The sequence below is a fragment of the Rhizobium ruizarguesonis genome (assembly GCF_017357285.1).
Classification (GTDB): Bacteria; Pseudomonadota; Alphaproteobacteria; order Rhizobiales; family Rhizobiaceae; genus Rhizobium; species Rhizobium ruizarguesonis.
In genome coordinates this window covers 171,230-228,900 of the sequence record NZ_CP071679.1, presented here as the reverse complement: position 1 = coordinate 228,900, position 57,671 = coordinate 171,230, and the positions used below count along the sequence as shown (strand labels likewise).

Sequence of the window (57,671 nt, the reverse complement as noted above, 5' to 3'; positions counted from 1 at the left end):
ACCCGCGACCCGATCTCTGCCTTTAGGGTGGAGATGATTTTTCTATTGTGGCAAATGAAAAATCTGATTTACTGACGCTTCGCTGCTTGGCTTTAAGGGGGATATTGCCGATGCCGTGGACACGCAGAAATATTGTGCTTGGTGGATTGGCGTTACTTGGCGCCGGTGCAGTCCGGAAACCGGCATTCGCCGCGGCGTCTTCCTTTTTCGACGGCACCATCGTCGACAATGGCGTGACGTTCCGAAGAACCAACTTCGCCAAGATCGACAAGAAGTGGCACCGCCAGGTCGTCAAATATTTCAGCAGCGAGCCGATCGGCACCGTCGTCGTCGATACGAGACACCATTTCCTCTACGTGATCATGGAGAACAAGACGGCCATCCGCTACGGCGTCGGCGTCGGCCGCGAGGGCTTCAAATGGTTTGGCCGCGCGACGATCGACAGCAAATCGCTTTGGCCGCGCTGGACGCCGCCGCCTGAGATGCGCAAGCGCCATCCCGAACTGCCCGAATTCGTGGCGGGAGGCTCACCGAAAAATCCACTCGGTCCCCGCGCCATGTACCTGCATCGCGACGGCGTCGACACCGGCTATCGCTTCCACGGCACGCTGGAGCCGTGGAGCATCGGCAAGGATGCGTCGAGCGGCTGTATCCGCATGTTCAATGAAGACGCCATCGATCTTTACCAGCGTTGCCCGATCGGCACCGCGGTGCAGGTTCTGCCGCATATTGCCGATCAGGCTGAGAATGCCGCGCAGGTCAGCCAAACAACTCCGGTCGAATGAGGAATATCACCCTGATGTCTGCTCCGACCGGATATGTGAGGCGCCTTGCCGCCGCAGCCATGCTCCTGGCGCTCGCCGCCTGCAGCACCACCGATATCGCCTCCGTGGAAGAACCTGCTGCGGCGCCGATGACCGGCCAGACCAACGATCCGGCGCCCGGTTTCGAGAATGTTGCGATGGGCAGCGAAGAGGATTTCATCCTCAATGTCGGCCGGCGGATCTACTTCAAGCAGGATTCCGCAACACTCGATTCCGTCGCCATGGCAACCCTGGATAACCAAGCCGCCTGGCTCAACAAGAACCCGTCCTGGCTGCTCAAGCTGCAGGGCTTTGCCGACGATTCCGGTTCCGCATCCAAGATGGAGACGCTGTCGCAAAAGCGCGCCGATGCGGCGATGGCCTATCTCGCCTCGAAGGGCGTGGAGGCCAGACGCATGTGGGCCAAGGGCTACGGCAACGACCGCGAAGTCCGCGACTGCACGGAGCGCTCTTGCAAGGTCCAGAACAGGCGCGTCGTCTCCAATCTGCGTGCTCAGCCTGACGCGGTCTGATCCAGCTCGAACCACTCAACGCTTGGCGCAGAGGCGCCAAGCGCTATCGGCCCGGCTCAGCTCGAATACGACATGGATCTCGCTAGCCTGCGTTTAATACGAAGGTGGCAGTACATGTTCGAGTGGTGACGGCAGATCGATGATGAACCTGATATCCGCGGCATTCGACGCCACAATCAGCTGGTAATCACCCGGTTCGGCGCGGAAGGCCCCGGCCTCGATGTCGAAATAAGCGAGATCGCGCGGCAGGATCTTCATTACGGCCGTCCCAGTCTCACCGGGCGGCAACGAAAGCTTTGCGAAGGCGCGCAGCTCCTTGTCCGGCCGCTCCACTCTGGACTTTGGCGAACGCACATAGAGCTGGACCAGTTCCGACCCGGCCCTGTCGCCGATATTGGTCAGATCGATGCTGACAGTCACGCCTTCGGCACCCATGTCGCTCGTCGACAGGCGCGGCTCACCCCAGCTGAAGCGCGTATATCCAAGGCCGAAACCGAAGGGGAAGAGCGGCTCGACAGCGCGTGTATCGTGGTGACGGTAGCCGACGAACACGCCTTCGGCATAGCGCACATACCCATCCTTACCCGGATAGACGGCTGGATCGCCCGTCATGGCGGAATTGTCGGCAAGCGTTTTCGGGAATGTCTGCGGCAGGCGTCCACCGGGCTCGACGTCGCCGAACAGGACATCGGCGACGGCATTGCCCAGCTCCTGCCCGGGATACCAGATCTGCAACACGGCGCGAACCTTGCCGAGCCAGGGCATTTCCACCGGGCCGCCGGTCTGCAGCACGACCACTGTGTTGGCGTTGACGGCCGCAACCCGCTCGATCAGCTCTTCCTGCCGGCCCGGAAGCCGCATGTCGGGCAGGTCCAAGCCCTCGGTATCCCATTCGCCGTCGCGGCCGACGAAGAGAAGCGCCACATCTGCATTCAGCGCCGTCTCGACGGCTTCCTGCATATCGGCCTCGCCCAAGGGCTTTTCGACGCCGAACCGAATGGCCGTGAGGTTGATCCCCTCCCCGTTCGCCACCGGGGGATCATACTCGACGGTAACGACATGGGCTCGGCCCGCATCGAGCGCCACCGTGCCGCGCTGTTCGTCATTGGCCGTGCCGAAATAGTTTTCGCCGCGTGTCCAGCCGTCATGGCCGTCGACCGTGAGCCTGCCATCGACGAAGAGCCGGGCCAGTCCGGCATTGGTCATGCCGAAGACATGATCGCCGCTCTCCTCCGGCACGAATTGCATCGTCATCCGCGCCGAAAAATCGGCGGGGTCGAGTTCGCCTGACGGCAGCTCGAACCAGAAGAACTCGCCCTTGTCGACGGTCTCGACGTGAAGCGGATTGCCCTGGCAACCACGCCCCTTGAAATATTCGACGGTGATCTTTCCCTTGGCCACCTCGATTAGACGGTTATGGCGGCAGCCGACGGCGTGGCTGACGCTGTTGGCATTGGAAAGGGCGGCTCGAATCCCTTCGAGTGGGCTGACCGTATAATGCGCCGCGATCTGCGCGCTGCCGCCGCCCATGACACGCGCGCTCGCGGCGTTGGGTCCGATGACGGCGATCCGGTCGAGCGATGTCTTGGCAAGCGGCAGCATGCCGTCGTTCTTCAAAAGGACCGCGCCTTCCGCGCCGAGACGCCGGATCAGCGCTCGGTCTTCCGGCAGGTCGACCGCCTGCTCCGTGAGGTCGGGCCTCTTCTCGAACGCGCCGACCCGCTCGAGCAGCAGCAGGATCCGCCGCGCCGCCGCCCGCACCGTGGCGGCTTCGACCTTGCCCTCGTGCACGGCGGCAACCAGCTTCTCGCCGCGATCGCGCGCCGGGCCGGGCATTTCGAGATCGAGACCGGCATTGATCGTCTCGGCCGTCGAATGCGAACCGAACCAGTCGGACATGACGATCCCGTCGAATCCCCATTCCTCGCGTAGCACCTTGGTCAGCAGCCACTCATGCTCGCTGGTATAGGTGCCGTTGAGGCGGTTATAGGAAGACATGACGGCCATAACGCCGGCGCGCCTGACAGCCTGTTCGAAGGGCGGAAAGTAGATTTCGCGCAGCGTCCGCTCGTCGATATCGGAAGACATGGTCTGCCGCTCGATCTCGGATTCGTTGCCGGCGAAGTGCTTGATCGTCGCCGCGATCCCCTGGCTCTGCACGCCCTTGATATAGGCGACGGCCAGTTCCGCGGTCAGCATCGGATCCTCGGAATAACATTCGAAATTTCGCCCGTTAAGGCCGGAACGATGGATATTCACCGTGGGCGCAAGCAGCACGGCGGCCCCTTTGCTCTTCGCCTGGTGGGCAAGCGCCACACCCATGCGCTCGACGAGATCGGGATTCCAGGTGGCGCCGAGCGCGATGGCCACAGGAAAGCAGGTCGCCTTGACGCCGCCGACCAGCGAGCCCGCGCCGCGGGCGCCATTCGGCCCGTCCGTCACCTTGATCTTCGGCACATCAAGACGCTCGACGGGAACAGTCGTCCAGAAATCAGCGCCAGACAGCAGCGAGACCTGCTCCTCGAGCGTCATCTTGTCGAGAATGGAATCGATCATGCAAACCTCCCCTTCAATGGAATTCGGGCATTGCGAAGTGCTGGCCGAGCATGCCCGGGCAATTCATCCGGTGGCGACGCCAACTTCTCTACGCACCAGGCAGTTCTTAAACCTACCGATTACTCGGTATTTTTAAGATGTCAACCGCCGAGCCGTGATATATGGATAGAGGGCGGGAGAAGGGGCAGGCGGAAGAGACGATGGCAGAATTTTTCGAACCGAAGACCGGACAGGAGGAAAAGCGACGGCGCCGATCTCGCAAGGGCGAAGCGCGCCGCGCGGAGATCCTGTCGGCTGCGATGCGGCGCTTTGCCGAAGACGGCTATCAGAATGCCGCCATCGGCGATGTGGCTCGCGACGTCGGCCTGTCGCTGCCCGGCCTGCTGCACCATTTCCCGACCAAGGTCGATCTCCTGCTAGGCATTCTGGACAAGCGCGATCTCGAATGTGAAAGCTACATCGGGCCCTATCGCTCCGATCTCCGCGGCCTGCTCAAGGGCATGGTCGGGGTCTTCCGCCGCAACGCCGAAATGATCGAGGTTATCAGGGCCTTCGCCATCCTGAATGCCGAGAGCCTGATGAAGGATCACCCGGCCAAAGCATGGTTTCTCGATCGCGCCACCCAGCTGCAGGACGACATCGCCGCGACCTTCGAAAGGGCCATCGCCGATGGCTCGATAGACCGCAAAATCGATGGCAGGGCGATGGCGGCCGAGCTGATCGCCGTGATGGACGGCCTTCAGATGCTCTGGCTGCGCGATCCCACCCGCTTCGATATGGTCGGCGGGTTGGAAGCCTATGTCAGCCGCCTGCTGGCGAGCCTTGGCCTGGAGGACTGAGTTTTGGCTTGCGACTCTGCGCTCGGGAGCCGGTCGCGGATGACGCTCCATCGGAAGATCTTTCATCCATCAAAGCGTGCCAACCAGGCCATAATGCGGCTTACAGCTTCGTAATAGCGCTGCCCGACAAGCAGACCGGTATGTGTCGTACCCCAGAGACCTAAATACTCGCTGCCGATGTGACGTGCTGTCGCCCGGCCTCGATGTTCATCGGATTCGTCGTTGATGGCGCAAATGACGAGGCTGGGACAGGCGATCTTCTCGCCTTTGATGGAAATCCCCTCCGCCCCGAAATGAAAGGAAAATGCGCTGAATGCCTTTGCAGATTCCATTGACAGGTACTTCCGCTGGAATTCGATATCCTCGAATGTTTCATCGACGCTGATTTGCTCGTCGCGCACGGGAGCAGGTACGACGAGGCCGGGCATTCGCAACGCGAGATCGCGATAGGGCGCCTCCGCGTGCACTTCCTTGCAAATGCTGGAATCGATCAAGACCAGCCCGGCAATCTTCACACTTTCCGCCAGTTTCTGGCTCAGGATTCCGCCCATGCTGAATCCGATCACGATGGGCGGGGTTCCACATTCTTTGATGATTTCGGCGATCACCAGCCGGATGTCTTCCAGGTAATCTTCAAACAGGATTTTTGTGAAATCCACCGACCTGCTTTTGTAGTGGCCCCGCAGGTTGACGCAATAAGAGTTCCATCCAGCCGATATGAAATGAGGAATGTATTTGCTCCACATCCAGCTCCCGGTAAAGGCGCCGTGGACGAAGAGCAAAGGCGGCCGAACGGACTGCCTCGAAGCGCTGTGCGCATGAAATATTTCGAGAAATAAGTCATTCTCTCCGATGTATTTTTCCGTGTGCTCGGGTCGTTCTTTTGCATAGTCCCGCATACCGCTCGCTCCTTTGATATTGGCTGGTCGCGCATCGAGACAGAGGATATTTTCTATGCAATATTGATCAATGGCACCTCGTGGCCGTACATAAAGGACAAAATATCTTCAATCAGGTGCTAATGTGGAGAGTCTCGCAAGCGTTGTCGCCTTCGTTCACGCCGTCGAACAGCAGAGCTATGTTGCAGCCGCTAGGGTTGCCGGAGTTTCGCCGTCCGCGATCGGAAAGGCAGTGGCGCGTCTCGAAAGCCGGCTGGGCGTGCGGCTCTTCAATCGGACAACGCGCAGTATCAGCCTGACTGAGGAAGGAGCGGTCCTCTACGAGCGCTACAAACGCATCATCGACGACATGGATGATGCAGAAGCCACAATCTCACGAAGCCGGGAACGTCCAAGGGGGCGCCTTCGCGTCAGTGTGCCGCATATCGTCGGGCACCATCTTCTTATGCCGATCCTGCCTATTTTTGCCGAGCAATTTCCGGAGATCGAACTGGACATCGATTTCGAAGACAAGGTGATAGACCTGGTGGCAGAGGGCCTGGATGTCGTCGTGCGGAGTGGCGAGCTCGCCGATGCTCGATTGATTGCCCGCCATCTTGGCGACCAGCATTTCGTCGTTTGCGGAAGTCCCGATTATTTCAACCGCCATGGACAACCGGAGACGCCGGATGACCTCTCCCAACATGCCTGCATTCACTTCAAATACCCGTCCAGCGGCCGGCTCGCACCATGGGCATTCCGCTCGCCATACGATCGGGTAATTTTCCCGAGAAGCCTTACATTCAACAATACGGACGCAGGGCTACGGGCAGCACGGGACGGTTTGGGGATCGCGCATCTGCCTGTCTACGTCGCAGAGCCCCCTACGCGAAGCGGGAGTTTGGTCCCCGTCCTGACCTCCTTCATGGTGCCGTATGGCTCGCTCTCGCTCGTCTGGCCGTCCAATCGTCAGCTTTCACCAAAAGTCCGCGCTTTCGTGGATTTTGTTGTTGCGAACTTTGCCGCCCGACCCGACGCTTTTCGACCAGCGCCAAGTTTGTCGCGATGATCGAGCTCGGCTGAATGCCGAAGCACGACAGCGCCACGCGTCCTTCTCACCGATTGGACATCATTCCCCCACCTATGACCGTGAGGTGCAAGGCATCGAGTATGGGGCCGAGCGCGGACAAGCGGATGAGATCCCATGCGGGGCCATCGGCCTCAATGCTGGCCGTAGCGCGATCATAGACGGCAACGCACTGCTTGTTGGTGATCCGGGACATGTAGAGAATGCCGTCGAAATCGGTGCGATCGTAGATTTCCTGACTGAGCCGGCGTCCGCTGGTCTGTGCCCTGGCTCGAACGGCATCTGTCGAAACCCCGAGCAGGTTTGCGCCTTCGTAGCGCAGGTCGAGCAGGAAAAGCGGACTGGGGTTTCGGATAACGGCGATCGAATAGCGGTCGAACTCCTCCCGCAGTATCAATCGCTCGGCCTTGCCTTGAAACCGGTCACGAACGATCGTCTCCGCGATCGCCGTCGCGGGATCCTGAGCGAGATAGAGCAACCGGAACTTATCCCTCGGGCTCGAAAACCGCGTCTTGCCGAAGCCCATACCGAGAGGCGTCGCGGCGTGAGCGCGCGAGATGATTCTGACATAGTCGGTGATGTCGGCGCGAACGGCGAGGCGCTGCAGGACGGCCTTGTCGAGCGTCATTGCGCGGAGAAATAGGTCTGGGCCGCGTCGACGACCTCGTCCGCATGATCCTGTTGCAAGAGGTTTATGGGCCTGCGCCCGCCCAGCATGGGATTCGGCTGGCTGAGCCAAAGCCATGCTACCCGCTGATTGGAAACGAGAGCGGCAATCGTTCCTATGCCCTTTGCCGGACGCCCGTCGATGAATTGTTCGATCGGATAGACGTGCTTCCTCGTTCCTTTCAGCAGCGCGATGACCTCGCCGGCATGCTGCCAGCGATTGAGGGTGGAGCGCGCAATTCCGAAATCGCGCTGGAGTTCATTTGCGCCGGCAACCGGCCCCGCCCAATCTTCGAGCTTGCGGGCAACCGCAAGCTCGTCCAGCAATCGCTCGCCTTCCTCCGCCGTGGCGATCTTCCCAAGCCCTTCGCCTTTGGAGGGTTCCACGGCCTTCGGAATTTCAAGCGCGATCTTGCCGCCATCAGGTGCATCGCTGAAGGACTCTACCAGACCACGAATGCGGCGGGTAAGTTCGCCCTGTCGCTTGCTGAGTTCGCGTCGCACGCTAACGGGAAGATCGACAATGGCCGCCGCCGCCGCTCCCGCAATTCTGGCGGACAGGGCAACCGAGCCGGACTCGAATGTAGCGTCGGCTCTCAGCACATCGGCGACTTTGGCGGCAACACGATCGGCAACCTGCGCCTGACGAGCACGACCCTGCTGCAAATGGGAACCAGCCATGAAACTATCTCCATTCTTAGAGGAGCTGATATAGTCTCAAATGGCCCATTTGTCCAGTTTGTCTCATTAATCGGCTTTTGCTCTATGGTGAGACCCCGCAACGCCTCGCGGCATCGAAGCGGCGAGGCGTGATCTCCCCGGAGGAACATCAGGCCTTTTGTAGCTTCCAGGTCCGGATTTCAAACGGCATGATGTCGGCTGGTCCCTTCCGCTCCATCGGCTCTTCGAGAATGTTCAGCGGCTGCGATACCTTCCATCCGGAAGGCAGGCTAAGGGCGAGGCTGCCGCGCCGGCCGGCCGGTTCGTAAAGACGCAGGATAAGCCCATCGCCCTCTTCCGCCGGCTTCAGGCCTGAGAAAGCGACGGGGATGCCGCTGGTCGCAAGCGGCGCGAAAGTGCCGGCGGAGAGGCCGCTGGATTCAGCCGAGACGAGCGGTTGGTTGAGATCAATCGCCTCGTCGAGAACGCCGCCTTCATGCCAGGCACCTTCATGCGGCATCAGCGCATAGGTGAAGCTCTGCTCACCTTCGTCGGCGAGCGGATCCGGATAGATCGGCCCGCGCACGAGGCTCATGCCGATCACGTTGCCGCGGGCGCTATGGCCGTATTTGGCATTGTTGAGCAGCGCGACTCCGAAATCCGGCTCGCTGATATCGACGAAGCGGTGCGCGACGGCCTCGAACATCGCCTGTTCCCAGGACGTATTCGTGTGCGTAGCCCGCTCGACGATGCCGAAGGCGCATTCGAAGGTCGCCTTGCGGGCCTGCGCGGCGACCGGGTTCAGGGTGCGCAGAAGTGTGCGGCGATCATGCCAGTCGATCGTTGTTTCGATGTCGAGCCGCCTGGCGTTGGCCGTCAGCACATAGGTCTGCGTGACGCTCGAATTCCGGTAACGGTAAACGACGCGGATCGCCGCGCGGTGCGGCCCTTCTTCAACGAGGGTGATACTGTCAGGCGCATCGAGGCGGATGGCCTTTTCGGCATAATCCGCGTCGATGTCCCAGGCGTCCCAGTTGCGCGGCTTGTCAGCCGGATAGACCCAGAGCTGATTTGCCGAGCCGTCGACCGCTTCCCGGCCCGATGCCTTGTGAATGAGGCTCACCACCGCCCCGTCCTTGCCGATGGCGACCGAGAGGTGGTCGTTTTCGAGATGGTCGTGACCTGCCTTCAGCCCGCCCGCCGGCTTGAGCGAGCCCTTGTCGAAAACCGCGACGGACAAGGGCGCGACGAGATCCGCGGTCGCGACGACCGTGCCGTTGGAGAGCGTTGCGCTGAGCGGCCTCGGCGCGAGGGACGGATTGACGACGACGAGGGCATCGCCAACCCCGCCCTTCGGCAGCTTGGCCGACAGCGCTTGCAATCCCCCCGCCTGTTCGGCCTTGGCATGTTCGATGACGCCGTCCAGTTCCTGCTCTGCATCCTGATAGACTTCGCGGATGCTCGAGCCCGGCAGAATGTCATGGAACTCGTTCTTCAGCACCACGCGCCAATCCGACTCGAGGCTTCGGGGCCTGCCTGCTCCGAGCATATGCGCCAGCGAAGCGATGGTTTCCGCGGTGATCAGCGCCCGTTCGGCCCGGCGGTGCTTGCGCTTGACGCCGCTTTGCGACGTCAGCGTGGCGCGGTGCAGTTCGAGATAGATTTCGCCATCCCACACCGGAAGGTTCTTTTCCCCAGCGGTGCGGTGTGCCTGCTCGTAATAGCTTTTGACGGTGCCCCATCGCGCCTGCGGGATAGCCGGGAAATCGCGCAACTGCACTTCGCGCTCGACCATCTCCGGCGTGACGCCGCCGCCGCCATCGCCGTAACCGACGGCCAGAAGCGAAGTATCGTGCTGCGTCTTGCCGCGGAAATTCTTCCATGTCGGCACGTAACAATCGGGTTGCACGAAGCCGTTATAACCCTGCATCGGATTGTCGAACGTATGGGTCAGCACCCGGCTGCCGTCGAGGCCCTTCCACCAGAAGAGATCGGAGGGAATATGGTTGGTCTCGCTCCAGTTGACCTTGATCGTGAAGAAGCTGTCGATGCCACCCTGTCTCAGGATTTGCGGCAACGCGCCGGAAAAGCCGAAGCAGTCCGGCAGCCAGCAGACCGTATGGCGGGTGCCGAAGGTCTTTTCGAAATAGCGCTGGCCATAGAGAACTTGACGGGCGAGGCTTTCGCCGGTCGGCATGTTCGTGTCGGGCTCCACCCACATGCCGCCGACGGTTTCCCACTTTCCGTCCACGACCTTCTTCTTGATGCGCTCGAGAAGCGCCGGGTCTTCTTCTTCCATCTGCGCGTAATAATGGGCGGTCGATTGACTGAAGCGGAAATCGTCGGAGCGTTCCATCAGCGAGAGCGCCGTATTGAAGGTGCGCCGCATTTTCCGCCGTGTCTCGCGATAAGGCCAAAGCCAGGCGAGATCGATATGCGCATGGCCGGTCAGCAGCAATTCTCCGTTCGGGGGAAAGCGCTTCTGCAGCTCCTTCAACCGCGCCGTCAGAGCCTTGAAGGCTGCGGCTGCCGAGCCGCTCTGCTCGTCTGTGAGGCCTGCCGGATTAACCTCAAGTTCCGGCAGTTCCCAGATCTTCTGCTGCATGACGGCGCTGGATGTGCGGGAGATATAGGCCGCCGTATCCGACGGCCAGTCGAGGCTGCGCAACGCATGCTCGGCGGCATCCATCAGGTGCGGCACGACTTCATGCTCGCCCAGCACCTCGATTGCCTCAGAAACCTGCTTCAACAGAAGATGCAGGCGATGAGCCGGTCCATCGAGCCAGATAAACCGCGCCTTGTTGAGCTTGGGCGCTCGATTGGGCTCGCCGAACGGAAAGCGGGCGACGGTTTCTGTTGCGATCGAGAAGCGGCGGCCCTTCACCGGGAATTCCTGATGATAGGGATCGAGACCGAATGTTTCCGTCTCGCCATCGGGATAGCTCAGCGTAATCAGGCTCTCGCCGCCGAGATCGAGCTGCAGGCGAATATCTGCGAGAGGCCACGCCTCCGGCGCTTCAGCAGTGGCGGCAAAATGCACCACCGCCTGGCGGTGCGGCCAATCCTGGTGATGTGCGATCGGCTCGCCCTCGAAAGTCCAGCCGTCGATCGTAGCACTTTGTCGATCTCGCCAATGCGCCAACTCGGCAATGCGAACTTTCAGACGATCGAGGCGCTGGGCAATGGTCAGAGGCATGGCTTATCCTGTTGAAAATCGACGGCTGGCAATCTTGTCGTCATGCTTTTGGGGTCGTGGTCATGGTTTTGGGGGAGATGAAGATGGCGCGACCGACATCGCGATTGCCCGGCCCCTCCTCCAAGCGGGCTTGCAGAGTCTTAGATTAAGTAACTTTGATTTGGCGTCAAGCCCGGAAGAAGTGAACCGGGGTTTACCGGGTGTCACCGTGACGCCATGTTCTTGCGAAAGCTTGCTTGCTCGACCAGACGCTCTCGTGCGTGAGGTTAGATTACGAGGAGCACACCGAAAGTCGCTCCACCAAATTGCAGGACATAACTCGACTGCTCGGGCAAACTTCGCTTCCCGCCACCACGCTATTCAACAATTCCGCACCTTGCAGACCGAGATCGTAATATGGCAAAGCGGCAGTGGTCAGCTCCGGCCTCAGCGCCAGGGAAACCGTCCGGAAATCGTCAAAGCCGACAATACTGACATCCTCGGGAATCCGAAGACCCATTGCCATCGCCGCGATGTAGACTTGGATCGCCATTTCGTCGTTGCCGCTCATGATTGCGGTCGGTCGATCCTTTTGTTGAAGCATCTCGGTGGCGGCAGCAAAAACGTAATTCTTCTCTGCTCCAACCGGTCCTTCCATGCCTAGACGGATACTAAGGTCGCTCTCCGCAAGGCCAAAGTCTCCGGTGGTTTTGCGGAAAGCATCGAGGCGCAGTTCCGCGCCAAGCAAAATGGGATTGAGTCGGATGTAGCCGATCTTTCGATGGCCCCTTTCAAGCAGATAGCGTGTCAGATCCTGCGCACCCTGGTAGTCATCGGGTTCGATTGACGGCAACAATTCGCTCGTGCGAGGTCGACAGTTGATCATGACTGTGGGGATACCGACGTCGCCGGTTTCGGGGTCAACGATGCGATGGTACATCGTTACGTAGAGAACACCGTCAATGCGGTGCGATTGGAACATTTTCCAAATTTTAATTTCCTGCTCGGACGCACCGCCGGTGTTTGCCATCAGGATGGTCTTGCCGTTGGCATTGGCCCAATCCTGGATCCCGCGAACGATATCCACTGAATAAGGCGTCGTCGACACGTAGTCAGCGATGATACCAAATGTGTTGGAGCGACTTGAGCGTATTTGGCGCGCGGCCATATTGGGCACATATCCGAGGTCTCGAATTGCCCTTTCGACCCTCTCCCTCGTTTCCTCGGTCACATATGGTTCGCCGTTGATAACGCGAGACACAGTTTTGTTGGAAACCCCCGCCACTTTCGCGACGCTGACTATGCTCACCATCTACGCCAATCTCCTTGTCGGGATTCGTTTTAAACCAGACGCATGACAACGTCGACATATTTTTCTGACAACGTCGTCATTCCATATTGACAACGTCGTCATACGAGGACTACCTTCGCACCAAGAAGGAGGGCTCAGTGCAAGTGCAGCGAGCCGACAGGGAGGAATCAATGAAGAAATTGCTTGGTGCCAGCGCACTCGCGCTTGTTTTCATGGCCGCCACTGCCAATGCCGAAACCATCAACATTCTGGTGGAAGGCGGCGGCGAAATGTTGCAGAAGGCGGTCGCCGAGAAGTTTACTGCCGAAACAGGCATCAAGGTGAACTTCACGACCGTTCCCTATCAGGGTGTCTTTGACAAGTTCTCGGCCGAAATCGCCTCAGGCTCTTCCGCGTTCGATGTCGTGACGATCGACGTCGTGTGGAATGCGAAATTTGCAAGCCACGTCGAGGATCTCTCGGCTCTTTTCACCGATGCGGTTCGCGCGGATCTGCCGCCTTCCTTGCTTGCCGATGCGAAGGTCGGTGACAAGCTGATCGGCATGCCTGCCTGGGCCAATGCCGAGATCGTGTTCTATCGCAAGGATCTGTTTGATAAGGCTGAGGAAAAGGAGGCTTTTCAGGCCAAGTATGGCTATCCTCTCGCGCCGCCCAAAACCTGGCAGCAGTGGCGCGACATTGCGAAATTCTTCACGCGTGACACCGACGGCGATGGAAAGACTGACTTCTGGGGCACCGACACCATCGGCACGTTTTCAGAGGAATGGATGGCGCATGTGCTGCAGGCGGGTTCGCCAGGGGTGATCCTCGATAAGGACGGGCAGGTCATTATCGACAACGAGGCGCACAAAAAGGCACTTGAATTCTACATCGCGCCGCACTGCATTGATCATTCCGTTCCTGAAAATGTGAACGAAATCGGCTGGGGCGAGGCGCAGAACCTGTTCTACCAGGGCAAAACAGCCATGATGAAGTTCTGGGCGCACGCCTACAAGATGACGCCTCCGGATTCAAAGGTCAGCGGCAAAGTCGGCGTGGTGCCAATGCTGGCCGGCGACGCCGGGGTCGCCGCTGTTCCCGGGCCTTGGTACAACGTCGTTCCTTCGACATCGCAGCACAAGGATGCAGCGAAAAAATTCATCTCGTTTGCTATCGCCAACAATGCCCTGGGTATCGAAGCTCCCCTCGGCCTTGCCGCGACGAACTCCGCCTATCGCAGCTATTCAGGCAAGGCCGGCTATGAGCACTTCCCTCCACTTCTTGAGACGCTGAGCGCGCCTACCACCCAGGGCCGGCCGATCAATGAAAAATATCAGGAAATCGTCGATGAAGCTGTTCTCCCGGCTATCCAGCAGGCGCTGACCTGCAAGGCGGATGTCGGCGAGGTCCTGACGGAAGCCAAGGAAACGATCGAGGACATTCTCAACTAGCCTCGTACATTCCTCCACATCGTGGGGCAAAATATGCCCCGCCCTTAGCTTTCGGAGACGGACATGTCGGGTGAAGACCGATTTGTGCTTTGCATGCTCGCGCCTGCAGTCGCCATCCTTGGCGTGCTGGTCGCTTACCCGGTGGGGCTCCTGGTCTTCGACTCCTTTTTCAAGGTCGATACGATCACGCCTCATATACGCGAATGGGTCGGGCTGCAGAACTATGTCGATGCCTTGACGTCGAAACGTGTCATGGAAAGCGCTCTGCGGACCGGTCAGTATTCGCTCTTCGCGCTGTTTTTCGAGTTCACGTTTGGCTTCTGTGCGGCGCTGCTTTTTTCGGCGCTCGCCGGTCAATCGCGCTGGCATCGCACGATCTTCGCTCTGCCGTTGATGGTTCCGCCGATCGTCGCGGGTCTACTCTGGCGCTTTCTGCTCGTCGGCAATATCGGCATTCTGAACTACGGGCTCGTTCGTTTGGGTCTGATAAGCGATCCAGAAGCGATCGCATGGTTGTCCAGCGAAGATATCGTCATTTATTCTGTTTCCTTTGCCGACATCTGGCTGACGACTTCCTTTGTCGCGCTTGTGTCCTATGCCGGGCTGACGAACATCCCGAAAGACCTGCTGGAGGCAGCGCGGATCGACGGGGCGAATGCGCTCAAGCGCTTCTGGCATGTCACCCTTCCCCTCATGCGGCCGGTGATCGCCGTCGTGGTGATCGTGCGGGGCGTGGATGCTGCAAAGACATTCGACCTGATCTGGATACAAACGCAGGGTGGTCCCAGTCATGCTTCCGAAGTGTTCTCTATGAACATCTACCAGCGCATGGTTCGGTTCGGCGATCTCGGCGAGGCTTCCGCGTCCGGAACATTGTTCCTCATCGTCATGATGCTTTTGGCGGCAGTCGCCTATTGGAAGATATGGAGGCCGGTCCATGCGTAGAGCTCGCCGCCTCAATCTCAGCGGAATCCTGATCAACGCGGCAGCCCTCGTGTTGGTGCTATCCTACGCGCTGCCATACATCTATCTCCTGATGACCTCCATCAAGCCCGCGGCTGATGTGCAGCAGATCCCGCCAAGCTTCTTTCCGGCCGTTGTCTCGTTCGAGAACTTCCGCGAAGTGCTGCGATCCTCCACTTTGCCGAGAGCCTTCGTCAATTCCTTGACCGTCGCGGTGCTGACGACGGCTCTCTCGCTTTCGGTGGCCGTGCCTGCCGCTTACGTCGCCACGCAGTACCGGCGCCGGATCACCACCATTTTCCTGCTCTTCGCACTGGTGACGCGCATGGTGCCATCGGTGGCGCTAGGAGTTCCGCTGTTCCAGCTTTTGAAGTCACTGGGTCTGCTCGATACCATTCCAGGCCTGGTCCTCGCCCACACGTCGGCCGCGGTACCACTGGCACTGTTGCTCATGTCCGCGTTCTTCGAGGGCATACCGCGGGAGCTCGAAGAAGCGGCGCGCATGGATGGCTGCACACGATTCCAGGCGTTTCGAAAGATTGTGCTTCCGGTCATGACAGGGGGGATAGCGGTCACCGCGCTCTTTACCTTCATCACAAGCTGGAACGAGTTCCTCTACGCGCTGCTGTTGACATCGGAGGCGACCAAAACGGCGCCGATCGTCATCGCCGAATACAATTCGGTCTATGGGCTTGCCTGGGGGGCGATGACCGCCGCAGCCGTCCTCTACTCGCTGCCGGTCATCATCGTAACGCTCGCACTGCAAAAACAAATCGTCGGCGGCCTGACTTTCGGCGCTGTAAAGGGATGAGGGAGGCAAAGGCATGGCCGGCATAGAACTGCGCAATATCAACAAGGTCTACGGAAACAGGTTTCACGCTCTGCACGATCTGAGCTTCGACGTCAGGGATGGCGAGTTCATGGTGTTCGTCGGTCCGTCAGGATGCGGAAAGTCGACGGCGCTTAGGATGATTGCTGGCCTGGAAAGCATTACGAGCGGTGAACTCAGGATCGGTGACAGGCTAATCAACGATGTCGATCCCAAGGATCGCGACATCGCCATGGTCTTTCAGTCCTATGCGCTCTACCCGCACAAGACGGTGCGGGAGAACATTGCCTTCCCCTTGCTGATGGCAGGCCTGCCGAAGACCGAGATTGCCAGCCGCGTAGACGAAGCCGCACGCATCCTTGAACTGACGACTTTGCTCGACCGCAGGCCGGCACTCCTTTCAGGAGGCCAGCGTCAGCGTGTCGCCATGGGACGGGCGATCGTCCGCAAACCAGCGGCCTTCCTGATGGATGAACCGTTGTCGAACCTCGATGCCAAGCTGCGCGTTCAGATGCGCGCCGAGATCGCCAGTCTCCAGAGAAAACTGAATGTCACGACGATTTACGTGACCCACGACCAGGTCGAGGCGATGACGATGGGTGACCGCGTCGCTGTCATGAAAGGCGGTGTGCTGCAGCAAGTCGACACACCGCAAAACCTGTACAATCGTCCTGACAATGTCTTTGTCGCCGCCTTTATCGGATCGCCCTCGATGAATTTGTACGAGGCCGTTCTGAACGGGAGGACGCTGACCCTGGGCAGCAACAGCCTAGAAATCCCCGACCGGGTTTTCGAAGACCGGCCCTCGCTCAACGGTGCGTCCAACCGTCAGGTCATTGTCGGTATCCGGCCCGAGCATATGAACGATGCCGCAATCCGGCCCTCTTCGGCCGAGATCTCGGCCCCGGTCACTCTTGTCGAGGCGCTAGGTTCTGAATCCATGGTGCATCTGAATATCGACGCCACCCGTGTGGATGCCGGCGACCCGGACGCCGTCGCCGACATCGGCAACGAAAAGGCTGCTGTAGCCCGTTTTTCTCCGAAGAGCACAGTCCGCGCAGGTGACATCGCGCGCATCGCTGTCGATGCCGAGGAACTCCATTTCTTTGAACCGGACGTCCGTACCAGCATCTGGTGATGGTGCGCAGGATCTTGCTCAAAACTCGAACAAGAGAGCCGATTGAACGCATTTCCCCAGGCGGTTTGCGAGCAACAAGCCAATCAAGAACATCGGCCTACTCTCGCTGTGGAGTAGGAAATGGCCGAGGAGACATTAGTAATGGTAAGTGAAAACTTTTACGACGTAACACAATATCCCTTAGGCAACCCCTATGAGGATATTGGATCGGTCATCAATAGCATCATTGCAGATATTAAAAGCAGGCAAGCGGTTTCCGACCAGAATGACGGCGGGAAGCCTGGAGCAGTGATCTATATTCCGCCAGGCGATTATCGTCTTGTCACCCAGGTCGTGATAGACGTGAGCTATCTGAAGATTGTCGGCTCAGGACATGGCTTTACGTCTTCGAGCATCCGTTTCAACACACCTGCAGACGAGCTTGCACAGTGGCGCGAAGTGTGGCCGGGCGGAAGTCGCATACGTGTGGACATGTCTCCGCACGCCGCCGGCGAGGCTGCCGGCGCCGCGTTTTATGTCAAGCGCACCGGCAATCCTCGCATAAGCTCTGTGGAGTTTGCAGATTTTTGCATCGATGGCCTGCACTTCATGGACGACGGTTCGGGGCAGAATGATGCGGAAAATTCCTACAGGAATGGCAAAACGGGAATCTATGTGGGCAGCGCCAATGACTCATTCCGAATAACAGGGATGGGCCTCATCTATCTGGAACATGGAGTGACTGTTTATGACGCGGATGCGCTGGCGATAGACAATAATTTCATTGCAGAGTGCGGCAACTGTATCGAATTGAAAGGTATGGGCCAGGCCTCGAGGATAGCGAATAATTTTGTCGGAGCCGGATATATTGGACATTCCGTCTACGCTGAAAATTACGGCGGCATCCTGGTCTCGTCAAACAACGTCTTCCCCCGAGGCGCCAGCAGCGTCTATTTTTCCGGCGTCGTGCGTTCCTCGATTACAGGAAACAGATTCCATTCCTTCTATCCCGGAATGCTGGTTTTTGCTGCGAATTGCTGCGAAAACCTGGTCTCCTCAAATCACTTTCTGCGAGATCGCGAGCCGTGGGCGCCCATGCAGAAGTACGATAACGGCCTGGATGACCTGTTCGGACTCTTGCACATTGATGGCAGCAACAATTCGGTCATCGCCAACCACATTTCAGAAACGATCGATACTCAATATATCAAGCCTCTCGCCGCAAAGCCTGTGATCATCAATGTCGTTTCCGGCAGCGGCAACTACATCGCCAATAATCACATCGTGGCCACAACCGAAATGTCGCAGATCAACGACGCACCAAACAGCGCCTGTTTTTCAACGCAAGTGGGCGCATTGCTTTCAACGGACAATTTGAAGGCGCTCGAGGTAACGGCAGTACGGGTGCAAAGGGGTTCGGTGCGGAATACAGTTCTGGATTCAGGCAGTGTCGAACAGGTCGAGATGGACAGAACAGCGAATGCTTTCAGGGGCACTCCAGTTCCCGGGCAATCGTCGGCAGAGTTTCACTAGATCGAGCATAGCTAGGCCGTCGGTCGAAAATCCAGTGACTATTCGGAGTTGTGTTCATGGCGAACCAAACGGACCGGGAAGATGACCCGTTGATGAAGCAAAACCTGTTCCTACCCTCTGGGTACTGCTTGGAATTTTGGGCCGCGGGCGACGGCTTTTTTCGTATCGACATTGACGGGAAAACGGTTTGGCAGGTTCGGTCATTTGCCATCCATCCGGAGTTTTTCAAATATCACCACAGGGAAGCTTGCGAGGTCACCATTGTCACCAATGCGCCGGACGCTGTTCTGTGGGCCTATGGGTATCAGCCTCAAACCGTGAACGAGACCGGTATAACAGTGTTTGAATTCTCGGAAAAAGGGATCCTTCAACGCACCGGCGCGGAAATTGAAGATTGGCTTCGGTCCGATCCGGATCGTCCTGCGCTTCATTTCTCGCCAATCCGGCATTGGATGAACGACCCCGTAGGTCTCTGCAAGATCGACGAGCTATGGCACCTTTTTTATCAATTCCATCCGAGCGGCAGTGATTGGGGACCGATGCACTGGGGACATGCGACCAGCCGCGATCTGGTCAATTGGCTTCACATGCCGGTATTTCTGCATCCAGAACAGAACCTGTGGCGTCTCGGCGCCACAGGAGGCGCATTCTCCGGCAATGCCTTTCGGGATCGAGATGGAAGTTTGATGTTCTTTTACACCGAGCGCCTGCCCGCCTATGACCTTTTCGAAGGCTATCGGGAAATTCAGAAAATAGCTCGCCCAGATCGGCTGATGATCAAGGCGGAAGGCATTGTGACGGTGTTGGAAGAGCGTCCCGACGGTGTCGAGCACGACTTCCGCGATCCAAAAGTTTGGTGGGATGACACAGCCAACGCCTATCGCATGATACTCGGCGCATCGATCGAAGGCGATCCCGCGGTGTTGTTGTTCGGCTCCGCCGATGGCCTCGATTGGCAATATCTCAGGCCGCTCTACCGTGCACCGGCTAATTTCCGCCAAGAAGGCGCGCGTGCGGTGGAATGCCCGGATTTCTTTCGGCTGGAGGAAAAGTGGGTTCTGGTGATGGGTTTTGTTGGCCATGTCGAGCCACGAACACGGCGCCACAATCTCCTTTATGCCCTGATCGGCGAGTTTATCGACGACTGCTTCGTACCCGACATGCCGGAACTGCAATTGCTGGATTTCGGCACCGATTATTATGCGATGCAGAGTTTCGAAGCGGGAGGGCGCCAGATCGCCTTTGCCTGGCTTTTCAATTGGGAATATCGCAAGCCCGAGGGCTCAGCCTATTCCGGGGAGATGTCCCTACCACGTGTTCTAAGTTTGAGTGAAGACAGGAAGAGGCTGCGCATGCTGCCGACGATCGAAGTCGACGATCACTTTGCCGCTGACCCTATCGTCGAGGACCAAAGCGGCAAATTCTCGCTACCGATGGCTGCCATTGAAATCCGCCTTTCCGGAGCCCTGGAAGGCAGCAAGGTCGTTGCGACGCAGGGCGGCGAACTTGCCTTCGAGGTGGGCGTCGCTGGCGGTATCCTCTCGATCCGGCTCGCCCAGGACGACGGCTCGATCCATTACGTGGCGGAGCTTGGCGACGGAAAGGACCTTCGTCTGTTTCATGACCGTGGAATCGTCGAGATCTTCGCCGATGGCGGAACTGTTTGTGGAACCCGTCGCGGCTACGCGAACATCAACCCCGATTACCTGGAAATCTCATCGTCCGCTTCAACGCGGGTGCTGGAAAGGGATGTGAAACGCTGCTGTGCTGCCATGAGCTATTGAATGAAACGCTTGGGCCTTCACGGAATAACGAGATCTTGATCGACAACAACAGTTATCGACACTTCCGCCGGCCCTATTTGACCGAGAATTGCACTGATATCGCAGATTTCAGGCAGCGCTGGGGAGGGTGGGATGCTTCAAGTCCGCAAATTATTGACAGCCGCGACAGCCGTCATCGTGGTTGCCGTATCGTCGTCATCCTGCACGACGACCTCGAATGACTCGATGCAAACCGGCTCGGTTGGATATACCGGCGCCGACTATTCGCTCAGACCTGCCTGCCGCGATGGATTCGGCAACGATCATCCTTGCAGCTATTAGCGACCGATAGAGTGAAGCTCCGATTGCCGTGTAGTTTCGACGATCTGTTGACGCATTTTGCGGCATTCGCCCCGCGCGCTTCGTCAGCGCCGTGATGGCCCTGACCCCGATTGATAGGACGTTCAGCCCAAAAAGCGGCTGCTAAGCCCGGCTTTCCCATAGCCCGAGGATGAAGTACACAACCGAGGTGGTGCTTTAGGAAAGACAGTCATGCGGTATCTTCGGTCAGGGCCGCGTCGGCTTCAAACCCAGGACATGGGCGCCCCGCGCGCAAAAATGGTCGGTCTGCGGTCCGGTGAAATTGCCGATCGAAATATTCGCGTCATCCTGGAAGCCATCCGCCGCCATGGCCCGGTGACGCGGATGGAGCTTGGCCGGCATTGCGGCCTGACCGGCCCCGGCATTACCAATATTCTCCGCCGATTGGCCGAGGAGAAGCTCGTCACCTCCAACCGTCGCAATGGCGTTGGCGGAGGGGCCACCGCTACCGAGTTTGCCTTGCGCCCGGAAGGCGCGTTCTCGATCGGCGTCAAGCTTCGCCAAAGGCGTGGCGAGGCCGTGCTCATCGATCTGAGTGGCCAGGTCCATGACCGGGTCTATATCGAGCTGGTCCCCGCTGACAAAGTCGGCGTGCTGCATGCGGCCGTCAGGGATATGGTCGATCGCCACGCCGCCTTGCCGATCATCGGCCTTGGCATCGCCGCCAACGACTGGACGGAGGATCAAAGCAATCAGATCGCCGCGATGTCGACGATCGCGCGACCCTATGTCGAGAACGAGTGCACGGCGAGCCTTCTCGCCGAACGCACGATCGGCAGCTCCGGCCGGGAAGGCGGACTTGCGATGATCATCATCGACGACGACGTTCAGGCCGGCTTTCTCATTCGCGGTATTCCCTATTCCGGCGTGCATGGCCGGGCGGGCAGTATCGGCGAAATGCTGACCGGCCCGGACAATGTCCAATTGAACACCGTCGTCGGCTTCGAGTCGCTGCGATCACGGATCGGCGAGCAGGACTTCACCCGCCTGCTGAAGGGCGAAGAATTCTCCTCACCGTCACTGTCGCAATGGATACGGGAAGCCGCCGGCCATCTGCTCGACCCGATCATCGCCATGGCCGGGTTCCTTGCCCCTAGCGTCGTCATGATCGGCAGCGACCTGCCGCAGGGCGTGATCGAAGCGCTGATCCATCAGCTTTCCATCGAGCGGCGCGATACCTCGACGAGGCCGTTGCTGACGCCCTGGATTTCTCCGATGAAACCCGCGAGCTTCAGCGGCGGCGGCGTTGCGCTCGGTGCAGCACTCCTGCCCTTCCTCAACACTTTGCTGCTGCCGCCTGCCTCGGCATGATGCATGTTGCCTCAGACGAGGGCTTCATCGGTGTGGCTGAGATCGGAGGCCAGGGCCTTGTCCAGGATTTTCTGGATATTGGCCGCCCGCCGGAACGAAGGTTCCTGGGTCCTGCCGGCCCGCACGGCCTGGACGAAACGCTGGTAGTTCGTCTCGACCGGCTCGAAGGGGACGTCACGCCAGGTTGCCGTGTGCACGTCTTCGCCTAGACAGGCGCGAAGCGTCGATTTTCCGGTATCGTAGATCATCTCGATCGAGCCGGTTTCGCCATAGACCCTGAGGCGCAGCTGATCCATCTGTCCGGCCGCCGTGCGCGTCGCCTGGATCGTCCCGATCGCCCCGCCGAAGAAATCGACATTCATCGTAAAGCTGTCATTGGCATCGAGATCATATTCGCCGATCTTGTGGCCCGGCGCCTTGTCGAAGGTCTTCAGCCGCGCGAAAACGTGAGCAACGTCGAGCCCGGAACCGTATGATGCAAAATCGACGATATGAATTCCGATATCGCCGAGCGCGCCGTTGGATCCGTGCTTCTTGCTCAGCCGCCACAGCCATTTGCTTTCGGTTTTCCAGTCGCCCCAATGGCGACCGACCAGCCAGCTTTGAAGATGGGAGGCCTCGACATGCCTGATCTCCCCGATTTCGCCGGCAAGCACCATCTGCCGGCCTTTCTGAAGGGCAGGCGAATTGCGATAGGTGAAATTGACCATGCCGACCTTGCCCGATCGCTCGATGGCCTCGGTCATCTCCATGGCCTTGACCGCATCGGTGGCGAGCGGCTTTTCGCAGAAGACGTGCTTGCCGGCGGCGATGGCCTGAAGCGTCGTCGGATGGTGAACGCGGTCCGGCGTGACGTTTGCCACTGCGTCGAACTCGCCCCAGGCGAGAGCATCCTCAAGGGTCGTGAAATGGTTGGCGATGCCATGTTCGGTGCAGAAGGCCGCGAGCCTTTCCGGGACGACATCGACGCCGCCCACGACGCTGACGCCTTCGATTGCCTTGAAGTTGGCGGCATGCTGGTTGGCCATTCCGCCGGTACCGAGAATGAGTAAACGCATCTTATCCTCCATGGAATTAACGTCCCCGCCGCAGTTCAGCCGGGGCAAAACCGCACCCACGCCATCGCAGCCATCCGCGATCGCCTCGTGCTCTCTTCAGGAAAATTGCGGTGGATGCGCCGCGCGTCCCACAGGACGCTCCATCACCTTTACGGCGCAGATCCTTTTCCGAAAATCGATCTCGATTTTCGGAAACTGTGCGCTAGCTGCTGTTGATTGTCGCCAGCATCTCAACCTCCCAGGTTCTGGCCTCCCAAGCTGTGGCTTGACATCAAATCAAAGTAACTTAATCTAATTAATGCAGCACGGAAATGAGGAGAGGTCAACTGACCGCCAGGCTGTATCCGTTCAAAATGGGGAGGAGACCCATCATGAAGAGCGCCACCGTCAGCGCATTTGCGCTGAGCACTATGTTATTTTCAGCATCCGTTTCATTTGCCCAGGAACTTGCCACGAAGGACAGGATCGGCCTTGCCGATGCGCCAAAATCCCTCGTCGTCCGTCTGACGAACGACAGTCCCAACAATTCGGATCCGGCGATCGCCGAGGGCTATCAGAAGCTCTTCGTCGATTTCATCAAGAAGCATCCGGACTGGAAATTGCAGATGCAATTCATGTCCTCGGACATCGGCACGGAACAGGCCAAGATGCTGGAGCAGGCCAAGGCCGGCAACGCGCCTGACTGCGCTGCTGTCGACTCCTTCGTCCTCTCGCAGTTCATGGTCAATCATGTCCTTGCGGACTTCACGCCGTATTTTTCGAAGGAAGAAGTGGACGACCTGTTCCCCTTCATCCGCAGCGGCATCACCGATAAGGACCAGACGGTCCGCGCCTGGTGGTGGGATACGGACCTTCGTGTGCTCTACCGCAACAAGTCGATCGTTGCCGATGCGCCGCAGACATGGGACGACCTGAAAAAGGCCGCGCTCGCCTCCACCAAGGAAGGCATGGAAGGCGTTCTCTTCAACGGCGGGCGCTGGGAAGGGACGACATTCGACTGGCTCGCGAATTATTGGGCGCTGGGCGGCAAGCTCGTCGACGACTCGGGCAAGCCGGTATTCGGCGAAGGCGAAAACAAGGAGAAATTCCTGAAGGCGCTGAATTATTTCAAGGATCTCGTCGATTCCGGTGCCGCGCCCAAGCGCGTCAGCACGATCGCGAATTACGACGATATGAATGCTGCGGCCGCAGCGGCGACGACGGCGCTCTTCATCGGCGGCAACTGGCAATATGCGCAGCTGAAGGCCACGCTCGACGAGGACGAGTTCAACAATTGGACCTTCTCGCCGATCCCCGGCCCCAGCGCCGATCAGCGTTCGACCGGCACCGGCGGCTGGACGATCGCCTCCTTCAGCAAGGACAAGGACAAGGTCGAGATGTGCGCCAACCTCGCACGCGAGGTCTATATGGGACCGGCAAACGCGCTGCAGCAGCAGTTGCCGACCAGGAAATCACTGTTCGACAAATATGAGGTCTTCTCCACCGAAGCCAACAAGACCTTCGCCAAGGCTCTGGTCGACGGACAGGCACGCCCGGGTGTGCCGATCTATCCCGAAATCTCCAACCAGATCCAGATCATGATGGGCGACGTGCTTTCGGGGACGAAAAAGCCGGAAGACGCCTTGAATGCCGCCTTCAATGCGGCGCTGGAGGCTTACAAGCGTCTCTAGTGCTTCCGACCGTGACGGCGCCTGCCCGCCAGGCGCCGTCGACATTGCGAAACCCCGCACAGAGAAGCCAATGAGCCCCATTGCCATCGAGGCTGATAGCCCGCCTCAAAGCAGAACGTTCATGCGCCGTTTCGCCGGTGCGCCCCTGCCCTGGATCATGCCCGTGATCGTCGTCATCGGCATCTTCTACCTTTACCCCGTCATCGACGTTTTCAGGCTTTCATTCACCAATGCCACGCTGATCGGCGACAGTCAGGATTATACGCTGGGGTCGATCACCAATGCGTTGAGCTCGCCGCAGCTGCCCGACATTTTATGGGCGACCCTGATCTTCGTCGGCGGCAGCGTCATCGGTCAGCAGATCTTGGGCCTTGCGGTCGCTGTCGTGGTCATCCGCGGCGAAAAGCGCGGCCTGTTCGGCACCACCATTCTGAGGACGACGGCGCTGGTTGCCTGGGTCGTTCCGGGAATTGCCGGCGGCATCATCTGGCAGATGCTCTTTTCCGAAGCGCCTTATGGTGCGCTGAACAGCATTCTGAGGCTGATGCACATGCCTGTTGTCGCCTGGCTCTCGGATCCTGCTATTGCGCCGTGGTCCACCCTCATTTCCAATATATGGCGCGGCACCGCATTTTCGATGGTCGTCATGTATGCGGCTCTGAAGTCGATCGATCCCTCGCTCTATGAAGCGGCGGAGGTCGACGGCGCGACGGCATCACAGCAGTTTTTCTTCGTCACGCTTCCGCAGCTGCGCGCGGCGATCCTCGTCAACATGATCCTCATTACGATCCAGACGGTGAATACCTTCGATGCGATCATCACGCTGACGGGCGGCGGTCCGGGGCGTGCGACCGAGGTCATCTCGCTCTACGTCTTCAATATCGTCTTTAGAAACTACGACCTGTCCGGCGGCAGCGTGCTCTCCGTGCTGATGCTGATCATCAGCCTCGGGCTCGCCTTCGTCTATGCGTCGTTCCTGCCGAAGGAGGAAGAGCAATGAGCGGGCGGACCGGAACGCGGCTCGGCGATGCCATGAGCTATCTGTTCATGCTGGTAATGTTCGTATTCTTCGCCGGCCCCCTTACCTATCTCCTGTCGATGGCGATGCGCGACAAGCGCGAGATCTATCGCGGCGCGGCGCGATATATTCCAAACAATCCCACCATCGACAACTTCATCACCGTTCTCAACAACAGTTACTTTCCGATCTATCTCTGGAACGGCCTCAAGCTTGCCGCCCTCAGCGGACTGGGCGTCCTGATCGTCGCACTGCCCGCGGCATACGCCTTTTCCCGATTTCAATTCCGGGGCAAGGGCCTGTCGATGATGGGGCTGCTGCTCTTCCAGATGATCTCGCCGCTCGTCATTATGGTGCCGCTCTACCGCTACATGAACCGCCTCGGCCTGCTGGATACGCATTTTGCCGTCGTCATGGTCTATATCGCACTTGGCGTTCCGCTGGCGACCTGGCTCCTGAAGAGCACGGTCGACGGCATTCCGCGCAGCCTCGACGAGGCGGCCATGATCGATGGCTGCAACAGGTTTTCCGTCTTCTGGCGCATCGTTCTGCCATTATCGGCGCCGGGCATAGCCTCGGTCTTCATCATCACGGTGATTGCCGGCTGGTCGCAATTTCTGGTGCCTTTTCTGTTGCTCACGAAAAATGATCTGATGCCGATCGGCGTCGGGATCTTTAACTTCCGCGGCATGCAGACCGACTCGTCCATCCAGCTGCTTGCCGCCGCCTGCCTGATCGCGGTCGTTCCGGCGATCGTCGCCTTCCTGTCGCTCCAGCGGCTGATCCTCGGGGCAATGACCAGCGGCGCGGTCAAGGGATGAGGAGCGGTTCAGTCTCTATGCGCAAGGAAGGATTTCAAGCATGAACCAGACACTCGGCGCCAGACTGTCCCCGGATCTGACGGGCGCCAATGTCGAGGATGCAGGTGAGCACAACAGGGCCGTCGTCCTGCGCTGCATCCATCGTCAGGCGCCGATTTCGCGCGCTGAAATCGCCAGGCGGACGGGTTTTACCAAACCGGCAATCGCCCGGATCGTCGATCGCCTGCTGGACGAGGGCCTGATCATGGAAGCCCGCCGCCGGCATGGGCTGAGAGGCCAGCCGGCGATCGAACTCGAAATCAATCCGGATGCCTGCTTTGCCATCGGCATCAACATCGATCGCGACCATCTGACGATCCTGGCCGTCGATGCCGTTGGCAACGTCCGCGCCCGTGTGCATCATGAGAAACGTTTCATCCTGCCGGCGGAATTCCTGCAGCTCACGGCCGATGCGATTTCGCATTTCCAGCGCAGCCGGCTCATCGACGACGCGCGCCTGGCCGGCATCGGTCTGGCGATGCCGGATTGGCTTGGCGAGATTTCGCTCCTCGGCAAGCCCGAGGCTTATCAGGAATGGACGGCATTCGATGTGCGCGCCGCACTGGAGAACCTGACGCAGCATCCCGTCTTCATCGAAAACGAAGCCAATGCCGCAGCCCTTGCCGAACTCGATTATGGACTGGGTGCTGAAAGCAGCAGCTTCTTCTACATCGCCATCAATCCATGCCCGGGCGGCGGCCTCGTGCTCGATGGCAATGGTCATCGCGGCGCCATGGGCCTCAGCGGTGAAATTGGCTGGCTTCCGATTGCCGATGGCGGGGACGGGAAGGCCCATAAGGTCCAGCTTCTCGGCGAGATATTCTCGCTGTTCTTCCTCTATGATTTTCTTGCGCGGCATGGCGTCGAGGTGAGTGTTCCCCACGATCTCCTGACGCTGGATGCGCATGGCAGGCGCCTCGTGTCGCAATGGCTGAAGGAAATGAGCGCGCATCTGGCCGTCGCCGTCAAGCATATCGGCATGGTCGTCGACCCCGACGCCGTCCTCGTCGGCGGCAGATTGCCGATCCGCATCGTCGACGAGTTGCTGCGCTATGTGCACGAGCATCTCGATGCCGAGGACACCAACCTCCCCTCGCTTCATCGCGCCTCGCTCGGAGAGGATGCCTCTGCCATGGGGGCGGCGGTCATGCCGATGGCAGCAGCCCTCATGCTCGCATCGGCGGACGCGGCTCAACGCACACGTTCGCCACTCAAGAACATGGATCGCCTGAACGGTTGAAACGGCCGCCAGGCCCCAGGGATTTTGTTGAAGGAGGATTTTGGTGAAGATCGGCTTTTACACTTCGACATTCAACGATCGCCCCTTCGAGGAAGTGGTGGATTTCGCCGCATCGGCCGGTTTCGACGCCATCGAGATCGATGTCGGCGGCCATATCAAAACGCCCGATCGGTTGGAGGCCGCCGTCGCGCTCGCACGCAGCCGCGACCTCTTCGTGTCGTCAATTACCTATTTCGGCAATCAACTCGATGCCGACCGGGCAAAACGAAAGGCACTTCGGGAAAGGACCGCCGAATTTGCCGGCGCGATCGGTGAAGCGGGCGTCCCGATCTTCGTGATCTTCCCGGGCCGGGACGACACCGCAAGCGACGAAGCCAACTACGATGACTTCGCCGATTTCGCCAACGGCCTGATCGCTGAGACGCAGCCCTTTGGCCTCACCTTCGCAATCGAGAACTGGCCGGGTCCGAAGGACAATTTCATCGGTACGACGCCGAAAGGATGGCAGGAGCTTTTTCAAAGGATCGAGAACCCCCGCTTCGGCCTGGAATTCGATCCCTCGCACCTCATTCGCATCGGCGTCGATCCCTATCAGGCGATGGAGGCGGTGAAGGATCGCATCGCCATCCTTCACGCCAAGGACACGGCAATCAATGCGGAGAGCCTGCAGGCTGTCGGCTATCACGGCAAGGGCTGGTGGCAATACAAGCTGCCCGGGCTCGGCCTCATCGATTGGCCGAGGTTCCTGCGCCAGGCCAGCGGGGCTGGCTTCGACGGCACGCTGTCGATCGAACACGAGGATGCCGCCTATGGCTGGCCGGGCAAGGACTTAGCCGCGCGCAAAGACGGCGAGCGCCTCGGCCTCGATTATTTGAGAAATGTCCTGAGCGGACTTTGACAGCGATTTCGGGAGGACGGTAATGGCCCATGTTTCGGTCAACAATGCGCGCAAGGATTACGGCGCGTTCAAAGCTATCAAAGGCGTATCGGTCGACATCGGCGACGGCGAGTTCGTCGTTCTGGTCGGCCCCTCGGGCTGCGGCAAATCCACGCTTTTGAGAATGATCGCCGGCCTCGAGGGCATCACCTCGGGGCAGATCCAGATCGGCAAGCATATCGTCAACGAGCTTGCGCCCAAGGACCGGGACATCGCCATGGTGTTCCAGAATTATGCGCTCTATCCGCACATGACTGTTGCCAAGAACATGGGCTTTTCGTTGCGGCTGAAACGAATGCCGCGGACGGAGATCGATCAGCGGGTCGGCAACGCCGCGAAGATCCTCGGTCTCGAAAGTCTCCTGGAGAGATATCCCAAGCAGCTGTCGGGCGGCCAGAGACAGCGTGTGGCGATGGGGCGGGCGATCGTTCGCGACCCGGCCGTCTTCCTCTTCGACGAGCCCCTGTCTAACCTCGACGCCAAGCTCAGGGTGCAGATGCGCTCGGAGATCAAGGAATTGCATCAACGGCTGCAGACGACCACCATCTATGTCACCCACGACCAGATCGAAGCCATGACCATGGCCGACAAGATCGTCGTCATGAAGGATGGCCTGATCGAGCAGTCGGGTTCTCCGCTGGAGTTGTACGATCGTCCGAACAACCTCTTCGTCGCCGGCTTCATCGGCTCCCCGGCGATGAATTTCATCAGCGGCAACATGACGGAAGACGGGTTTCGAACCGCCGACGGCCTGCTCCTGCCGAGCGAGCGCCGTCCGCCTGAAGCCGTGATCTACGGCATTCGTCCCGAGCATATCCGGTTGGACCCGGGCGGCATCGAGGTAACGACCGTGGTCGTCGAGCCGACGGGTTCGGAAACGCTCGTCATCGTCCGGCTGGGAACGCAGACGCTGACCTGCGTCTTCAGGGAACGGATCAGGGCCGCCCCCGGCGAGGTGCTGAGGATTGCGCCAATCCATGATGCTGTTCACCTGTTTGCCGGAAACGAGCAGCGGATCACATCAGGCGAAGCCCCGTTGAACTGACCCGGCCGATTGCCCCTCCCCTTCGGCCGGCGCCAGCCGGGGGCGCGTTTTCCGCGCCCCCGGCCCCGAAAAGCTCTCAGTCCTGCACCGGCCGGTTTTCAGGCTCCGCTCAGGCCGCGTCGCGATATGTCCGGGTGTTGGCTTGCGCCCTGCCCAATTCGAACTGCGTGACCAGTTCGCGCAGGCGCTCGGCCTCGCTGGCGAGCGTGACGCTGGCGGCTGTGGTTTCCTCCACCATCGAGGCGTTCTGCTGGGTCACCTGGTCGAGCTGGCCCATGGCCGAATTGACCTCCGACAGATTCGTCGCCTGTTCACGCGCCGAGGCCGCCAGCGCTTCCATGCGCTGATTGATATCGGCGATGAAGCGGCCGATGTCACCAAGCGCTGCGCCGGTGTGGCTGACCAGTTCGACGCCGCTGGCGACGTTGGCGGATGCCCGCCCGATCAGGTCCTTGATCTCCTTGGCGGCCTGGGCCGAGCGTTGCGCGAGTTCGCGCACTTCATGGGCGACGACGGCGAAACCCTTGCCGGCTTCGCCGGCGCGGGCAGCCTCGACGCCGGCATTGAGCGCCAGCAAATTGGTCTGGAAGGCAATCTGATCGATGACGCTGATGATGTTGTTGATCTGCTTGGACGATTCCTGGATCTGATCCATGGCCTCGACTGTCTGGGCCACCACCTTGCCTGACGCCATGGCGCTGCGATTGGCATTGTCGGCGACGCTGCGGGCCTCTTTGGCGATCTCGAAAGCTTCCGTGACCTTGGCGGTTACGGCGTTCAGCGCCGCGGCAGTCTGTTCGAGCGTCGCAGCCTGCCGTTCGGTGCGGCCGGAGAGTTCGTTGGAGCCGTTGCTGATCTCGCGAGTGCCTGAATTGATGATCGATACGCTTTCGGAAACGGAAAGGAGCGTATCGCCGAGTTGCTTGACGGAGGCGTTGAAATCATGCCTGAGCGGTTCGAATTCCGGCGCGAATGCGTCCGACAGCTGGAAGGCGAGATCGCCCTGGGCGAGGCGCTTCAGCCCGGCGGCAAGGCCTGACGTGGCGATCGTCAACCGTTCCGCCGCGCTCCGCTCCGCCTGCTCCTGGTCCGCCAGCCGGTTTGCTTCTGCCAGGCGACGGTTCTCCTCGGCCTCGCTTTCGAGCTCGGCGCGGGCGATGGCGTTCTGGCGGAAGACTTCGACCGAACCGGCCATCAGGCCGATTTCGTCGCGGCGCCCTGCGTAGGGGATTGCCTTGTCCGTCTCGCCGGCTGCGAGTTCCTGCATGGATTGGGTGATGCGCTGGATCGGGCGTGACACATGCCGGGCGATGGCGATGAGAATGCCGAGGCCGACGAGCGCGGCAATGCCCGCCAATGCCAATTCGGTTTCGATTTTCGATTCCAGGGCGCTGCCGGCGGCGGCGACGCTCTCGGTTGCTATTTTATCGACGATCGCGTTGACCGCGACAATCCCGGTCAGGATCGCCTGCTGCGAGCGCGCCAGCTTTTCGGCTGTCGGGACCTCGTCCGCCTGCTGCAGCCCGAGACTGATCCTGACGTCCTTTTCCCAGACATCATGGGCCTGGCGGAGTGACTGCACGCCCTCGGTCAGCGAACCGGCGAGATCGACGCGGCCGAGCTCATCGAGCGACTGCACCAGCGCTCCATTGCTCTTATCGAACCCGGCCTTGACCTCGGCCGCCGGGACGAAATTCGTCATCGAAAGCACCCGGTCCACGACGGAGGTCGCATCCTTGAACTGCCGTTCGATATGGGCGGAGACCATCTTGGCGTTCACCGCTTCCTGCACCACCGCGGCGACCTGGGTCTGGCCGACGATCGCCTGATAGCCGATCAGGAATGCGCTGCCGAAGCCGACGATGATCGTAGCCACCATGGGCACGAGAATCTGCATGCGTATGGAGAGTTTCATTGCCAGCACCTCAGTTCGGCAGCGTCGGCAGGGGGATGTCTTGCTTTTCTGCAGTCAGGGTTCCGAGAAAGGCGATCAGATCCTTGCTCTCCTGGTCCGTCAGCAAGAAGGGCGACATCGCCTTATCGAGCGACGGACGGCTGACGCCGCCGCTTTCATAATGGACGATCACCTCGTCCATGCTCTTCAGGCTGCCGTCATGCATATAAGGGCCACGGTAGAGCGTGTTGCGCAGGCCGGGCGTCTTGAAGGCATATTTATTGTCCGCGCTGCTCGCATCGATCTTGTAGCGACCGATATCGTCGCCCGGCAGGCCGATGTCGTGGAATTTGTTGTCGGTGAAGTTCCAGCCCGTATGGCAGGAGGAGCAGCCGGCGGTGCCGGTGAACAGCTCGAAGCCCCGCTTGGCGCTGTCGGAGACCGCCTTCTCGTCGCCGTCCACCCAGCGGTCGAAGGGCGACCAATTGGAAACCACCGTCCGCTCATAGGTGGCGATCGCCGTTAGCATCGTCTCCTTGGTGACGCCCTTGTCAGGGAATACCTCGTCGAACCACTTCTTGTAATCAGGTATACCCTGCATTTCGGTCACGGCGGTGTCGAGCTTGCCGTTCATTTCGGCGGCAGCAGTGATCGGGCCTGCCGCCTGCTCCTCCAGGTTCGGCGCGCGGCCGTCCCAGAAGAAGGGCGTGACCCAGGCAACGTTCAGAACGGTCGGCGCCTGGCGCGCAAGCGCGGTATTGGCCGCGCCGATCGGCGTCGTCACCGGTGTCTCGAAGCCGAAGGAAGGGTTATGACAGCTGGCGCAGGTCATGTTCTTGTTGCCGGAAAGCCGCGGATCGAAGAACAGCATCTTGCCGAGCGTCGCCAACTGGGGGGAGTAGACTGTAACGCCCTCGAAAGGAACTGTCAGTGGCCGCTTATACGCGGAGAGATCGGCGGCCGCGCCAGGCTGGACGACGGCCAATGCGATTAAGGAAGCTGCAATCAGGAAACGCATCGTTCTAGCAAGCCCGGACTGGGTTTCTGGTTGATGCTAAAATTAGCGTAATTGCATTAAAGGTATGTAAAGCAAACATACTTGAGGCTAATGCGAAGGTTTAAGCAGTCCGACGTTGCGCGCAGATGCTATTCGCTGCGAAACGATACTATTACGTCGACCTTGTGAAAGACGGTCGCACTACGCAAGAACGCGCAATGACTGCAAGCCGGATATGAGACGCTGATGTCATTCTGCTCTAGCTGGTGGCGTTCCTTTTGCCGAGGAGGGCTGCGCGGATCTGTTCGCTTTTGCTCAACAGGGGAGCGGGAACTGTTGCCGTCTGCTCGGATGCATCTGTCTTGCCGGTGTTCTGCTTGAGGCTCAGGAAGCGTTTTTGCGCGACCAGCCGGTCTTCGGGCGACAGTGGTTCGACGGGTTCGCCGTCAAGGCCATGGCGCATGGAATCGGGCTGGGCGCTGGCGAAATAGTAGCGTCGGCAGTGGACATAGGCCGCGGTCGCTCGCCGCAGCGTGGTGACACCGGCATCGGGCTTCAGGAGCGGGCGGAGTTCATTGAAAAGGCCGACGGCAAAGGGAAGGATTGGATCTCCCGCCTTGGCCGGAAGCACGCCGACCGGCCGGATCAGCAGCACATTGATCGCGTTTGCCTTCTCCACGTCGAGCTCGGTTGCCGCAATCGGTCCGCGGCTGATCTTCCAGGGCTTGTCCATGCGTCCTCCATGTAACGTCCATAGCGACCGACTGTGATGGTATCTTGACGGACAGGGCGAGTAACGGAAGTCGCACATCGTCGGTTCCACTGCAAGCAGGTGAGACGTGGAACAGGAGCCGAGTGGCGAAAAGCCATTTTGCGGGAGCTGATATGGCCTGGCGTCACCGGCTGCCGTTGCATCTAATCGTTTTTATCGAGGAATATGCATTGACCTGCCGCATCGATTACACTTCATATCCGCGCCCAAGATGGAGTGACCGGTCCAGGGGAGGATATATGCGGGTTTTCTCGAGCATTGACGAGCTGCGCCACACGCTCGATGCGCTGAGGCGGCAAGGGCGGACCGTCGGCCTCGTTCCGACGATGGGTTATCTTCATGCCGGTCATATGGAGCTCGTCTCGCGCGCTCGCGCCGAGAATGACATCGTCGTCGTCTCGATTTTCGTCAATCCGCTGCAGTTTAGCCCGGCGGAAGACCTCAGCAAATATCCGCGCGATCTGGAACGCGATGCCGCCATGCTGAGGCAAGCCGGCGTCAATTTCCTTTTTTCACCTGGCGTCGAGGACATGTATCCGCGCCCGATGCTGACCCTCGTCGACGTTCCCGATCTCGGGTGCGAACTCGAGGGCGCGGTACGGCCTGGGCATTTTGCCGGCGTCGCCACTGTCGTCTGCAAGCTTTTCAACATCGTGCAGCCGCAAACCGCCTATTTCGGAGAGAAGGATTACCAGCAGGTCGTCATCATCAAGCGCATGGTGGACGATCTGGCCGTGCCGGTGCGCGTGAAATCAGTGCCGACGGTCAGGGATAGCGACGGCCTCGCATTGTCGTCGCGCAACGTCTATCTCAGCGAGGCGGAGCGGCGTGCCGCGGTGATTGTCCCTCAGACCCTTGACGAGGCCGAGCGTCTGGTCGCCGGCGGCCTGACCGATCCGGTGGAACTCGAGGCAAAGCTCACGGCGTTTCTTGGTCGCGAGCCTCTGGCAAAGCCCGAGGTCGTCGCCGTCAGGGATGCCTCGACGCTGCAGAAGGTCACGTCGATCGCAGACCCTGTCGTCGTGGCGCTCTTCGTTCGGGTCGGCTCGACACGGCTGCTGGACAACAGGGTCGTCAGTCACAATCAAGTTATCGGTGACAAGAGAGTCATCAGCGGCCGGGGTCTGCCGGGAAAAGGAGTGACCAGATGAGTGCGGCCGGAATTCAGAAGCGCCTTACGCCAGCCCGCATTTCAGCCATGAAGGGCGGCAAGCCGATCGTCTGCCTGACCGCCTATACGACGCCGATGGCGCGGCTGCTCGATGAGCATTGCGACCTCCTGCTGGTCGGGGATTCGCTCGGTATGGTGCTCTACGGCATGGAGAGCACCATCGGCGTGACGCTCGATATGATGATCGCACACGGCAAGGCGGTGATGCGCGGCGTCGGCAAGGCCTGCGTCGTCGTCGACATGCCGTTCGGCACCTATCAGGAATCCAAGGAGATTGCCTTCCGCAATGCTGTGCGCGTCCTGCAGGAAACCGGTTGCGATGCCGTCAAGCTGGAGGGGGGCGAGGAGATGGCCGAGACCATCGCTTTTCTGACCAAGCGGGGAATCCCGGTTATGGGGCATATCGGCCTGATGCCGCAGCAGGTTCATACCGCAGGCGGTTATCGTTCCGTCGGCCATTCCGAACACGAGACGTCGAAGATCCGGCGTGATGCCCATGCCATCGGCGGCTCGGGCGCCTTTGCCGTCGTCATCGAGGGCACGGTGGAGCCGCTCGCCCGCGAGGTGACGGCCGCCATGCACATCCCGACCATCGGTATCGGCGCTTCTTCCGCCTGCGACGGCCAGGTTCTGGTTTCCGACGACATTCTGGGGCTCTTCAACGATTTCACCCCGCGTTTCGTCAAGCGCTACGACGAACTCGGCAAGAGGATTTCGGCCGCCGCTGCGGCTTATGCCGAAGAGGTCCGATCGCGACAGTTTCCGGCAGCGGAGCATACGTTCAAGCGGCGATCCTGAGGCGAGGCGATGTCAGGTCCATCACCGCGCGATATACTGTTCGCGCATGGTTTCGGCCGACCGGCGAACCGCCTCTGAAACCTGCTGGAGCTGTTTGGCCATCGGCGTCGAATTGCGCCAGATCATGCCGATCGTTCGCGACGGCTGCGGAGACTGGAAACGGGAGATCGAAACATGGGCCGAGCGCGTTTCCACCGGAACGGCCATCTCCGGGATCAAGGTGATGCCGATCCCGGCGCTGACCATCTGGACCAGGGTGGATAAAGAGCTGCCTTCCATGACCTCCCGGGGGCGGGCCTGCCCTATCTTGCAGAATGACAAGGCCTGATCGCGAAAGCAGTGACCTTCCTCGAGCAGCAGCAGCCGCATTTCGCGCAGCGCCTCGCGTTCGGGTACGGGCTTGCCCTCGTCTTCGGGGCGCCGGACCAGCACGAACTCTTCCTTGAAGAGCTCGAGTTCTGCCAGGGAGGGTTCCGACACGGGCAAAGCAACAATTGCCGTGTCCAGCTGGCCTTGTGCCAGCTCCTGAACCAGCTTCGACGTCTGCGTTTCGCGCACTTCGATCTGGATACCCGCGAAGCTCTTGTTCAGGTCATTGATGATTGCCGGCAACAGATAGGGTGCAATCGTCGGGATGATGCCGATGCGCAGCCGCGTCAGGAAGGGATCACGCGCGGCCCGCGCCAGCTCCGCAAGCTCGTCCACGCCACGCAGGATATCGCGGATCCTGAGAGCCACGGTCTGACCGAAGGCGGTCAGTTTCACCTCACGCGCGTTGCGCTCAAAAAGCTCACCGCCCAATTCTTGCTCAAGTTCTTTGATCTGCATTGACAATGCCGGCTGGGAGATTGCACAGGCGTCGGCAGCGCGTCGGAAGCGGCCATCTCTTGCCAGTGCTTCAAAATAGCGTAGCTGTTTCAGGGTAAGGTTCTTCATAACCTCAGCTTATCGCAACGATCAGTAAATCCAACTTAAATTTATGAAGCGCTTCCGATATGAAGACTGCAGGGAGAGAGTGGGGCACCAGCTCGGCTCATCTTTTTGGACCGCAGACAGATCAAGCAATGAAGGAGACGATCATGGACAACCCCACTGACAGCGCAGGCAAATGTCCTGTTGCACACGGTAATACGCCTCGCAGCAGATCCAATCGCGACTGGTGGCCGGACCAGCTGAACGTGCAGATTCTTCACCAGAATTCCGGCCGCGCCGATCCGCTCGGCCAGGCCTTCGACTATGCCGAGGAGTTCAAAAAGCTCGATCTCGACGGCCTGAAGAAGGATCTTCACGCCTTGATGACGGATTCAAAGGACTGGTGGCCGGCCGATTTCGGTCATTATGGCGGCCTGTTCATCCGCATGGCCTGGCACAGCGCCGGCACATACCGCATCACCGACGGCCGTGGTGGCGCCGGCCAGGGCCAGCAGCGTTTTGCACCGCTCAACAGCTGGCCTGACAACGTGAACCTCGACAAGGCCCGCCGCCTGCTGTGGCCGATCAAGCAGAAATACGGCAACAGGATCTCCTGGGCTGACCTGTTGATCCTCACCGGCAACGTCGCGCTCGAATCCATGGGTTTCAAGACCTTCGGTTTCGCCGGCGGCCGCGCCGACGTCTGGGAGCCGGAAGAACTCTACTGGGGTCCTGAGGGAACCTGGCTGGGTGACGAACGCTACAGTGGTGAACGCGAACTGGCAGAGCCGCTTGGCGCCGTGCAGATGGGCCTTATCTATGTCAACCCGGAAGGCCCGAACGGCACTCCGGATCCGCTGGCATCCGCCCGCGACATCCGTGAAACCTTCGCCCGTATGGCGATGAACGACGAAGAAACCGTGGCGCTGATCGCCGGCGGGCATACTTTCGGCAAGACCCATGGCGCTGGCGATCCGTCGTTTGTCGGCGTCGACCCGGAAGGCGGCGAGCTCGAAGCTCAGGGCCTGGGCTGGACCAGCAAGTTCAACACCGGCGTCGGTCGCGATGCCATCGGCAGCGGCCTCGAAGTGACCTGGACCCAGACGCCGACCCAGTGGAGCAACTACTTCTTCGAAAACCTGTTCGCTTTCGAATGGGAGCTGACCAAGAGCCCGGGCGGCGCGCATCAGTGGAGCGCAAAGAACGCTGAAGCCTCCATCCCGGATGCTTATGATGCGTCGAAAAAGCATCTTCCGACCATGCTGACCAGCGACCTGGCGCTGCGTTTTGATCCTGTCTACGAGAAGATCTCGCGCCGCTTCCTCGAAAACCCTGCCGAGTTCGCCGATGCCTTCGCCCGCGCATGGTTCAAGCTGACTCACCGCGACATGGGACCGAAGGTGCGCTACCTCGGTCCGGAGGTTCCGGCCGAAGACCTGATCTGGCAGGATGTGATCCCGGCCGTCGATCATCCGCTCGTCGACGACAGGGACATCGCCGACCTCAAGGCAAAGGTGCTGGCAACCGGCCTCACCGTACAGGAACTGGTCTCGACGGCCTGGGCGTCCGCCTCGACCTTCCGCGGCTCCGACAAGCGTGGCGGCGCCAATGGCGCGCGTATCCGCCTTGCCCCGCAGAAGGACTGGGAAGTCAACCAGCCGGCGCAACTCGCCAAGGTGCTCGGCGTTCTCGAAGGCATCCAGAAGGACTTCAACGCTGCCCAGACTGGCGCTAAGAAGATCTCGCTGGCCGACCTGATCGTTCTGGCCGGTGCAGCCGGTGTGGAAAAGGCGGCAGCGGCCGGCGGTCATGCCGTCGGCGTGCCGTTCACGCCGGGCCGCACGGACGCCGCCGAGGCGCAGACCGACGCGCATTCCTTCGCGGCGCTGAAACCCCGCGCCGATGGTTTCCGCAACTATATCGGCGGCCGGCAGTTCATGAAGCCGGAAGAAGCGCTCGTCGACCGCGCCCAGTTGCTGACGCTGACCGGACCTGAAATGACCGTTCTCGTCGGCGGCCTGCGTGTGCTGAAGGCCGGCGCGCCCGAACATGGCGTCTTCACGTCCCGTCCGGAAACGCTGACGAACGACTTCTTCGTCAACCTGCTCGACATGGCCACGCAGTGGTCGCCCGTCACCGGCAAGGAAGGCGTTTACGAAGGGCGCGACCGCAACACGAACGAAGTCAAGTGGACCGGCACCCGCGTCGACCTGATCTTCGGCTCGCACTCGCAGCTTCGCGCCTTTGCCGAAGTCTACGGCCAGTCCGACGCCAAGCAGAAGTTCGTCAAGGATTTCGTCGCCGCCTGGAACAAGGTCATGAACGCCGATCGTTTCGACCTCGTCTGACCGGCAGCATTTTGCCCGGGCGCGCAGTTTCAGCTGCGCCCGGGCATTTTTTCATCGGAGACCGGACTTACCGCCCGACCGTCCAGTCCTCGACACGCAGACCGTCGACGCGGCGGAATTCCCCGACATCGTTAGTGACGAGAACCAGCTCCCGGGTCTTGGCCTGAGCGGCGATCAGAATATCGACAGTTGCCGTCTCTGCGCCTTCTACTGGCGAGGCAGAATGCCGAAAGGCGAAAGTGACAGCAGATCGGGATCAGTCGTCGCCGTTACTGTCGCTACCTCGGCATGGTTTATGCTGTAGCCGTAGGTGAGGACGCGGTCACCGTCGATCATGAAGAATTGCGCCTGATCCAGGCCGGGCCGCAGAGTACCCGTCACGCTGACGGTCTCGTACATTCTTGCCAGGTGCAAAGGCTCTTCCGGAACGACACGAACCAGTTGGTTGGGCGGAGGGGACGGCATGTGGCTGCAGGCTCCGGCCCAAGGCACCAGCATGAATTCGTAGACAAGATCGCCTTCCTGGTCGATCGGCAGAACGAAGCCCGTCAATTCGATCGGATGCGCCTCCCCATGCCAGGCGAGTGTTTCGCCCTGTGGGCCGCTCACCGCCGTGCCCGACAACGGCACTTTCGCTTTGGCCTGATCGGCCGGCCGTAAAGCTCTCCAGAAGATAGGCTGGGCCGCAGCGAAGGCGTTGGAAATGGGCCATGCGGAACAAAATGCCAGCGCCGCGAGCGTCAGGAGGAAAAGTTTGTGTTTCATTGCATCTCCACCGGGCCGGCCGCTTTGACCACCTTGCCGCTACCGCGTGGATGCTACTCCCGATCCCGCTTGGCCGTCAAAGCTTGGGGCGCGGACTACTCAGGGCTTGCAGAGAGCAGGGAGAGGGTGTGCCATGGCCACCCCCTCTGCCCTGCCGGCCATCTCCCCCACAGGCGGTGAGATCACAAGTTCAACCTTCTCGAAACCCTTATTCTGACCCTGGAACTCGCCAAACACGGGCTGGCAACGCCGAAATCGGAGCGTCCTCGGATCGATTATGGCACCAGCCATCTTGGCGTATGGGCGCTAGGCCATCGGCAAATGTTGACCGAGCAGTGCTGCGGAAATCGGCAGCAACGAGAGAGACGGCTGAACCAGGCGTGTAACGCCGATAGTGGGGCCAGCTGGGAAGCCGGCCCACCCAACTCAGAACATCGTATTCTTGTTTGCCGCCTCTTTCGGAACGGCCTGGATCACGTCCCAGTGCTCGACGATCTTGCCGTCCTTGACGCGGAATATATCGACGATCGCCTGGCCAAGATCGCCTGCGCCATTCGTCGCGTGCACATGCAACCAGACCAGATCGCCATCGGCGGCGCTGCGGACGATCTGGGCTCGCGACTGGGCATTGTCCTTGAAGAAGCCGCTGAAGAAGGAAATCAAAGGCTTCTTCCCGTCTGGAACTTGAGGATTGTGCTGCCGGTAGTCGTCGGCGACGACCGCGGCGGCCTCGATATCGTGCTTGTTGAAGAACCTGTCGTAGAATTCCACCACCAGCTTCCGGTTGGCTTCCTCGACCTTCAAATCCCGCGAGGCGGATTCAGCAAAAGCGCCGGCCGGCGCGGCGACACTCGCCAAAATGACGAGGACGAAAAGCGATTTCCCGAATGTCATGCATCAACCTCCTTGGTATGAATTCGCGATCTAGTCTAGAAAGCAGACTATGAGAGCTGGTCTATGAAACCTCGACATACCTAGCAAGAAGGCAGGTTTTAGTGGCAAGGTCAGCCGAGGATGACCGAGGACGGAGCATGCCCAAGGAAACCGACGAGCCTAAGCAACAGCCCGGGGCGGGATGCCCGATCAGAGGCGTGCTCGATCGTATCGGCGATCAATGGAGCCTGCTCACCCTCGAGGCGCTGGAAGACGAGAAGAAACGCTTCAACGAGCTGATGCGCGAGATCGGCGACATCTCGAAACAGATGCTCTCCAAGACGTTGAAACATCTGGAGCAGGACGGCTTCGTGCGGCGCACCGTCTATCCAGAGGTCCCGCCTCGTGTGGAATACGAATTGACGGATCTTGGGCGATCCTTCCTCATCCCCATGAAAATCCTGATCGGATGGGCCGAGCGGAACCACCCGGCAATCACTAGCGCGCGGCGACGGCACGAAAAGGCCTAGTGACCATGTTCGTCACGCCAGCAGAACCTTGCCGCCCGTTCTAAAGGGAAGAGCGGAGTGCAGGGCTTGCCGGACATTTTCCAGGGGGAATACCTCCCGCACCTCGGTCGCGATGATTTTCGAAACGATCTGCGCCGCGATCTCGGAATAGGCCCGCTGGACGTCGCTCATCGCTTGCGAATGAACCCATTCCCGGAGGTGACAATAGGAAAAGGCGATATCGGGATGGGAGGCCCAGAAGGAAGCCGGAATGCTTTGGCCCGAGAGCAGGCCGTAATGCACGAAATGCCCGCCGGGCTTCAGCGCATCGGCGAGGGTGGCGGCGCGCGCGCCTCCGACACAATCGAGCACCGCGTCGAGCCCATGTCGGCCGGCGAGCCCGGCAGCCAGATCGCTTTGGCTTTCCTCCCTATCGATGATGATAGCCTCGACCCGGCCGCGCAGGCGCTCAAGCGATCCTTCGCTGCGGACGATGGCGACCGGCTCCACGCCTGCGGCATTGGCGAGACCGATCAATATCGCTCCGATCGAAGAGGCGGCGGCATTGATGGCAATACGCATGCCCGGCCTCAGCCCGATCTTGGCATGCAGCATCAGCCAGGCCGTCATCGGATTGACGTAGCTCGTCGCAGCTTCGAAGTCGGTGAGCTCGTCTGGAACACGAAGGCACCAGCCGGGATCGGTATCCTTGAATTCCTGCCAGCCACCGGCGCTGCGCACCGGCAGCACGCGTGTTCCCGGCGAAAGCCCATGAACCTCCTCGCCGCACTGTTCGACCACGCCGAACGCTTCGAAGCCCGGAATGAAGGGCAATGTCGTGCGTCCGCTATAGGCTCCTGATATCGTGATGATATCGGACGGGTTGATCGCCCGCGCCAACAGGCGCACCCTCACCTGGTCGCGCCGCAGCGGCGGCAGCGCAGCCTGCTCGAGCTCGACGACATCTTGAGCCGGGCCGAATTTTCGCACGACCGCCTGATATTGCATTGCATCCCCCACACACTGCGGTTAGATCACCCCGTCGAATTGGTGATCGAATGAGCGTTGACGACAGGCCTTTAGCATCGTTCCGGGTCTCGATGCGAGACATCGACATCTATGGTCATGTCCACAATTCCCGTTATCTCGATTATTGCGAGGATGCGGTCGTCGAGTTCCTGCGGCAACGGCAAATTCTCAGCCATTTCCGTCACACCTCCTCCGGCGTCGCCTATCACGTGAAGAAGGCGGAGATCACCTTTCACAGCCCGATCGACCTCGACGATGTCGTCGAGGCGAAGGTGGACGTGGAGAAAATCGGGCGCACGAGCCTGTCCTTCGCCATAGAACTCTTTCGCCAGCGCGATGGCGCCCATTGCGCATCAGCGCATTTCGTCTGGGTCTGCGTCGGCCTCTCCGACAGCCGCCCGACGCCGATCCCCGAAGCGACCAAAGCGGCTCTGTCTCCCGGCTGATTGCCGATCATTCAAACCAGCGGGTGTCCATGCCGATCCATGCGCAGCTTCTTCGACATGCAACGGAGACACCGGACAAGCCGGCGCTGGTCATCGACGGGCGCTCGCTCAGCTATGGCGAGCTCTATTTGCGCGCCAAGGCAATCTATCGGTTTCTCCGAGATCTGCCCCGCTCGAACCGCCGCATGCTCAATCTGCCCGGCGTGGAGAAGCTTGCCGCCCTCAGCCTTGGCAATCATATCGGCTTTGCCGAGTATTTTGCGGCGGCCACCGCTTTCCCGAATGCCTGCGCGGTCATCGACCCGCTGATGCCGGCAGAAAGGATCGAACGCATCATCGAGCGCCTGGCGCCTGACGTTCTGATCGTCGACGACGATGCCGGGCCGAGCGCTGAAATTGCCCGAAGACTCGGCATTCCTGTCGTCGCCGCCGGAACGGAGGCTTTCAACCTCGCTGCGGCGGGAGGTGAAGCCGAGCTGCCGGCCGATACCGACAAGATCTTTCTGATCGGCTTCACCTCGGGGACCACCGCCGAGCCGAAGGCCTATTATCGCTCGCGGGAGCAGTGGTGCCGGAGCCTCGATCGGGGACGCGTCGTTTTCGAGCTCGAAGACGCGCCGTCGACAATGTGCCCGGGAGCCCTCGCGCACGGCCTTGCGCTCTATGCATTGGTCGAAGCTCTTGATGCGGGGGCAACCTTCCATTCAGTCCGGAAATGGGATCCGGGCGTGGTCGCACGCACGCTCTCCTCCTGGCAAGTCGAACGGCTGGTTGCCGTGCCCACCCATATAGCCGGAATTGCAAGGGCGTGGGCGGGCGAACCCGCTTTGACCTCCTTGCGCGACGTCCTGACCGCCGGCGCAAAGCTTGACAGGAACGGGGTCGAATCCATGCGTCGCCTGTTTCCGAAGGCCCGTATCCGGGAATATTACGGCGCATCCGAGCTCGGTTTCATGACGGTCTCGACCCTTGTCGGCGGCGAGATCGATTTCCCGATCGACCGGGTGGGGCAGGCCTATCCCGGCGTGGGAATTTCCATTCGCGACCCCGATGAGAACGACGTCGGGACCGATGTGCCGGGAACCATATTCGTCGACAGCGACCTGATCGCGGATGGATATCTCTGGGGCGACGACGGTCAGGCGTTCCGGGTCACAGAAGCCGGAGCGACGGTCGGAGATCTCGGCGAACTCGATGCCAATGGCATGCTGCGGGTGATCGGCAGGGCGGGCGGCATGATGATCACTGGCGGCAACAACCTTTATCCCGCCGAAGTCGAGAGTGCGCTCAAGGCCTGCCCCGGGGTAGAGGATGCTGTTGTCTTCGGATTGCCGGACGCCTATTTCGGCCAACGGATCGTCGCCGTCGTCTCGGGAGAGACGATGGACCTAAAAATTCTGGCCGATCATTGCGCGAGCTCGCTCGTCAGGTACAAGATCCCCAAGCAATTCTACCATATCGGATCCTGGCCGATGACGAGCAGCGGGAAGATCTCGAGGGGGCAAGTGGAGCGGGCGGTGGTTTCTGGAGACGATCTTGTCCTACGCCTTTCAGCCTGACGAGGATTGGCAGCCGGTCGTGGTTGCCGCCTACCGGTCGCCGATCGGCCGGGCTTTCGGCTCGCTTGCGACTGTCGCGGCGGAAGACCTGCTTGCGCCGATCATTCATCGGATCCTGTCCGAAACGGGAATTGCGCCCGAAAGCATCGACGATGTGCTGGTGGGCAATGCCGCCGGCGGCGGCGGAAATATCGCGCGGCTGACAGCGCTCACAGCAGGTCTGCCCATGGCGGTTCCGGGTGTCTCGATCGATCGGCAATGCGGCTCGGGCCTGGAAGCGATCATCACGGCAGCCCGGCTGATCCAGGCGAAAGCCGGCTCGTGCTTTCTGGCCGGCGGCGTCGAAAGCGTCAGCACCGCACCATGGCGCGTCGAAAGACCAAAGGCGAATGGGATGCCACCGCGATTTTACGGGCGCGCCCGGTTTTCGCCTGACACGATCGGCGACCCGGAAATGGGGATTGCCGCCGAAAACGTCGCCCGTCAGTTCAGCATATCGCGGCAGAGACAGGATGAATTCGCCTTGCGCAGCCATCGGCTCGCCGTAGCGGCGGCAGAGGCAGGCACCTTTCGCCCCGAGATCGTTGACATTTCCACCGACCACGGGCCGATCGAACGGGACGAATGCCCACGTGCGGCTACATCCCTGCAGGTACTCGCAAACCTCCGGCCGGTCTTCCTGGCTGGCGGTTCGGTGACAGCCGGCAATGCCTGCCCGCTGAACGACGGCGCCTGCCTGGTGCTCGTCATGAGCCGTGGCATGGCGAAAAGCCTCGGCATCGAAAAGGGCCTTGCCTTCATCGACAGCGCCGCTGCCGGCGTGGATCCCAATCTGCTTGGCATCGGCCCGGTCGCCTCGACCAGGAAGCTGCTGCAGCGTCAGCCCGGGCTCTCGCTGTCCGACATCAATGCCATCGAATTCAACGAGGCCTTCGCCGCCCAGGTTCTGGCATCGCTGGATCAGCTCGATGTCCCGGCCGACGCGATCAACAGGAACGGCGGGGCCATTGCCTTGGGCCATCCGTTCGGCGCCTCCGGCGCAATCCTCGTTACCCGACTATACAGCCAGCTGATCCGCGACATCAGCGGATGGGCGCCGGGCGCGGCCGGCCTGGCAATGATTGGCATCGGCGGGGGCATAGGGCTGACCGCCATGTTCGAGGCTACCCAGCTTTCCTGATCTGCCGAAGGCGCAGACCGTCAGGCGGCGGCGCGCTTGTGATCGGCCGGATGCTGTAGCCGAAAGCCGATCGCCAGCCTGTTCCAGGCGTTAATCATTGCAACACCGATCGAAAGGGCCACGAGTTCGTCATCCGAGAAGTTGGCGTGCGCCTCTTCATAAACATCATCCGGCGCATGGCTTTTCGCGATCTGAGTGAGAGCCTCGGCCCAGGCGAGTGCGGCCCGCTCCCGAGTGGTGAAGAGCTGCGACTCCCGCCACGCGTTCAGAAGCAGCAGCCGGTCATCCGTTTCGCCGAGCTTCAGTGCGTCCTGGCGGTGCATGTGCAGGCAATGCGCGCATCCATTCATCTGGGAAACGCGCACCTTGACGAGTTCGAGCAACTTCGGATCGAAGCTTTTGGCAATCCAGCCTTCAACGGCCACGAGGCCGTCGATGCCGCTGTTCTTATGGGCCATGAAGTTCAGACGCTTGATCATTCTTATCTCCATCGTGAGAGGATTGATGACGCAAGCCTCGGCTTGCAGGCCAGTGAATACGCCTTGCCTTCCGGGTCGGCCATCTGCCCCGACGGTACATCTGGCCAATGCCTGTCGATGTGATGTTCCGCCATTTCGGCCGACTGCCTCGACCGCAGAGCCAGCTGGCCTACTACGTTCGCATAGGCTGACAGCGACCGAGGAAGAATAGTTTGGGGCCGCGATCCGGCGCATCCTCATGCCCATCGGTTTACACCGGTCGCACCGGCGACGGTCCCGATGAAAGTCGCTTCGCTCATCGAGGGCGCGGGGGCATGCCGAGCAGTTGCCTGCTCACCTTCAGGCCACCAGAGGACATCCTCGTAAAGGACAAGGAGACTACCCATGAAGATCGTCGTTATCGGCGGCACTGGCCTCATCGGCTCAAAGACCGTGGAAAGATTACGCAACAAGGGGCACGAGGCATTGGCGGCGTCGCCGAACTCGGGTGTGGACACGATCACCGGCAAAGGCCTGGCGGAAGCGCTCGCCGGGGCACAGGTGGTTCTCGATCTCGCAAACTCGCCCTCGTTCGAGGACAAGGCCGTCCTGGAATTCTTCCAGACGTCGGGCCGCAATCTGCTCAAGGCAGGGGCTGCCGCCGGCGTGAAGCATCACATCGCACTGTCGATCGTCGGTATGGAGCGGCTGCAGGGCAGCGGCTACATGCGCGCCAAGATGGCCCAGGAAGAGCTGATCAAGAGCTCCGGGATACCCTACACCATCGTGCACTCCACCCAGTTCCATGAATTCATGGCTGGCATCGCCCAGTCGGGCACCGTCGGCCAGACCGTGCATCTGTCGCCGGCCTACGTGCAGCCGATCGCCTCGGACGACGTCGCCGACGTCATGGCCGAAGTGGCGCTCGGCAAGCCTGTGAACGGCACGATCGAGATCGGCGGGCCGGAGAAGATCCGCCTCACCGAAATCGTGACACGTCTCTTCAAGGCGACGAACGATCCGCGGCAAGTGATGGCGGATCCGCACGCCCGCTACTTCGGCGTGGAGCTCGAGGATAATTCGCTCGTGACCGGGGCCAAGGCGCGGCTCGGCAAGATCCGCTTCGACGATTGGCTGAGCCGGCAGCCGCCTCAGAAAAAGAGCGCCTGATACCGGGCGCCCGACCCATTCCCATCAACGCAGGAGACCAGACATGCTCAGAAAAATGATCTCGGCGGCGGCGCTCGCCATTGTCCTTGCCGCCGGCACTCAGGCTCACGCCGCAGGCGGCGACGCGAAGGTAAGCGTCGTTTTCGACCAGAAGCTTCCGAATGTTCCCGGCAAGAGCATGCGGGCGGTGCTCGTCGAATATGCGCCGGGCGGTACCTCGCCCGGCCATACGCACCCGGCTTCGGCCTTCATCTATGCCACCGTTCTCGAAGGTGCGATCACCAGCAAGGTGAATGACGGGCCAGAGAAGGTTTACAAGGCCGGCGAAAGCTTTCCCGAATTTCCCGGCGATCATCACAGCGTCAGCAAAAACGCCAGCAAGACAAAGCCGGCGCGCCTGCTTGCGGTCTTCGTGCTGAATACTGACGAGACGGAACTGACGACCGACGACAAATGACGTCATGAACGCATCAATGCCCGGCGCCGTCGGGCATTGATATCAATAACGCCCTGCGATTGGCGTCAGGCCGCGTGCAGCGCCAGTTCCAGGTCGGCGATCAGATCGTCCGGATGCTCGATACCGATCGAAAGGCGGATGGTCGATTCCAGAACGCCGATGCGCTGGCGGACATCGGCGGGCACGCCGGAATGCGTCATGGTGGCCGGATGGCTCGCAAGCGATTCCGTGCCGCCGAGGCTGACCGCGAGCTTGAAGATCTGCAGCGCATTCAGGAATTTGAACGAGGCGGGCTGGCCGCCGCGGATGTCGAAAGAGAAGGTGGAGCCCGCGCCGGTGCATTGCGCGATGAAGGTCCGGCCGGCCGGCGATTCCGGATCGTGGTAGGGCAGGTAGTGAACCTTCTCGACCTTCGGGTGATCACGCAGAAAGTCGGCAACGGCTCGCGCGTTGCTGTTTGCCCGTTCCATGCGCAGTTGCAGCGTTTCCAGCGAACGGCCGAGCATCCAGCAGGAATGTGGATCGAGCTGGGTGCCGATCGCGCCGCGCAGGGCCTTGATCTGCTTGATCACCGCCTTGCGACCAAGAACGGCGCCGGCGATCAGATCCGAATGACCACCGACATATTTCGTCAGCGAATAGAGCGAGATATCGGCGCCGTGCTCGATCGGCCGCTGAAAAACCGGTCCGAGCAGGGTGTTGTCGCAGACGATGATCGGCATATGGCCCTGTCTTGCGCCGATCATGTCGGCCACGCGTCGGATCATCGCGACATCGACCAGACTGTTGGTCGGATTGGCAGGCGTCTCGATCAGGATGACGGAGACGCGGCCCTTGGCCATCGCGTCTTCTGCCGCCTTTTGCACCGATCCTTCGCTGACGCCGTCGGCAAACCCAATGGCGGCGACGCCGAAGTTCAGAAAAGTCTTTGCCAGCAATGTTTCGGTTCCCCCGTAGAGCGGCTGCGAATGCAGGATCGCATCCCCCGGCCGGACGAAGGCGAGCAGAGTGGTGGCAATCGCCGCCATGCCGGATGAAAACAGCACGCCGCTTTCCGTCCGTTCGTAGACGGCGAGCCTGTCTTCGACGATCTCGCTGTTTGGATGGTTGAAGCGTGAATAGACGAGGCCCGCCCCCTTCCCTTCGGGCGGCTCGCGGCGGCCCGACACATAATCGAAGAAGTCGCGGCCATCCTCGGCCGTCTTGAACACGAAGGTGGAGGTGAGGAACACCGGCGGCTTGACCGCTCCTTCCGAGAGTTCCGGATCGTAGCCGTAATTCAGCATCTGTGTTTCGGGATGCAGGGCATGATTGCCGATATGGGTTTTGGAAGGATGCGGGGCGGTCATCATCGTCTCCTCTGTCGGGACTGCAGAAATGGCAGAATACATCAAAACGATATGAGCGGAGCAATCATCGCGGTCAGCCCATGGTCTTGCCCAGAGTGTCCGCGACATAGGCCCCGCGCGATCCCATCGGCAACGGCGCTCCCGTCGTCGTGTCCTTCGCGGTCTGATGCTCTAGTTCGGCGTTCAGCTCGCCTCCGATGATGAGAATGACGACCGAAAGCCAGATCCAGATGAGGAAGCCGATCAGTGCGCCGAGCGTGCCGTACGTCGCGTTGTAATTGGCGAAATGATCCAGATAGTAGGAGAAGCCGAGGGACATGGCGGTCCAGGCGACCGTGGTCAGAGCAGCGCCCCACGTCATCCACCGGAGCTTGGCAGGCTCCCTGCTGGGGCCGAAGCGGTAGACTGATGTAACGGCCACCGCGACGACCAGCAGAAGCAGCGGCCATCGCATGAGAAGGGCCATGTGCTCCTTGAATTGATCGAGCCAGAGATAGGAGAGGACAACCGGCATGATCCCGACGAGCGCCACCATGACCACCGTCAAAAGCACCGCGCAAAAGGTGAAGCAGAGGCCGATCAGGTTCAAGCGGACAAGCCCCCGCTTCTCCTCCTCCTCATAGGCCACGTTCATCGCGTCGAAGATCGCCAGCGTGCCGCTATGCGTGCTCCAGAGGGCGATGCCGAGGCCGAGGAAGAAGGTGATGCCGAGCGTAGCGTCGCGTCGGCCGACGAGCTCCTCGATCTGGTTGGCAAGAAGATCGAACGCGCCCGATGGCATGAGGCCAGCCAATTCGCGAAGGTGTTCGGATATGGTGGCCGGATCTGCAACCAGCCCGTAGAGTGATACCAAAGCCGCCATGGCTGGGAACAGCGCCAGCAGCAGATAGAAGGTCACGCCCGCGGCAATCAAAGTGACCCGGTCGGCGAGGACCTCGTGGAAGACGCGCCAGAACACGTCGCGAAGGCCGCTGAGAGGGATAGCCTCGGGCACGCTGGCGCTGCGGCCATGATCGTCACCTGCGCGGCCGGTATCCGCAGACGGGGCGACCGACCTGCGCTCAGTTGCCTGCATCAAGACAAATGCGCCAATCGCTGCGGCCATCATTGTCGCCGCAAAGGGGAATTTCTTGGGGTGAAGTACATCTGGCATGAGGATGTTCTCCGATCTGGTGCGGAGATAACGCAGGGTATCGCTAAAGGATGCAAGCCGTTGCTTTCCTGCGGACATTTGAGGCGAGCCCCGAGATCAGTCCTTTCCCAGTCGGGTCAGGAAGCAGGGATTGGAAACGATTGAGGGCTCGTCAAGCCGCGCCGCCGCTGCGCTCAGGATTGCCCAAAGCAAGGGATCCTAACTCGTTTCAATAATTATAAGTTATTGATATTGCTGCGATCACATCCTGATATGGAAGCGAATCCGGACTTTAGTTTCGTTACCGCGTTGCTGAGCGTGTTTTCAACAAGTCTACCGATAGGGCGGTTTGGCGGCCGCGAGGCGGTAGAATTGGTCCGCAACTCGTATCGGAAGCGCGGCTTGGATCTGAATTCCACCTGCTGCCATCCGATTCCGACGCCCAATAGCGAATGCACCTGCAGGCGACACGCTGCGCAGCAAGCCTGACAAAACAATAGCGCCGGCGACAATGGCCTGCAATAGCCGTTTACGTTATCAACGGGCAAATACTGGGTCCGCCCCTGGCGGGTCGATTGCATTCGCTCGGCATCCCTCATGAGCAAGCGTCGTCGAGACCGAGGCACCGCCTGCCCGCCGACGCGATCTCGATGGCCTCAATGGTTGCTTGATGGCGTCTCGGCAATCGGCAGAACGCGCGTCGCGATCGACCAGGTCGCCACGCGAAAGCAACTGCCCGGTAGGGAGACGGCGACAGGATGCGCGCTACTCCTGATGTCGGCCAGCTCGCAGCCTGGCGTTATTTGCCATAGACGGCCCCTCCCCGACCATCACTAGAGGTGTTGCTCCGGCCATTCATTGCTGGGCATCTCCGGCGCGCTGCTCAAAGGCGCAGGATCATCTCCTGGCATACCGGCCGGGATAAACAGGCCTTCCACATTGCCAGAGAGCGAGGATCTGCGCGTCATCAAATAGTGTGCATCGATCACGGGCGCCGCCCCATCTGACATGACGTCGCGGCCCTCGCGCCGCGGTCGGCTATCCCAGAGCAAAACGAACCCGAAGCTGCCGTTCCCACATACGCTCGGCTTGCTGCCGCAAGCAAAATCGACGACAGCCGCTGGTGTGTCACGTGCGCTGCCGGACGGTAGATATTAGCGGCCACTCGTTCGTAACGAGCTGACGCGCCCCGAAAGCCTAAGCTGTGAGCCGCCGATCCTGTAGGGTCGAAAGCAGCCCCTCCCCTGTCGCGTACCCCTTCAGTTCGATCGCATGAAGAACCAAATGCGCTGGCAGTGAGGCAGCGTTCTGTCGGTCGGCTATCGCCACAGAAGCCGACCTCAGTGGCGTATGGCAACTGACCCTGCGGCCTTCCCCAGGAGAATCCGTAAACCGCAACTGCGCGCCGAATGTTGCCCGATCGTGCCGTTGTCCGCGGACAACCGGATGATCAACGTGGTAGCCGTCAGGTCGTTTGCACATGAATCAACCTCAGCAGCAATTAGTCCGCGCGCCGGGAGAAGATCCCCGATATCGCTCGCTGATGGATGTCATGGACTTGCGGTATTGCTGCCGCCTCGATGGCTGTGCCTGGTATCGTAGAGCAGTGGTTTCATTCCCCTTGCCGAACAGGCATGGATGTCGGTTCCAAGGGTTCCGAAGAGCCCCATCGGGTCTGTCGACAGGTCGGCAATGCCTAAACCTGATCCCCCGGGAGCAAAATGCGTTAGAGGAAGCTGTGGGGCTGTCGGCGCTGCGGCTTCGCTCATCGAATGGGATCCGCGGCAAGGGATGCGGGACGGTCGCGACGCCGTCATCCTCGCAGCTCTCGCGCGTCTCCCGGATCAAGCGACAATCGAGGCCGTCCGCCGCTCGACGCAAGGCTGCCTGGCTAGCGGCAACGCTTCGGCGGCAATCTCAGATCAGGTGACTTCGTTGCCCGTTCAATTCAGTTGATCGGGCGGGGGGGCAACCCCGCCCTTCGAGGTCCCTGCGAGCGCCTCCGGATGAAGCTGGAGAGAGTGGCACGTGACGGCGGCGAATCCATTATCCGGTCAGCTTGCGCTGCATCGATCGTTTGTCCGTCCAAGCTGTACCGGTTGGTCCTCCTTCCTGAGTTTTGCAGGCCAAAGGCCGAAGCCTCGAATGAGGGAGCGAATAACTGAAGGCCGGCGACGACGTCCGCATGCGGTGGGGCGGATGGCCGGATGTTGTCGCCGTCGTTGGTGATCGGCGGCAGATCGGCCAGCTTGGTGATCGCCTTCTTCGGCATCTCAGTCAATTCGGCCGTCAGTCAGGTGGAGATAAGCGAGGCCACGCCCTCGGGCGAAGGGTTGGGCAAGGCAGGTCCGGGGCGGATCGTCATCGATCATTTGAGGCAATCTCCATTCGCACGTCCAGCTCTTGGCGCACCGGGGGTGCGATCCCTGCCCTCATCAATCACTTTGTGGTGCGCGGATCGGCTCGCTAGGAACCGGAAAATTCCCTCCACTAGAATCGCTGTTCGGCAAGTTGTCCGCGGACAACCCTAGGCCCAGGCCCGGTCGCGTGCGAACGAAGGCTGCGTACCTGACCCTTCGTCTGCGACATCCGCGGCAACCGCCAGGCTTGAATTTGCCGCATTGCGGCATTACCTCGTGACGGACCGAAGCGCTTTCCCCTCCTAGCCGCTTCGGTCCGACGGACAGCACTTCTCCTCCCAAGCTGTCGGTCACTATCGAAGCCCGGCGCATCTCTCCCGCGCCGGGCTTTTGTCGTCTCGGCGACCCACTGTCGTCACCAGGCAGGGAACGTCTCCTGGTCCTCCATTCTTATCACTCCAGGCCTCAAGTGAGGTGTGTTGGCAATTTGGGACGCCGGCGGCGGCGATCAATTGCGCGCGTCTCCAATCCGCGTCGCTGCTGTCATGCTGCCGTGCTGCCGCCAGCAGAGGAGCCGCCATCGGCCATCTTCGTCCGATGGCCAGCGCGCGAACCACGCGCCGAAAACATCGCCGATCGAGGGCCATCGCTTGCAGGTCTTCACCGCCGGTCTGAGCGCCGCCGTCCAGGAGGGCGTCGAAGGCCGGAGTGGGATCGCGCCGGCAAGTTCGCATCGACCAGCAGGTCACCCGACGGCGGGGCCTGTCCGGCTCATGCGGCTCACTGATTTCGATAAGCCGTTGGTGCGTAATCCTGCCTCCACCTCAGCCGGCATGGCCGCCGCCCGGATCCTCGGCGGGCTTGGTCCAACTTCAAAGATGATGGGCCGCAAATTTCGACGGCAGGCTTTTCGGTGCCGGACAGGCGAGGGCGCGCCGGTGGTGAGCCTGCACCAAGCTTTTGATAGCTAGATCTGATGTCGACGCCCTGGGCGTGTTTCCCCCGTGCCTTGCGCCGGATGTTTGAGCGTGGCGACGTCGTCGTCGGCCAGAGGTGCGGCGAACTGATCGCGCCGGGCGAAAGGAGGATGGTGTCGAGGACATCGAGCTCTTCGGTGCCGCGGCGCGCTATATTGCTCGCTGAGGCGAGGTGGCCGACTTTCGCGGAACCGGCGCGGATGTTTCAGACGTCATCATAGCAAAGCGCCCATTGGTCGCCGATATACCAGCAGCGTCCTGTCCGCGGCTCCGTCTTCCAGAGCACGCTTTTGACGAACTCGATGCCGCCGCGCCTGAAGGCGCCGGTCAGCGCCTCGATCTCGCTATCGTCGATTGTCAATCCACCATTGGCGCAGACGAAATAGGCTGTACCGATCCAACGCGCCGCAAATCCACCCTCGCCGCGCTCGATACGAAGTGCAGCACCATGGGATGCGTGACGGCCGCCTTTCGGCGGTCGGTCCTGGCGCGGTACGCCGAGTGGCAGCACGAGGCGCCCTCCGGGTCGAAGCCTTTCGATCCAGGGTTCCGCGGGCCGCGCGACGGCGAAATTTACATAGATCGCATCCACCTCTTCCTGCGGCCATTGACTGCCGTCGGCGTTAATGACGCTGACATTGGCCCGATCAGCAAGCGCTGCTTGAGCGAGGGCAGCCAGATCGGGATCCATCTCGACGGCATAGACATGACCGGAAGCGCCGACAAGCTCCGAAAGAATGGCGCTGTAATAACCGGTGCCGGCGCCGATATGGGCGATGCGATCGCCGATCTGTACGTCCAGTTCCGCCAGGAGTCGGGCATGCAGTGAGGGACTGCCATTGTTGACACCCTTGTCGGGCTGCAGGGCGAATAGCACGTCCTGATAGGCCAGAACCAAGTCGGAGGAGGGGAGGGGGCGATATCCGCCGCCCAGGTTGGAGATCTGCCATGGCGGCGCACCAAGGAATTTTTCGCGCGGGACGGCGGCAAAGGCAGCTTCGATCCGCGGGTTCGTCGTTGGGGCGGTTGCCACCACCTGATGGGCGTAAGCGCGGCGGATCACCACCAGTTCGTCGGCCGTGAATATCGCAGTCGGCATGGGCAAATCTCCGGACTTGGTTTTGATCTGTTCCATTTTAGGTCTTTGCGGCTCCAAATCCATCTATACCCCGATGCTTGATCCGTGTAGTATGGGATCTCATGACGGAAGTTAAATGCCACTTCTCTTCCATTACGGAAAACTACGTTGTTACTTCATAAGGTTAATATTCCACAGGCTGCAAAACTTAACATTGTCGCCGCGGTAAGTGGGGCAGATTCGATGGCGCTGCCGGTTTGGCAGGCAGAAGCGTCGAGCGCTGATGACCGTTGGTGGCTCCAGCGTTTAAGCCCGAGCAAGGATGGTGGCCGGGAGAGACGGGATGGGGTGATCTTCACTGCCGATCCCAAGCCGGTCACCGAGATAATGGTAGAAGGAAAGGCCGAGCTTTTGGCAGGTCTTCATCAGGCCGAGCATGACATCGCGCGCAACACGGCCATCCTGGCTCATTGTGCCACCGGAGATCTTCCGCTTCGTGACAAACGTCCGTAAGGCATTTTCGGAGGCATTGGTGTGGAGCGGGATGCCGGGATACTCGAGCACCTTTAGCAGCTCGTTCTTCCTGCGATGCAGTCGCTCGAGAAGCGTGTCGAGTGCTTCATAACCCGTACGTAGTGTGAAGATCCTATCGAACCGTCGTCGGAATGCGGGAGCGGACTGGGGGGAAGGGCACTGCTGGTAGGCTTTCAGCGCTTTATAGAAACGCCAGACGAGATCTCGGACCATCGTGACCAGCCGCTCCTCCTTTGCAGTGGTCGGCATCAGCTTTTGCAGAAGGCGCTCAGTATGGACCCAACACAGTGCATGATTGCCGACACGGAACTGTCCGGCATCGTCGGACACGATCACCGTATTTGCCATCAGGCCGTGATGGCGGATGGAGCCCCAAAGCCCTGCTTCGGCAAGGGTGCCGATCTCCTGGCGGTTGAGAATATCGACACCTTTGTCAGCCAGATGCGCCATGAACGGTACCTGGTTGCAGAAGTGTTGCGGCTCAAACGTCCGAAGCCCATGGACTACGGGCGGATTGCCGCGACGTTCTTTCAGATAATCGAATGCGGCGTCACCCAGCACATAATCCTGATAGCCGCCGCGCAGCAGGGACAGAAAGTTCAGGCGTGACTTCGATTTCGTGGTGCGAAAGACGGTAAAATCCGCACCGCCGATCTGTGTGGTGTAATAGTTATTATGGGAATGCCGCGCGCCGGTGTCGTCAACCGTCACATAAGGCGACGCCACGAGACCGGCATGCAGCAGTGCGGCATCCTCGGCGACGAAGCCCTCCAGCTGCCTGGTGAGAAGCCGCACTATCTGACGCTTGGAGATGGCGATCCCGACATCGTTCAGCAATGTCGTCAACCGCTGCGTCGTCACCTGTCCTTGTGCGTGCAGCATCAGGCAAAGCCGCCGGAGGTTGGCGCCATAGCCACCTATGATCCCGGCCGGCAAGGGAGCGAGAACCGTCTTTCCATCCGGTGTCACCCAGCATTCACGGCGGTAGTGCACGAGTTCCGCCTTGAGCACCAGGTCTCGGACGTAGACGCTTCTATATCCCTTGAAGCGCGAGCCGGACGGAGCATCGATGCGCAGGATCTCCTGCCGGCTGACCCGATCCACATCCAGCTTCGGACCCCGCGGCTTTTTCCTGCCGGCCACATGGTTTGCTGGAGAGGCCTCCGTTGCCCTCTCCATGCCGGAGGCGCGAAACGGCGGGCGCGGCGGCAGATTTTTCAGCCGGGCGATCTCGTCGCGCAACAGCTGGTTCTCGAGTTTCAGGCGGGTATTCTCCAGCCGAAGGGCGGCGTTTTCCTCCCGCAGCTGGATGTTGTCGGCCTCAAGCTTCGCAAGCCGGGCTTCTGCCTGCTGCGACCGTTCCAGAAGACCCGTCACCAATCCGCGCAACGCATTCAGTGAAAGCGTGTCGGCATGCTCGGGGGAGGGGAGCCGTTTCTTCATGGCAGAATCGAATCATGATTTGCCCCGGCTTGAGAATCCCCAGACTAGCAATCACTTCTCAAAGCGCGCGGTTATGCACACTTCTATGACCGCTCACTAAAACGCCGCCATGGATTTTGCCCCACGTACGTCGCCGCGTAAGCGGGGCTGATTTGGTGGCCGTGCCGACACAATCAGCATGTCTGACGCAGAAGGGTGGTCGTGCTCGAAGGATCGAGAGCGTTCAGGCGCGTGCTGCAACCATCGAGGCGAGGGGTGCCACAAGATGATCTTCGTCACCGATCCCCAGCCGATCGCCGAGATAGTGCCAGAACGACAGGCCGAGCTTTTGGCAGGTCTTCATCAGGCCGAGCATGCTGTCACGCGCCTGCCGACCGTTGCGACTGACCGTGCCGCCGGAAATCTTTCGCTTGATGACAAGTCCGCGCAGATCTCTTTCCGACGCATTGGTATGGAGCGGGGTTTCAGGCTGCTCCAGAACCCGCAGCAGTTCGGCCTTGCGGCGACCCAGTCGAAACAGCAGTTTGTCGAGGTCGCCATAACCGGTGCGCAGCGAAAAAATCCGATCGAACCGGGCCTGAAGGCCCCGGGCTGCACGGGGATCAGGTCTTCGCTGAAAGGCTTTCAGGGCCTTGTAAAAGTGCCAGACAAGCTCGCGCAGGGTTTCGACGTGTTTCACTTGGCCGGGCGTCGCCGGCATAAGCTTGTGCAGCAACCGCTCTGCGTGGACCCAGCACAGCGCATGATTGCCGACACGGAACTGTCCGGCATCGTCGGATACGATCACCGCATTGCCGACCAGACCATGATGGCGGATGGCGCCCCAGATGCCGGCCTCGGCAAACGGGCGGATTATGTCCTTGTCGAAGATGTCGATACCATTGGCGGCCAGATACTCGAGAAACGGAACCTGATTGGCAAACCGCCGCGGTTCACATGTCTTCAACCGCGCCAGAAGGGCGGGGTCCACCTGACGGGTTTCCAGAAAGGTGAAGGCGGCATCGTTGAGAACATAGTCCTGATAGTTGCCGCGCAGCAGGGCCAGAAAGTTCAGCCGCGACTTCGACGGCGTCGTGCGGAAGGCGGTGAAATGTTCGCCACCGATCTGTGTCGTATGGAAATTGCGGTTGGCATGACGGGCGCCAGTGTCGTCGACCGTGACAAAGGGAGCCGAGACCAGGCCGGCATGCAGCACGGCGGCATCCTCGGCATGAAAGCCGTCCAGCCGCTGCGTCAAAAACCGGATGACCTGGCGTTTGGAAATCTCGATACCGACATCGTTCAGCAAGGTCGTCAATCGCTGCGTTGTGACCTGCCCATGGCTATGAAGCATCAGGCAGAAGCGACGCAGACTGGCGCCGTAGCCACCCTTTATCCCTGCTGGCAGCGGCGCGATGATCGTGCGTCCTTCCGGTGTCACCCAGCATCCGCGGCGATAGCGCACCACTTCGGCCCGCACGACCAGATCCCGGACCATGCAATCCTTGTAGCCTTTAAACCGCGATCCAGGTGGGGCTCTGGCAGGCAGCACCTCTTCGCGCGTGGCGCTCCTGGTGTCGCCCTTCGGCCCGCGACGCCGCGCAGGCTTTCGGCTGCCGGCAACCGCCTTGTCGCTCGTTGCCTGGTCCATGCCCGAGGGTCTGAACGGTGGGCGTGGCGGCAGGTTTTTAAGTCGCGCAATCTCGTCGCGCAGAAGCTGGTTGTCGACCTTCAGCCGCGTGTTCTCGATCCTCAGCTGATCGTTTTCTTCTCGAAGCTTTCGGTTGTCAGCCTCGAGCGCCTCAATCCGGATTTCT

General features: G+C 60.3%; 49 protein-coding genes and 1 pseudogene (1 of these 50 cut by a window edge). 28 read left to right on the top strand and 22 right to left on the bottom strand.

Translation table 11 applies throughout. The annotated features are described in order from the left end of the window. Positions 1–110 precede the first annotated feature (110 nt). The gene (locus tag J3P73_RS25605) at positions 111–785 is read left to right on the top strand and encodes a L,D-transpeptidase (RefSeq protein ID WP_024321578.1); all 675 of its coding nucleotides are present in this window, start codon (positions 111–113) and stop codon (positions 783–785) included. Between the two features lie 14 nt (positions 786–799). Continuing rightward, entirely contained in the window at positions 800–1,336 is a 537-nt protein-coding gene (locus J3P73_RS25600) for an OmpA family protein (protein ID WP_024321579.1), read from the top strand. Positions 1,337–1,429: 93 nt separating this feature from the next. Here J3P73_RS25600 and J3P73_RS25595 read toward each other — a convergent pair whose 3' ends face one another. Then, positions 1,430–3,892, bottom strand: a complete 2,463-nt coding sequence (locus J3P73_RS25595) for a beta-glucosidase (RefSeq protein WP_027688117.1) — start codon at positions 3,890–3,892, stop codon at positions 1,430–1,432. 200 nt (positions 3,893–4,092) lie between these two features. Between J3P73_RS25595 and J3P73_RS25590 the strand changes: the two genes are divergently transcribed. Beyond that, positions 4,093–4,731: a TetR/AcrR family transcriptional regulator gene (locus tag J3P73_RS25590; RefSeq protein ID WP_027688118.1), complete on the top strand. Its 639-nt coding sequence runs from the start codon at positions 4,093–4,095 to the stop codon at positions 4,729–4,731. 62 nt (positions 4,732–4,793) lie between these two features. On the opposite strand, the gene J3P73_RS25585 is transcribed toward J3P73_RS25590, so the two are convergent. Continuing rightward, on the bottom strand, positions 4,794–5,630 hold the full coding sequence (locus J3P73_RS25585) for an alpha/beta hydrolase (protein WP_027688119.1): 837 nt from the start codon (positions 5,628–5,630) through the stop codon (positions 4,794–4,796). Between the two features lie 124 nt (positions 5,631–5,754). On the opposite strand from J3P73_RS25585, the gene J3P73_RS25580 reads away from it, so the two are divergent. Further along, positions 5,755–6,678, top strand: coding sequence for a LysR family transcriptional regulator (locus J3P73_RS25580; RefSeq protein WP_130687378.1), 924 nt, complete (start codon positions 5,755–5,757; stop codon positions 6,676–6,678). Between the two features lie 46 nt (positions 6,679–6,724). Here the strand turns inward: J3P73_RS25580 and J3P73_RS25575 are convergent, their stop codons facing one another. The 4 genes from J3P73_RS25575 to J3P73_RS25560 form a co-directional block, all read right to left on the bottom strand. Then, positions 6,725–7,324, bottom strand: a complete 600-nt coding sequence (locus J3P73_RS25575) for an RES family NAD+ phosphorylase (RefSeq protein WP_130673659.1) — start codon at positions 7,322–7,324, stop codon at positions 6,725–6,727. Next, positions 7,321–8,043 (bottom strand): antitoxin Xre/MbcA/ParS-like domain-containing protein, encoded by a 723-nt coding sequence (locus tag J3P73_RS25570; RefSeq protein ID WP_207580026.1) that lies wholly within the window; start codon positions 8,041–8,043, stop codon positions 7,321–7,323. Before J3P73_RS25570 ends, J3P73_RS25575 begins: the two co-directional genes overlap by 4 nt. 148 nt (positions 8,044–8,191) lie before the next feature. Beyond that, complete coding sequence (locus J3P73_RS25565) at positions 8,192–11,218, bottom strand: alpha-mannosidase (protein WP_130687379.1); 3,027 nt, start codon at positions 11,216–11,218, stop codon at positions 8,192–8,194. A gap of 271 nt (positions 11,219–11,489) precedes the next feature. Then, positions 11,490–12,509 (bottom strand): LacI family DNA-binding transcriptional regulator, encoded by a 1,020-nt coding sequence (locus J3P73_RS25560; protein WP_130663263.1) that lies wholly within the window; start codon positions 12,507–12,509, stop codon positions 11,490–11,492. Between the two features lie 170 nt (positions 12,510–12,679). Between J3P73_RS25560 and J3P73_RS25555 the strand changes: the two genes are divergently transcribed. The 9 genes from J3P73_RS25555 to J3P73_RS25520 all read left to right on the top strand — a co-directional run bounded on the left by J3P73_RS25555 (position 12,680) and on the right by J3P73_RS25520 (position 21,836). Further along, positions 12,680–13,939 (top strand): ABC transporter substrate-binding protein, encoded by a 1,260-nt coding sequence (locus J3P73_RS25555; protein WP_024321588.1) that lies wholly within the window; start codon positions 12,680–12,682, stop codon positions 13,937–13,939. A gap of 63 nt (positions 13,940–14,002) precedes the next feature. Then, positions 14,003–14,884, top strand: a complete 882-nt coding sequence (locus J3P73_RS25550) for a carbohydrate ABC transporter permease (protein ID WP_018480416.1) — start codon at positions 14,003–14,005, stop codon at positions 14,882–14,884. Further along, entirely contained in the window at positions 14,877–15,713 is an 837-nt protein-coding gene (locus J3P73_RS25545; RefSeq protein ID WP_018480417.1) for a carbohydrate ABC transporter permease, read from the top strand. Before J3P73_RS25550 ends, J3P73_RS25545 begins: the two co-directional genes overlap by 8 nt. 13 nt (positions 15,714–15,726) lie before the next feature. Then, on the top strand, positions 15,727–16,869 hold the full coding sequence (locus J3P73_RS25540; RefSeq protein WP_018480418.1) for an ABC transporter ATP-binding protein: 1,143 nt from the start codon (positions 15,727–15,729) through the stop codon (positions 16,867–16,869). Positions 16,870–17,010: 141 nt separating this feature from the next. Then, positions 17,011–18,381 (top strand): NosD domain-containing protein, encoded by a 1,371-nt coding sequence (locus J3P73_RS25535; RefSeq protein WP_130687470.1) that lies wholly within the window; start codon positions 17,011–17,013, stop codon positions 18,379–18,381. A 92-nt stretch (positions 18,382–18,473) separates the two neighbouring features. Further along, complete coding sequence (locus J3P73_RS25530) at positions 18,474–20,165, top strand: GH32 C-terminal domain-containing protein (protein ID WP_130687471.1); 1,692 nt, start codon at positions 18,474–18,476, stop codon at positions 20,163–20,165. Between the two features lie 35 nt (positions 20,166–20,200). Then, entirely contained in the window at positions 20,201–20,386 is a 186-nt protein-coding gene (locus J3P73_RS25525) for a hypothetical protein (protein WP_163856979.1), read from the top strand. Continuing rightward, positions 20,298–20,486, top strand: coding sequence for a hypothetical protein (locus J3P73_RS37680; protein ID WP_018480421.1), 189 nt, complete (start codon positions 20,298–20,300; stop codon positions 20,484–20,486). The genes J3P73_RS25525 and J3P73_RS37680 overlap by 89 nt, the downstream gene beginning before the upstream one ends. Positions 20,487–20,696: 210 nt before the next feature. Next, positions 20,697–21,836, top strand: a complete 1,140-nt coding sequence (locus J3P73_RS25520) for an ROK family transcriptional regulator (protein ID WP_130687380.1) — start codon at positions 20,697–20,699, stop codon at positions 21,834–21,836. An 11-nt stretch (positions 21,837–21,847) separates the two neighbouring features. On the opposite strand, the gene J3P73_RS25515 is transcribed toward J3P73_RS25520, so the two are convergent. Beyond that, a complete protein-coding gene (locus J3P73_RS25515; RefSeq protein ID WP_024321594.1) occupies positions 21,848–22,894 on the bottom strand; it encodes a Gfo/Idh/MocA family protein in 1,047 nt (348 codons plus the stop codon). A gap of 371 nt (positions 22,895–23,265) precedes the next feature. Between J3P73_RS25515 and J3P73_RS25510 the strand changes: the two genes are divergently transcribed. The 6 genes from J3P73_RS25510 to J3P73_RS25485 all read left to right on the top strand — a co-directional run bounded on the left by J3P73_RS25510 (position 23,266) and on the right by J3P73_RS25485 (position 29,664). Next, complete coding sequence (locus J3P73_RS25510; protein ID WP_024321595.1) at positions 23,266–24,564, top strand: type 2 periplasmic-binding domain-containing protein; 1,299 nt, start codon at positions 23,266–23,268, stop codon at positions 24,562–24,564. A 70-nt stretch (positions 24,565–24,634) separates the two neighbouring features. Then, positions 24,635–25,564, top strand: a complete 930-nt coding sequence (locus J3P73_RS25505; RefSeq protein WP_130673654.1) for a carbohydrate ABC transporter permease — start codon at positions 24,635–24,637, stop codon at positions 25,562–25,564. Continuing rightward, entirely contained in the window at positions 25,561–26,403 is an 843-nt protein-coding gene (locus tag J3P73_RS25500; protein ID WP_018245496.1) for a carbohydrate ABC transporter permease, read from the top strand. Before J3P73_RS25505 ends, J3P73_RS25500 begins: the two co-directional genes overlap by 4 nt. A 40-nt stretch (positions 26,404–26,443) precedes the next feature. Continuing rightward, positions 26,444–27,682 (top strand): ROK family transcriptional regulator, encoded by a 1,239-nt coding sequence (locus tag J3P73_RS25495; protein WP_130673653.1) that lies wholly within the window; start codon positions 26,444–26,446, stop codon positions 27,680–27,682. 43 nt (positions 27,683–27,725) lie between these two features. Continuing rightward, on the top strand, positions 27,726–28,580 hold the full coding sequence (locus tag J3P73_RS25490) for a sugar phosphate isomerase/epimerase family protein (protein ID WP_130673652.1): 855 nt from the start codon (positions 27,726–27,728) through the stop codon (positions 28,578–28,580). A gap of 22 nt (positions 28,581–28,602) precedes the next feature. Then, positions 28,603–29,664, top strand: coding sequence for an ABC transporter ATP-binding protein (locus J3P73_RS25485; protein WP_027688133.1), 1,062 nt, complete (start codon positions 28,603–28,605; stop codon positions 29,662–29,664). 109 nt (positions 29,665–29,773) lie between these two features. Here the strand turns inward: J3P73_RS25485 and J3P73_RS25480 are convergent, their stop codons facing one another. The 3 genes from J3P73_RS25480 to J3P73_RS25470 form a co-directional block, all read right to left on the bottom strand. After that, positions 29,774–31,579: a methyl-accepting chemotaxis protein gene (locus J3P73_RS25480; protein ID WP_130673651.1), complete on the bottom strand. Its 1,806-nt coding sequence runs from the start codon at positions 31,577–31,579 to the stop codon at positions 29,774–29,776. Positions 31,580–31,589: 10 nt separating this feature from the next. Continuing rightward, positions 31,590–32,576 (bottom strand): cytochrome-c peroxidase, encoded by a 987-nt coding sequence (locus J3P73_RS25475; RefSeq protein WP_027688135.1) that lies wholly within the window; start codon positions 32,574–32,576, stop codon positions 31,590–31,592. Between the two features lie 238 nt (positions 32,577–32,814). Then, positions 32,815–33,288 (bottom strand): ProQ/FINO family protein, encoded by a 474-nt coding sequence (locus tag J3P73_RS25470; RefSeq protein WP_130673650.1) that lies wholly within the window; start codon positions 33,286–33,288, stop codon positions 32,815–32,817. A 278-nt stretch (positions 33,289–33,566) separates the two neighbouring features. Here J3P73_RS25470 and panC point away from each other — a divergent pair, with 278 nt between their 5' ends. Next, entirely contained in the window at positions 33,567–34,478 is a 912-nt protein-coding gene (gene panC / locus J3P73_RS25465; RefSeq protein WP_027688137.1) for a pantoate--beta-alanine ligase, read from the top strand. Next, positions 34,475–35,296, top strand: coding sequence for a 3-methyl-2-oxobutanoate hydroxymethyltransferase (gene panB / locus J3P73_RS25460; protein WP_024321603.1), 822 nt, complete (start codon positions 34,475–34,477; stop codon positions 35,294–35,296). Before panC ends, panB begins: the two co-directional genes overlap by 4 nt. A 21-nt stretch (positions 35,297–35,317) precedes the next feature. On the opposite strand, the gene J3P73_RS25455 is transcribed toward panB, so the two are convergent. Next, entirely contained in the window at positions 35,318–36,232 is a 915-nt protein-coding gene (locus J3P73_RS25455) for a hydrogen peroxide-inducible genes activator (RefSeq protein WP_018071267.1), read from the bottom strand. Between the two features lie 143 nt (positions 36,233–36,375). Here J3P73_RS25455 and katG point away from each other — a divergent pair, with 143 nt between their 5' ends. Then, on the top strand, positions 36,376–38,556 hold the full coding sequence (gene katG / locus J3P73_RS25450) for a catalase/peroxidase HPI (RefSeq protein ID WP_164569059.1): 2,181 nt from the start codon (positions 36,376–36,378) through the stop codon (positions 38,554–38,556). A 67-nt stretch (positions 38,557–38,623) separates the two neighbouring features. Here the strand turns inward: katG and J3P73_RS37675 are convergent. The 3 genes and pseudogenes from J3P73_RS37675 to J3P73_RS25440 form a co-directional block, all read right to left on the bottom strand. Next, positions 38,624–38,740 (bottom strand): annotated as a pseudogene (locus J3P73_RS37675) (type II toxin-antitoxin system VapC family toxin); the annotation flags it as partial. A 23-nt stretch (positions 38,741–38,763) separates the two neighbouring features. Beyond that, positions 38,764–39,321, bottom strand: a complete 558-nt coding sequence (locus tag J3P73_RS25445) for a DUF3299 domain-containing protein (RefSeq protein WP_024321605.1) — start codon at positions 39,319–39,321, stop codon at positions 38,764–38,766. A 426-nt stretch (positions 39,322–39,747) separates the two neighbouring features. Further along, positions 39,748–40,215: a nuclear transport factor 2 family protein gene (locus tag J3P73_RS25440; RefSeq protein ID WP_024321607.1), complete on the bottom strand. Its 468-nt coding sequence runs from the start codon at positions 40,213–40,215 to the stop codon at positions 39,748–39,750. Positions 40,216–40,352: 137 nt separating this feature from the next. On the opposite strand from J3P73_RS25440, the gene J3P73_RS25435 reads away from it, so the two are divergent. Continuing rightward, positions 40,353–40,724: a winged helix-turn-helix transcriptional regulator gene (locus J3P73_RS25435; RefSeq protein ID WP_024321608.1), complete on the top strand. Its 372-nt coding sequence runs from the start codon at positions 40,353–40,355 to the stop codon at positions 40,722–40,724. 12 nt (positions 40,725–40,736) lie between these two features. On the opposite strand, the gene J3P73_RS25430 is transcribed toward J3P73_RS25435, so the two are convergent. Continuing rightward, positions 40,737–41,711, bottom strand: coding sequence for a zinc-dependent alcohol dehydrogenase family protein (locus J3P73_RS25430; protein ID WP_024321609.1), 975 nt, complete (start codon positions 41,709–41,711; stop codon positions 40,737–40,739). A gap of 50 nt (positions 41,712–41,761) precedes the next feature. On the opposite strand from J3P73_RS25430, the gene J3P73_RS25425 reads away from it, so the two are divergent. From J3P73_RS25425 to J3P73_RS25415, 3 genes are read left to right on the top strand one after another with little or no spacing between them, the layout of a single operon-like run. Beyond that, positions 41,762–42,178 carry an acyl-CoA thioesterase gene (locus J3P73_RS25425; protein ID WP_024321610.1) on the top strand — a complete coding sequence of 139 codons (417 nt, stop codon included), beginning with the start codon at positions 41,762–41,764 and terminating at the stop codon, positions 42,176–42,178. A 29-nt stretch (positions 42,179–42,207) separates the two neighbouring features. Next, positions 42,208–43,737, top strand: coding sequence for a class I adenylate-forming enzyme family protein (locus J3P73_RS25420; RefSeq protein ID WP_130673647.1), 1,530 nt, complete (start codon positions 42,208–42,210; stop codon positions 43,735–43,737). Beyond that, positions 43,715–44,917 (top strand): thiolase family protein, encoded by a 1,203-nt coding sequence (locus J3P73_RS25415; RefSeq protein WP_130673646.1) that lies wholly within the window; start codon positions 43,715–43,717, stop codon positions 44,915–44,917. The genes J3P73_RS25420 and J3P73_RS25415 overlap by 23 nt, the downstream gene beginning before the upstream one ends. 20 nt (positions 44,918–44,937) lie before the next feature. On the opposite strand, the gene J3P73_RS25410 is transcribed toward J3P73_RS25415, so the two are convergent. Next, complete coding sequence (locus J3P73_RS25410) at positions 44,938–45,396, bottom strand: carboxymuconolactone decarboxylase family protein (RefSeq protein WP_033183044.1); 459 nt, start codon at positions 45,394–45,396, stop codon at positions 44,938–44,940. Positions 45,397–45,780: 384 nt separating this feature from the next. On the opposite strand from J3P73_RS25410, the gene J3P73_RS25405 reads away from it, so the two are divergent. Continuing rightward, positions 45,781–46,545 (top strand): SDR family oxidoreductase, encoded by a 765-nt coding sequence (locus tag J3P73_RS25405; RefSeq protein ID WP_130673645.1) that lies wholly within the window; start codon positions 45,781–45,783, stop codon positions 46,543–46,545. Positions 46,546–46,588: 43 nt separating this feature from the next. Next, complete coding sequence (locus J3P73_RS25400) at positions 46,589–47,002, top strand: cupin domain-containing protein (protein WP_024321615.1); 414 nt, start codon at positions 46,589–46,591, stop codon at positions 47,000–47,002. Positions 47,003–47,067: 65 nt separating this feature from the next. On the opposite strand, the gene J3P73_RS25395 is transcribed toward J3P73_RS25400, so the two are convergent. The 6 genes from J3P73_RS25395 to J3P73_RS25370 form a co-directional block, all read right to left on the bottom strand. Beyond that, positions 47,068–48,351 carry a cystathionine gamma-synthase family protein gene (locus J3P73_RS25395; RefSeq protein WP_024321616.1) on the bottom strand — a complete coding sequence of 428 codons (1,284 nt, stop codon included), beginning with the start codon at positions 48,349–48,351 and terminating at the stop codon, positions 47,068–47,070. A gap of 73 nt (positions 48,352–48,424) precedes the next feature. Then, the gene (locus J3P73_RS25390) at positions 48,425–49,504 is read right to left on the bottom strand and encodes a YihY/virulence factor BrkB family protein (protein ID WP_130673644.1); all 1,080 of its coding nucleotides are present in this window, start codon (positions 49,502–49,504) and stop codon (positions 48,425–48,427) included. A 1,927-nt stretch (positions 49,505–51,431) separates the two neighbouring features. Beyond that, the gene (locus J3P73_RS25385) at positions 51,432–51,755 is read right to left on the bottom strand and encodes a hypothetical protein (protein WP_130687381.1); all 324 of its coding nucleotides are present in this window, start codon (positions 51,753–51,755) and stop codon (positions 51,432–51,434) included. 1,270 nt (positions 51,756–53,025) lie between these two features. Next, positions 53,026–53,919, bottom strand: a complete 894-nt coding sequence (locus J3P73_RS25380; protein WP_024321620.1) for a protein-L-isoaspartate O-methyltransferase family protein — start codon at positions 53,917–53,919, stop codon at positions 53,026–53,028. 285 nt (positions 53,920–54,204) lie between these two features. Next, complete coding sequence (locus J3P73_RS25375; RefSeq protein WP_011649147.1) at positions 54,205–55,875, bottom strand: IS66 family transposase; 1,671 nt, start codon at positions 55,873–55,875, stop codon at positions 54,205–54,207. Positions 55,876–56,098: 223 nt separating this feature from the next. Next, on the bottom strand, positions 56,099–57,671 hold the 3' portion of the coding sequence (locus tag J3P73_RS25370) for an IS66 family transposase (protein ID WP_130761576.1). 101 nt of this gene lie beyond the right edge of the window; 1,573 of the gene's 1,674 nt are visible here — the last part of the coding sequence; its start codon lies off the right edge, out of view — the gene reads right to left on this strand; the stop codon is at positions 56,099–56,101.

Coding starts and splice junctions, on each gene's coding strand:
- J3P73_RS25605 (WP_024321578.1), top strand. CDS start 111: ATGCCGTGGACACGCAGAAATATTGTGCTTGGTGGATTGGCGTTACTT.
- J3P73_RS25600 (WP_024321579.1), top strand. CDS start 800: ATGTCTGCTCCGACCGGATATGTGAGGCGCCTTGCCGCCGCAGCCATG.
- J3P73_RS25595 (WP_027688117.1), bottom strand. CDS start 3,892: ATGATCGATTCCATTCTCGACAAGATGACGCTCGAGGAGCAGGTCTCG.
- J3P73_RS25590 (WP_027688118.1), top strand. CDS start 4,093: ATGGCAGAATTTTTCGAACCGAAGACCGGACAGGAGGAAAAGCGACGG.
- J3P73_RS25585 (WP_027688119.1), bottom strand. CDS start 5,630: ATGCGGGACTATGCAAAAGAACGACCCGAGCACACGGAAAAATACATC.
- J3P73_RS25575 (WP_130673659.1), bottom strand. CDS start 7,324: ATGACGCTCGACAAGGCCGTCCTGCAGCGCCTCGCCGTTCGCGCCGAC.
- J3P73_RS25570 (WP_207580026.1), bottom strand. CDS start 8,043: ATGGCTGGTTCCCATTTGCAGCAGGGTCGTGCTCGTCAGGCGCAGGTT.
- J3P73_RS25565 (WP_130687379.1), bottom strand. CDS start 11,218: ATGCCTCTGACCATTGCCCAGCGCCTCGATCGTCTGAAAGTTCGCATT.
- J3P73_RS25560 (WP_130663263.1), bottom strand. CDS start 12,509: ATGGTGAGCATAGTCAGCGTCGCGAAAGTGGCGGGGGTTTCCAACAAA.
- J3P73_RS25555 (WP_024321588.1), top strand. CDS start 12,680: ATGAAGAAATTGCTTGGTGCCAGCGCACTCGCGCTTGTTTTCATGGCC.
- J3P73_RS25550 (WP_018480416.1), top strand. CDS start 14,003: ATGTCGGGTGAAGACCGATTTGTGCTTTGCATGCTCGCGCCTGCAGTC.
- J3P73_RS25545 (WP_018480417.1), top strand. CDS start 14,877: ATGCGTAGAGCTCGCCGCCTCAATCTCAGCGGAATCCTGATCAACGCG.
- J3P73_RS25540 (WP_018480418.1), top strand. CDS start 15,727: ATGGCCGGCATAGAACTGCGCAATATCAACAAGGTCTACGGAAACAGG.
- J3P73_RS25535 (WP_130687470.1), top strand. CDS start 17,011: ATGGTAAGTGAAAACTTTTACGACGTAACACAATATCCCTTAGGCAAC.
- J3P73_RS25530 (WP_130687471.1), top strand. CDS start 18,474: ATGAAGCAAAACCTGTTCCTACCCTCTGGGTACTGCTTGGAATTTTGG.
- J3P73_RS37680 (WP_018480421.1), top strand. CDS start 20,298: ATGCTTCAAGTCCGCAAATTATTGACAGCCGCGACAGCCGTCATCGTG.
- J3P73_RS25520 (WP_130687380.1), top strand. CDS start 20,697: ATGCGGTATCTTCGGTCAGGGCCGCGTCGGCTTCAAACCCAGGACATG.
- J3P73_RS25515 (WP_024321594.1), bottom strand. CDS start 22,894: ATGCGTTTACTCATTCTCGGTACCGGCGGAATGGCCAACCAGCATGCC.
- J3P73_RS25510 (WP_024321595.1), top strand. CDS start 23,266: ATGAAGAGCGCCACCGTCAGCGCATTTGCGCTGAGCACTATGTTATTT.
- J3P73_RS25505 (WP_130673654.1), top strand. CDS start 24,635: ATGAGCCCCATTGCCATCGAGGCTGATAGCCCGCCTCAAAGCAGAACG.
- J3P73_RS25500 (WP_018245496.1), top strand. CDS start 25,561: ATGAGCGGGCGGACCGGAACGCGGCTCGGCGATGCCATGAGCTATCTG.
- J3P73_RS25495 (WP_130673653.1), top strand. CDS start 26,444: ATGAACCAGACACTCGGCGCCAGACTGTCCCCGGATCTGACGGGCGCC.
- J3P73_RS25485 (WP_027688133.1), top strand. CDS start 28,603: ATGGCCCATGTTTCGGTCAACAATGCGCGCAAGGATTACGGCGCGTTC.
- J3P73_RS25480 (WP_130673651.1), bottom strand. CDS start 31,579: ATGAAACTCTCCATACGCATGCAGATTCTCGTGCCCATGGTGGCTACG.
- J3P73_RS25475 (WP_027688135.1), bottom strand. CDS start 32,576: ATGCGTTTCCTGATTGCAGCTTCCTTAATCGCATTGGCCGTCGTCCAG.
- J3P73_RS25470 (WP_130673650.1), bottom strand. CDS start 33,288: ATGGACAAGCCCTGGAAGATCAGCCGCGGACCGATTGCGGCAACCGAG.
- panC (WP_027688137.1), top strand. CDS start 33,567: ATGCGGGTTTTCTCGAGCATTGACGAGCTGCGCCACACGCTCGATGCG.
- panB (WP_024321603.1), top strand. CDS start 34,475: ATGAGTGCGGCCGGAATTCAGAAGCGCCTTACGCCAGCCCGCATTTCA.
- J3P73_RS25455 (WP_018071267.1), bottom strand. CDS start 36,232: ATGAAGAACCTTACCCTGAAACAGCTACGCTATTTTGAAGCACTGGCA.
- katG (WP_164569059.1), top strand. CDS start 36,376: ATGGACAACCCCACTGACAGCGCAGGCAAATGTCCTGTTGCACACGGT.
- J3P73_RS25445 (WP_024321605.1), bottom strand. CDS start 39,321: ATGAAACACAAACTTTTCCTCCTGACGCTCGCGGCGCTGGCATTTTGT.
- J3P73_RS25440 (WP_024321607.1), bottom strand. CDS start 40,215: ATGACATTCGGGAAATCGCTTTTCGTCCTCGTCATTTTGGCGAGTGTC.
- J3P73_RS25435 (WP_024321608.1), top strand. CDS start 40,353: ATGCCCAAGGAAACCGACGAGCCTAAGCAACAGCCCGGGGCGGGATGC.
- J3P73_RS25430 (WP_024321609.1), bottom strand. CDS start 41,711: ATGCAATATCAGGCGGTCGTGCGAAAATTCGGCCCGGCTCAAGATGTC.
- J3P73_RS25425 (WP_024321610.1), top strand. CDS start 41,762: ATGAGCGTTGACGACAGGCCTTTAGCATCGTTCCGGGTCTCGATGCGA.
- J3P73_RS25420 (WP_130673647.1), top strand. CDS start 42,208: ATGCCGATCCATGCGCAGCTTCTTCGACATGCAACGGAGACACCGGAC.
- J3P73_RS25410 (WP_033183044.1), bottom strand. CDS start 45,396: ATGATCAAGCGTCTGAACTTCATGGCCCATAAGAACAGCGGCATCGAC.
- J3P73_RS25405 (WP_130673645.1), top strand. CDS start 45,781: ATGAAGATCGTCGTTATCGGCGGCACTGGCCTCATCGGCTCAAAGACC.
- J3P73_RS25400 (WP_024321615.1), top strand. CDS start 46,589: ATGCTCAGAAAAATGATCTCGGCGGCGGCGCTCGCCATTGTCCTTGCC.
- J3P73_RS25395 (WP_024321616.1), bottom strand. CDS start 48,351: ATGACCGCCCCGCATCCTTCCAAAACCCATATCGGCAATCATGCCCTG.
- J3P73_RS25390 (WP_130673644.1), bottom strand. CDS start 49,504: ATGCCAGATGTACTTCACCCCAAGAAATTCCCCTTTGCGGCGACAATG.
- J3P73_RS25385 (WP_130687381.1), bottom strand. CDS start 51,755: ATGCCGAAGAAGGCGATCACCAAGCTGGCCGATCTGCCGCCGATCACC.
- J3P73_RS25380 (WP_024321620.1), bottom strand. CDS start 53,919: ATGCCGACTGCGATATTCACGGCCGACGAACTGGTGGTGATCCGCCGC.
- J3P73_RS25375 (WP_011649147.1), bottom strand. CDS start 55,875: ATGAAGAAACGGCTCCCCTCCCCCGAGCATGCCGACACGCTTTCACTG.